This window comes from Streptomyces regalis (genome assembly GCF_001509475.1).
Classification (GTDB): Bacteria; Actinomycetota; Actinomycetes; order Streptomycetales; family Streptomycetaceae; genus Streptomyces; species Streptomyces regalis.
The window spans coordinates 1-43,787 of sequence record NZ_LLZG01000396.1; the positions used below are offsets into that span (position 1 = coordinate 1).

At 71.3% G+C, this 43,787-nt stretch carries 35 protein-coding genes and 1 tRNA gene; 13 read left to right on the forward strand and 23 right to left on the reverse strand.

What is annotated here, in order from left to right; translation table 11 throughout:
- Positions 1 to 142: 142 nt before the first annotated feature.
- From ADL12_RS41990 to ADL12_RS42005, 4 genes are all read right to left on the reverse strand, one after another.
- Positions 143 to 1,201, reverse strand: a complete 1,059-nt coding sequence (locus tag ADL12_RS41990) for a class I SAM-dependent methyltransferase (protein WP_062713347.1) — start codon at positions 1,199 to 1,201, stop codon at positions 143 to 145.
- Positions 1,198 to 2,418, reverse strand: a complete 1,221-nt coding sequence (locus ADL12_RS41995) for a glycosyltransferase family 4 protein (RefSeq protein WP_208614728.1) — start codon at positions 2,416 to 2,418, stop codon at positions 1,198 to 1,200. The genes ADL12_RS41990 and ADL12_RS41995 overlap by 4 nt, the downstream gene beginning before the upstream one ends.
- Positions 2,415 to 2,813, reverse strand: a complete 399-nt coding sequence (locus ADL12_RS42000) for a 6-pyruvoyl trahydropterin synthase family protein (RefSeq protein ID WP_031475993.1) — start codon at positions 2,811 to 2,813, stop codon at positions 2,415 to 2,417. The genes ADL12_RS41995 and ADL12_RS42000 overlap by 4 nt, the downstream gene beginning before the upstream one ends.
- Positions 2,814 to 2,965: 152 nt before the next feature.
- Positions 2,966 to 3,949: a zinc-dependent alcohol dehydrogenase gene (locus tag ADL12_RS42005; RefSeq protein ID WP_062713349.1), complete on the reverse strand. Its 984-nt coding sequence runs from the start codon at positions 3,947 to 3,949 to the stop codon at positions 2,966 to 2,968.
- Between the two features lie 108 nt (positions 3,950 to 4,057).
- Here ADL12_RS42005 and ADL12_RS42010 point away from each other — a divergent pair, with 108 nt between their 5' ends.
- The gene (locus ADL12_RS42010; protein ID WP_062713351.1) at positions 4,058 to 4,816 is read left to right on the forward strand and encodes a CDP-alcohol phosphatidyltransferase family protein; all 759 of its coding nucleotides are present in this window, start codon (positions 4,058 to 4,060) and stop codon (positions 4,814 to 4,816) included.
- A 3-nt stretch (positions 4,817 to 4,819) separates the two neighbouring features.
- Here ADL12_RS42010 and ADL12_RS42015 read toward each other — a convergent pair whose 3' ends face one another.
- The 5 genes from ADL12_RS42015 to ADL12_RS42035 form a co-directional block, all read right to left on the reverse strand.
- A complete protein-coding gene (locus tag ADL12_RS42015; RefSeq protein ID WP_062713353.1) occupies positions 4,820 to 5,257 on the reverse strand; it encodes a GNAT family N-acetyltransferase in 438 nt (145 codons plus the stop codon).
- Between the two features lie 445 nt (positions 5,258 to 5,702).
- The gene (locus tag ADL12_RS42020) at positions 5,703 to 6,929 is read right to left on the reverse strand and encodes an MDR family MFS transporter (RefSeq protein ID WP_062713362.1); all 1,227 of its coding nucleotides are present in this window, start codon (positions 6,927 to 6,929) and stop codon (positions 5,703 to 5,705) included.
- Positions 6,926 to 8,725: an ABC transporter permease subunit gene (locus tag ADL12_RS42025; protein ID WP_062713364.1), complete on the reverse strand. Its 1,800-nt coding sequence runs from the start codon at positions 8,723 to 8,725 to the stop codon at positions 6,926 to 6,928. The genes ADL12_RS42020 and ADL12_RS42025 overlap by 4 nt, the downstream gene beginning before the upstream one ends.
- Before the next feature lie 3 nt (positions 8,726 to 8,728).
- Positions 8,729 to 10,234 carry an ABC transporter substrate-binding protein gene (locus ADL12_RS42030; RefSeq protein WP_062713366.1) on the reverse strand — a complete coding sequence of 502 codons (1,506 nt, stop codon included), beginning with the start codon at positions 10,232 to 10,234 and terminating at the stop codon, positions 8,729 to 8,731.
- 3 nt (positions 10,235 to 10,237) lie between these two features.
- On the reverse strand, positions 10,238 to 10,774 hold the full coding sequence (locus tag ADL12_RS42035; RefSeq protein WP_062713368.1) for a GNAT family N-acetyltransferase: 537 nt from the start codon (positions 10,772 to 10,774) through the stop codon (positions 10,238 to 10,240).
- A 182-nt stretch (positions 10,775 to 10,956) separates the two neighbouring features.
- Between ADL12_RS42035 and ADL12_RS42040 the strand changes: the two genes are divergently transcribed.
- Positions 10,957 to 11,904 (forward strand): ATP-binding protein, encoded by a 948-nt coding sequence (locus ADL12_RS42040; protein ID WP_062713370.1) that lies wholly within the window; start codon positions 10,957 to 10,959, stop codon positions 11,902 to 11,904.
- Positions 11,905 to 11,960: 56 nt separating this feature from the next.
- Positions 11,961 to 12,353 carry an SCO5389 family protein gene (locus tag ADL12_RS42045; protein ID WP_062713372.1) on the forward strand — a complete coding sequence of 131 codons (393 nt, stop codon included), beginning with the start codon at positions 11,961 to 11,963 and terminating at the stop codon, positions 12,351 to 12,353.
- A gap of 28 nt (positions 12,354 to 12,381) precedes the next feature.
- Here the strand turns inward: ADL12_RS42045 and ADL12_RS42050 are convergent, their stop codons facing one another.
- Positions 12,382 to 12,921: a hypothetical protein gene (locus tag ADL12_RS42050; protein ID WP_062713374.1), complete on the reverse strand. Its 540-nt coding sequence runs from the start codon at positions 12,919 to 12,921 to the stop codon at positions 12,382 to 12,384.
- 212 nt (positions 12,922 to 13,133) lie between these two features.
- Complete coding sequence (gene fusA, locus ADL12_RS42055; RefSeq protein WP_062713376.1) at positions 13,134 to 15,182, reverse strand: elongation factor G; 2,049 nt, start codon at positions 15,180 to 15,182, stop codon at positions 13,134 to 13,136.
- A 528-nt stretch (positions 15,183 to 15,710) separates the two neighbouring features.
- Between fusA and ADL12_RS42065 the strand changes: the two genes are divergently transcribed.
- The 5 genes from ADL12_RS42065 to ADL12_RS42080 all read left to right on the forward strand — a co-directional run bounded on the left by ADL12_RS42065 (position 15,711) and on the right by ADL12_RS42080 (position 22,835).
- Entirely contained in the window at positions 15,711 to 16,166 is a 456-nt protein-coding gene (locus ADL12_RS42065) for a MarR family winged helix-turn-helix transcriptional regulator (RefSeq protein ID WP_244188254.1), read from the forward strand.
- A 270-nt stretch (positions 16,167 to 16,436) separates the two neighbouring features.
- Positions 16,437 to 19,049, forward strand: a complete 2,613-nt coding sequence (gene lanKC, locus ADL12_RS42070; protein WP_062713381.1) for a class III lanthionine synthetase LanKC — start codon at positions 16,437 to 16,439, stop codon at positions 19,047 to 19,049.
- Between the two features lie 6 nt (positions 19,050 to 19,055).
- Positions 19,056 to 19,169 carry a SapB/AmfS family lanthipeptide gene (locus ADL12_RS57400; RefSeq protein ID WP_107120165.1) on the forward strand — a complete coding sequence of 38 codons (114 nt, stop codon included), beginning with the start codon at positions 19,056 to 19,058 and terminating at the stop codon, positions 19,167 to 19,169.
- Between the two features lie 106 nt (positions 19,170 to 19,275).
- Positions 19,276 to 21,072 carry an ABC transporter ATP-binding protein gene (locus tag ADL12_RS42075; RefSeq protein ID WP_079052573.1) on the forward strand — a complete coding sequence of 599 codons (1,797 nt, stop codon included), beginning with the start codon at positions 19,276 to 19,278 and terminating at the stop codon, positions 21,070 to 21,072.
- On the forward strand, positions 21,069 to 22,835 hold the full coding sequence (locus ADL12_RS42080) for an ATP-binding cassette domain-containing protein (protein ID WP_063806806.1): 1,767 nt from the start codon (positions 21,069 to 21,071) through the stop codon (positions 22,833 to 22,835). The genes ADL12_RS42075 and ADL12_RS42080 overlap by 4 nt, the downstream gene beginning before the upstream one ends.
- A gap of 29 nt (positions 22,836 to 22,864) precedes the next feature.
- On the opposite strand, the gene ADL12_RS42085 is transcribed toward ADL12_RS42080, so the two are convergent.
- From ADL12_RS42085 to sucC, 5 genes are all read right to left on the reverse strand, one after another.
- On the reverse strand, positions 22,865 to 23,470 hold the full coding sequence (locus ADL12_RS42085) for a response regulator transcription factor (RefSeq protein WP_062713405.1): 606 nt from the start codon (positions 23,468 to 23,470) through the stop codon (positions 22,865 to 22,867).
- Positions 23,471 to 23,677: 207 nt separating this feature from the next.
- Positions 23,678 to 23,762, reverse strand: a tRNA-Leu gene (locus tag ADL12_RS42090).
- 218 nt (positions 23,763 to 23,980) lie between these two features.
- Positions 23,981 to 25,522: an aldehyde dehydrogenase family protein gene (locus tag ADL12_RS42095; RefSeq protein WP_062713383.1), complete on the reverse strand. Its 1,542-nt coding sequence runs from the start codon at positions 25,520 to 25,522 to the stop codon at positions 23,981 to 23,983.
- A 109-nt stretch (positions 25,523 to 25,631) separates the two neighbouring features.
- The gene (gene sucD, locus ADL12_RS42100; protein ID WP_062713385.1) at positions 25,632 to 26,549 is read right to left on the reverse strand and encodes a succinate--CoA ligase subunit alpha; all 918 of its coding nucleotides are present in this window, start codon (positions 26,547 to 26,549) and stop codon (positions 25,632 to 25,634) included.
- A 14-nt stretch (positions 26,550 to 26,563) separates the two neighbouring features.
- Positions 26,564 to 27,697: an ADP-forming succinate--CoA ligase subunit beta gene (gene sucC, locus ADL12_RS42105; RefSeq protein WP_062713387.1), complete on the reverse strand. Its 1,134-nt coding sequence runs from the start codon at positions 27,695 to 27,697 to the stop codon at positions 26,564 to 26,566.
- Between the two features lie 145 nt (positions 27,698 to 27,842).
- On the opposite strand from sucC, the gene ADL12_RS42110 reads away from it, so the two are divergent.
- The 5 genes from ADL12_RS42110 (at position 27,843) to ADL12_RS42130 (ending at position 35,837) form a co-directional block, all read left to right on the forward strand.
- A complete protein-coding gene (locus ADL12_RS42110) occupies positions 27,843 to 29,540 on the forward strand; it encodes a thiamine pyrophosphate-binding protein (protein WP_062713389.1) in 1,698 nt (565 codons plus the stop codon).
- A gap of 10 nt (positions 29,541 to 29,550) precedes the next feature.
- A complete protein-coding gene (gene frc / locus ADL12_RS42115) occupies positions 29,551 to 30,792 on the forward strand; it encodes a formyl-CoA transferase (RefSeq protein WP_062713407.1) in 1,242 nt (413 codons plus the stop codon).
- Positions 30,793 to 30,796: 4 nt separating this feature from the next.
- Complete coding sequence (locus ADL12_RS42120; protein ID WP_062713410.1) at positions 30,797 to 32,941, forward strand: acetate--CoA ligase family protein; 2,145 nt, start codon at positions 30,797 to 30,799, stop codon at positions 32,939 to 32,941.
- 120 nt (positions 32,942 to 33,061) lie between these two features.
- The gene (locus ADL12_RS42125; RefSeq protein ID WP_062713391.1) at positions 33,062 to 34,447 is read left to right on the forward strand and encodes an OFA family MFS transporter; all 1,386 of its coding nucleotides are present in this window, start codon (positions 33,062 to 33,064) and stop codon (positions 34,445 to 34,447) included.
- 1 nt (position 34,448) lies between these two features.
- On the forward strand, positions 34,449 to 35,837 hold the full coding sequence (locus tag ADL12_RS42130; RefSeq protein ID WP_062713393.1) for an OFA family MFS transporter: 1,389 nt from the start codon (positions 34,449 to 34,451) through the stop codon (positions 35,835 to 35,837).
- Positions 35,838 to 35,901: 64 nt separating this feature from the next.
- Here ADL12_RS42130 and ADL12_RS42135 read toward each other — a convergent pair whose 3' ends face one another.
- The 7 genes from ADL12_RS42135 to ADL12_RS42165 form a co-directional block, all read right to left on the reverse strand.
- Positions 35,902 to 36,960 carry a sugar phosphate isomerase/epimerase family protein gene (locus ADL12_RS42135; protein ID WP_062713395.1) on the reverse strand — a complete coding sequence of 353 codons (1,059 nt, stop codon included), beginning with the start codon at positions 36,958 to 36,960 and terminating at the stop codon, positions 35,902 to 35,904.
- 115 nt (positions 36,961 to 37,075) lie between these two features.
- The gene (locus tag ADL12_RS42140; RefSeq protein WP_062713397.1) at positions 37,076 to 38,455 is read right to left on the reverse strand and encodes an alkaline phosphatase family protein; all 1,380 of its coding nucleotides are present in this window, start codon (positions 38,453 to 38,455) and stop codon (positions 37,076 to 37,078) included.
- A 74-nt stretch (positions 38,456 to 38,529) separates the two neighbouring features.
- The gene (gene eboE, locus ADL12_RS42145; RefSeq protein ID WP_062713398.1) at positions 38,530 to 39,699 is read right to left on the reverse strand and encodes a metabolite traffic protein EboE; all 1,170 of its coding nucleotides are present in this window, start codon (positions 39,697 to 39,699) and stop codon (positions 38,530 to 38,532) included.
- Positions 39,700 to 39,702: 3 nt separating this feature from the next.
- Positions 39,703 to 40,623, reverse strand: a complete 921-nt coding sequence (locus ADL12_RS42150; protein ID WP_062713399.1) for a TatD family hydrolase — start codon at positions 40,621 to 40,623, stop codon at positions 39,703 to 39,705.
- Positions 40,623 to 41,405: an EboA domain-containing protein gene (locus tag ADL12_RS42155; RefSeq protein WP_079052575.1), complete on the reverse strand. Its 783-nt coding sequence runs from the start codon at positions 41,403 to 41,405 to the stop codon at positions 40,623 to 40,625. The genes ADL12_RS42150 and ADL12_RS42155 overlap by 1 nt, the downstream gene beginning before the upstream one ends.
- Positions 41,406 to 41,560: 155 nt before the next feature.
- Entirely contained in the window at positions 41,561 to 42,589 is a 1,029-nt protein-coding gene (locus ADL12_RS42160) for a sugar phosphate isomerase/epimerase family protein (protein ID WP_079052574.1), read from the reverse strand.
- Positions 42,586 to 43,599: an SCO3242 family prenyltransferase gene (locus ADL12_RS42165; RefSeq protein ID WP_062713400.1), complete on the reverse strand. Its 1,014-nt coding sequence runs from the start codon at positions 43,597 to 43,599 to the stop codon at positions 42,586 to 42,588. Before ADL12_RS42165 ends, ADL12_RS42160 begins: the two co-directional genes overlap by 4 nt.
- Positions 43,600 to 43,787: the final 188 nt, after the last annotated feature.

The following is a 43,787-nucleotide window of genomic DNA, read 5'->3' on the forward strand; positions in this document are numbered from 1 at the left end:
GCCGAGGGCGTGGTGGTGAGTCGGGCGGCGGAGGGCGCCTCGGGGAGGGCGGGGACCGTGCTCACGGCCCATGCCTTCGCTCGCCGCTCTCGCGGCTCGGCGTCCCGTCGCGTGAAGCTCGCCTTCGCCACCGTCTCCACGCTCATGACGCTCCGCCCGTCGGCCGGCTCAGCGCCAGCAGGTCGCTGTGGTGGACCACGACGTGCAGCTCGCCCGCCTCACAGGCGGCGAGGCGGTCCCGCAGGTAGCGGTCGGCGCGCTCGCGGAGTTCGGGGCGTTGCTCGACCGCCGCGCCGACCCAGCCGCGCAGCCACTGGGCCGTGAGCGCCGACTCGCCGGGGCCGAGACGCCAGGGGCTCGGGTGCACCTGGACGGTCGCGCCGTGCTCGGAGAAGGCCTCGGCCGCTGCCGTGATCGCGTCCGGGCCCAGCAGACCCGAGCGCCGCTGGTGGGCGTTGAACGCCTCGGCGATCTCCGTGTCCAGCGGGTCGGACGGGGTGAGTTCGACGCGGCCGGCGACGGAGAGCGTCAGCAGCGCCGGGCAGCCCGCGCCCGCACAGGCGGCGGCGAGGGTGTCGACCTCCTCGCGGGTGAGGACGTCGAGCAGTGCGGAGGCCGTCACCAGCGAGGCGCCGGCGAGGGCGTCCGGGGTGAGACGGCCGACGTCGCCGCGGCGCGTCTCGACCGTGACACGGCTGCCGTCGGCGGAGGAGCGCGGGGACGCCACGGCGGCGAAGTGCAGGAGGTACGGGTCGCGGTCATGCAGGACCCAGTGCTGGGAACCGTCGAGGTGGGGCGCGAGCCAACGGCCCATGGAGCCGGTGCCGCAGCCCACGTCGTGGATGACCAGTCCGGCCCGTCCCGGCAGGTTGGCCAGCCGGATCCGCAGGGGGTCGAGCAGGTCGTGCGCCCGCGCGGCGGCATCGACGCCTTCCCGCAGCTCCAGCCACTCGGGGGCATAGCGGGGCGGGTCGTCAGGACCGGCCTCCCGCAGCCGTACGGTGGCTTGCTCACCGGGACGGAAGCTGGGCCCGGCCCCGAGAATCACGGCGTCCGCGTCAGCCGCCGCCGGTACGGGCGCCGGTACGGACCCACCGCTCATGTCGCCCTCCACCGAAACGATCCCCGATTCCGCGGAGTCCCGCGGTCCCGGCTGTGCCGGAATCGTCCCCCCGCTCGGTGTCGTTGCCGTCTTCCTCATGCCGCCCTCCGGGGTTCGTTCGGCAGTCGGCCCAGAACCGCGGCCAGGCTGCGGGCCGTGCCGGCCCAGCCGTTCAGGGCTGCCCGGCGTCCCCGGGCCGCCGCCTTCAGTCGGCGTCGTACGTCCGCCTCGCCGAACCAGCCGCGCAGTTCGGCGGCGATCGCGGCGGGGTTCTCCGGCGGGACGAGGATGCCGGGGACGCCGCCGTCGGGCGCCCGGCCGACCGCCTCCGGCAGTCCGCCGACGTCCGTGGCGAGCACGGGGATACCGCGTGCGAGCGCTTCCGTCACCGCCATGCCGTACGTCTCGGCGTAGGAGGTGAGGACCATGAGGTCGGCGGCGTTGTAGCTGGCGTCGAGTTCGGCACCGGCCTGCGGGCCCGCCAGGATCAGTCGGTCCTCGATGCCGTGCTTCCCTATCAGGGACCGCAGATCGGCCACGTACTCGGGATCCTGGTTGAGTCCGCCCACGCACACACAGCTCCACGGCAGGTCGGTCACCGCCGCCAGCGCCTCCACCAGCCGGTGCTGTCCCTTGCGCGGCGTCACGGCGGCCACGCACAGCAGCCGCGAGACGCCGTCCGTGCCGGACGCGAGGGGCGCGATGTCGGCGCCGGGGGCGGCGACATGGACGCGCTCGGGGGCGAGGCCGTGGTGGGCGACGAGGCGGCGGACCGCCCAGTCGCTGGTGGCGATGACCGCGGGGACGGCGCGCAGCACGGTGCGTTCCCGGGCGTCCAGCTCCGCGGCGACGGCGGGGGCCAGCCCCGTCTCGTCACCGAGCGGCAGGTGGACGAGGACCGCGAGACGCAGCCGCTCCGCCTCCGGGACGATGATCTCGGGTACGCCACAGGCGACCAGCCCGTCGAGGAGGACGACCGTACCGTCCGGAAACTCCCGCAGCGTACGGGCGAGTTCCGCACGGGCCGCCGCCCCGGGGCTGGGCCAGCTCCCGTCCACCGCGTGCTTGTGGACCTGCCAGCCGAAGCCGGGCAGATCCAGACTCACCCGCCGGTCATAGGCGTTGCCGCCGCTCGGCGCGGCCGGATCGTCGACGCCGCCCGGCATGACGAAGTGCACGGAGCGCAGGGACATGGGGATGATCTCGGCGTTCTTCAGGACGGGGTGCTGCACGGGCACATAGCCGAGCGCGACCTTCTCCGTCTTGTCCAGGCCCGTCTTCTGCAGAGCCGTCTTCTCCAGGGTCACGTCGGTCACAGCGCACGCTCGTAACTCGCCCATGCGACATGCGACTCGTGCAGGGTGACGGTGAGACCCGCGAGCCCCTTCGCGCCCTCGCCCAGCGCGCCCTTCTCGATCCGCTCGGCGAGCCGGTCGGCGATGACCTTGGCCAGGAACTCGGTGGACGTGTTGATCCCGGCGAAGTCGGGTTCGTTGTCCAGGTTCCGGTAGTTCAGTTCGCCGACGACGGCGCCCAGTTCCCGCGTGGCCAGTCCGATGTCGACGACGATGTTGTCGTCGTCCAGCTGCTCGCGCCGGAACGTGGCGTCCACCAGGAACGTCGCTCCGTGGAGGCGCTGCGCGGGTCCGAAGACCTCGCCGCGGAAGCTGTGGGCGATCATGATGTGATCGCGGACGGTGATGCTGAACAACGGACGACCCTCCAGGTGCGGTGCGCTCCTCATCCCCGGCTCATCGCTGCCGGGGACGCCGTGTAGTACGGCTCTTCGCTTCCCGTTGTTCAGCCGTCTCTCACTCTTTTCTCAGGTCAGGCGCTCTTGTCGTCCTGGCTTGAGTGAGTGCGTCACGGCGTGTCCGCGTACCTGATGCGATGGCAGAGCGCCGGGATCTCCCCGGAGGCGAGCTTCGGCATGACCTCGGGCAGCTCCGCGAAGGCGCTCTCCCCGGTGACGAGCGCGTCGAGGGCCGGGTCGGCGAGCAGGTCGAGGGCGAGGGCGAGCCGGTCGGCGTACGTGCGGCTGGCGCGGCGCGCCGGGGAGACGGTGCCGACCTGGCTGCTGCGGATGACGAGCCGCCGGGAGTGGAAGGCCTCGCCGAGCGGCAGGCCGATCTGCCGGTCGCCGTACCAGCTGAGTTCGAGGACCGTGCCCTCGGCCCTGAGCAGTTCGAGCGACCGGGCGAGTCCCTGCTCGGTGGCGCTGGCGTGGACGACCAGGTCGCACTCGCCGAGCGCGTCCTCGGGCGAGGCGAAGGCGACGCCGAGGGCCTTGGCGACCTCGGCCCGGCCCGGATCGGCGTCGACCAACTGCAGTCGTACGCCCGGGAAGCGCGCCAGCAGGGCGGCGACCGAGCAGCCGACCATGCCGCCGCCGACCACGGCGATCCGGTCGCCGACCAGGGGCGCGGCGTCCCAGAGGGCGTTGACGGCGGTCTCGACGGTGCCGGCGAGGACGGCCCGTTCGGCGGGCACGGTGCCGGGTACGACGGTCACCGCGCTCGCGGGGACGACGTACCGCGTCTGATGCGGATGGAGACAGAAGACGGTACGGCCGACGAGCGTATCCGGACCCTCCTCCACCACCCCGACACTCAGATAGCCATACTTCACCGGGGCGGGGAACTCGCCCTCCTGGAACGGCGCCCGCATGGCCGCGTGCTGACTCTCCGGGACCCCGCCCCGGAACACGAGCGTCTCCGTGCCCCGGCTGACTCCGGAGTACAGCGACCGCACCAGCACGTCTGCCTCGCCCGGTTCCGGCAGGGTCACCTCCCGGATCTCTCCCTCACCCGGGGAGCTGAGCCAGAACGCACGTGCGGTGCGGTTCATCGGAATCCTCCTGAACGATCGGGAAGCTGTTCACGTACCGAGGTGTGCACAGGTCGCGCACAGTACGCGGCCTTGATCGACTCTGTCACCTGGCCGGAGGAATGTGCGGTGGCCCTGAACAACACTTACGACGCAAGGCTGGTCCAGCAGGAGACCGCCGTGGGAGCGGGCGTGCAGATCCTGTTGCTGGCCCTGCTCGGTTCGGCGATCGGCATGGGGCCGGCGGGCTGGCTGACCGGCCTCGTCTTCGCCATCGCCAGCTGGGCGCTGCTCTCACTGGCCCTGCACCGGTCCCGGCTCCGCTCCTTCGGCCCGGCCAACCGGGTCACCCTCGGCCGCGCGACACTGGTGGGCGGCGTCACGGCGCTGGTGGCGGACTCCTTTGAGAGCTCACCGCCGGTGACATTGTTCGTCGGACTGACGGCGGTCGCCCTGATCCTCGACGGCGTGGACGGCAAGGTGGCCCGCCGCACCGGCACCTCGACAGCGCTGGGCGCACGCTTCGACATGGAGGTGGACGCGTTCCTGATCCTCGTGTTGAGCGTGTACGTCTCGATGTCCCTGGGCCCCTGGGTCCTCCTCATCGGCGCCATGCGCTACGGCTTCGTCGCCGCCGCCCGTCTCTGGCCCTGGCTGAACGCCCCGCTCCCGCCGAGCACGGCCCGCAAGACGGTCGCCGCGATGCAGGGCGTGTTCCTGCTGCTGGCCGCGTCGGGTCTCCTGCCGTACGCGGCGACGTTCGCGGTCGCGGCAGTGGCCCTGGCCGCGCTGGTCTGGTCGTTCGGCCGGGACGTGCTGTGGCTGTACCGGACGTCGCGCGTGCAGCAGGTGCCCGTGGCGGAGGTGCGGGAGCTGGTGGCGTCCTGAGCGTCAGCCGTCGAGCGGCATCCGGTACACCGTCGACTCCCTCACCGCGAACCCCAGCCGCTCGTACAGCCTGTTCGCCGCGGCCCGGTCCGGCCGCGAGGTGAGGTCGACGGTCCGCGCCCCCGCCTCCCGCGCCAGCCGCACCGCCTCACGCATCAGCAGCCCGGCAACTCCGTGCCCGCGCGCGGCAGCGTCGACGACCACGTCCTCGATCCGAGCGCGCAGTCCCGAGGGCACGGGAAGCAGTGCGAGGGTCAGGGTGCCGACGATCTCGCCGTCCGCCCGCGCGACGAGCAGGGTGTTCGCGTCGCACCTCACGATGCGATCGAACGCCGCGAGATCGAGGGGCTCGGCGGTCCGCGACAACTGCGGCAGCAGTCGGCCGAAGGCGGCCACGAGTTCCGCGTTCGCCTCCCGAGCGATCTCCACCTGAACGTCCATGCCGTGGACCCTACCGGGGGTAGTTGCGGTGGGATGCCTGCGGCGGCCTGTGCGGGTGGGGTGGGGTCTCACGTAGCGCCTGCGGGTGCGTTGTGGGGCGGGGCCGCGCCGGGGGGTGTCCCCCCTCCGACACGTCCCCTTCCCGCCGTACGCGACTGCAGGCCCGTGGCGGCGCGCGCTTCGACGCGTGGTGAGCTCGCCTCTCGGCGCCGGCCGGCAACAGCCAGCCCGTCTGGGGGTGCCCCCTCTGGGGGAGTTTGAGGACGAAGCCCGCGCGCCGCAGAGCCGACCCAGCTGCGGGCAGTCGTGCCGCTGGGGCGGCTCCCGACCCACAGAAGGGCGGCACCCGCCGGCGCCGGGCCGCGCGACCCACCCCCGCCCAGCGACGACGCCGAGCACCCTCCCACCCGTTCGCGGCAACGCCGTCGCACGGGTACACCGGCCCCTATCTGCGCGGCAGCAGGGCTATCGCCGCAATCGGTACGGCCGCCAGCACCAGCCAGGGCACGGCCGCCGGCAGGCCGGTGTCGAGGAGAGTTCCCGTCGCCGAGCTGCCGACCAGGACGATCAGGCCGGAGACCGAGGACAGCGCGCCGGTGTAGAGGCCGAGTCGGCCCTCCTCGGCGAGGTCGGGGATCCAGGCGCGGGCGACGGGTGCGACGAGCATCTGGCCGAGGGTGAGCAGGACGACGAAGCCCGCCGCGGGCAACAGACCTGCCGTGCCCGTCCAGTCGGCGGGCCGGGCGGCGGCCACGACCGCGAACCCCGCCGAGATCAGCAGCAGTCCGGCCACCATGGACCGGCGCAGGGTGAGCCGCTCCCCCACCCACCGGGTGACCGGCAGCTGGGCGATCACCACCAGCAGCGAGGACAGGGCGAACAGCCAGGCCAGCGCCGCCTGGGAGCCCGTGGCGCGCTCCACCTCGTCGGGAAGGGCGAGGTAGAGCTGGTTGTAGGCGAGCAGGTAGGCGCCGTACGCGCAGCACAGGGCGAGGAAGCGGCGGTTGCGCAGCAGCTTCCCCGTGCCGCCACGGAACCGGACGCCTCCCCGCCCGGGTATGTGCTGCGGCAGCAGCCACGCGTGCCCGGCGAGGACGAGGACGAAGATTGCGGCGCCGGCGAGGCAGACCGTGCGGAAGTCCACCGCCAGCAGCAGCGCGCCCAGCAGCGGCCCGACGAACGCGCCCGCCTGCCCGGCCACGGTCAGCAGCGCGAGGACGCGGGTACGGGAACCGGCCCCCGACTCCTCCCACAGCACCGCCTGCCGGGCCACCTCGGACTCCACGGCCGGCGAGAACAGCGCGGCGGCGAACCCGATCAGCAGCACGGCGCCGATGACCGCCCACGTCTCCTGCGCGTACCCGAGCCACGCGAACCCGGCGATCCGCAGGACGCAGCCCGTGAGCACGACCGGCCGGATGCCGTACCGGTCGGCCAGCGCGCCGCCCACCACGAACAGCCCCTGCTGGCTGAACGTCCGCAGCCCCAGCACGAACCCGACCAGCCAGCCCGCCATGCCGACGGCCTGCCCCAGGTGCTCGGCGAGGAAGGGCAGGACGGCGAAGAAGCCGATGTTGAAGGCGAGTTGGGTGAGGATGAGCAGGCGGAGGAGGGGCGAGAGGCGGGGGCGGTCCGGCGCCTTGCGCAGGCCGCGCGACAGCAGCATGGTCATCCGGTCTTCACCAACTCCTGGGTGGCTGGGTGCTGTTCGGGCAAGGGCACGACGGGCTCGGTCCTCCGCCGCCGGCGCCGCCGCCCGCGCCGTACGCCACCGGCCGCCGTCACCGCCAGCGCGCCCAGCAGGGCGAGTACGGCGGCGGGGGCGAGGACGGCCCAGGGGGCGCGCTCGGCGTAGGGCTGGTTCTCGGCGAGGAGCAGGCCCCACTCCGGCGAGGGCGGCTGGGCGCCCAGGCCGAGGAAGGCCAGCGAGGCGAGCGCGAGGGCGATGCCGGGCAGGCGGAGCAGGGCGTGGCGGGTGACGGGCGGGACGATGGCGGGGAGCAGTTCGTGACGCAGGAGGAAGCACGGGCCGGCGCCCAGGGCGCGGGTGGCTGTCAGGTGGAGGGCGGCACGTTCCTGCCGTAGCAGCGCGGAGGTGTGGGCGGCGAGCGGCGCCCAGGCGACGGCGGCCACGGCGAGCGCGGGCGTGGCGGTGCCGCTGCCGACGATCGCGGTGACGAGCAGGGCGACGAGGACCGGCGGCAGCGCGGTGACGGTGTCGACGAGCGGGCCGGTCAGGCGGGGCAGCAGGCCGAGCGCCACTCCGGTGAGCAGGGTGACGGCGGTGATCGCGAGGGCGAGCAGCAGGGTGTCGAGGGCACCGTGGGCGACGCGGGCGAGGACGTCCCTGCCGAGCGCGTCGGTGCCGAACGGGTGCGCCGGGGAAGGGGACGCGAGTCGCTCGGCGGTGTCGAGGGCCAGCGGGTCGCGGGGCAGTCCGAGGGCGATGACGCCGGCGAGCAGGCCGGCGTAGGCGAACGGCAGGATCGTGTGGGCGGACGGCGACCGTCGGTGCAGGGACGGCAGGGCGCCGTCGCGCAGAGCCGGTCCGATCAGCAGGCGGGTGAGGACGTGGGCCAGTCCGGCGGCGGCCGCGGCGAGCAGGACGAGGGCGAGCGTGCCGGCCTGGAGGACGGGCAGGTCCTGGGCGAGGGCGGCCTGGAGGGTGGTGCGGCCCAGGCCGGGGATGTCGAAGATCTGCTCTACGGTGACCGAGCCGCCGGTCAGTCCTACGACGAACAGGCCGGTGTTGGGCAGCAGTCCGGGCAGACAGCGGCGCAGGGCCTGGCGGGCGACGGTACGGCCCGGCAGTCCGCGTGCGGTGGCGGCCAGAGCCCAGGGCTCGGCGAAGGCGCCGGGCAGCAGGTCGTCGAGGAGGCGGCCGAGGACGGCCCCGGCGGGCAGGCCGAGCGCGAGTGCGGGCAGCACGGTCCACTGGGGGCCGTACCAGCCGAGTGCGGGCAGCCAGCCCCACTGCACGCCGACGACGGTGGCGAGCACGGACGCGGTGAGGAACTCGGGCAGTGCGGCGAGGACGGCGGAGCCGCTGCCTCCCGCGCGCCGCCCGTCGAGCCGCCGGTGGGCGCCGAGCCACAGGGTGCGGGCGCAGATCAGTGCGGCGGTGACGACGGCGACCGCGAGGGCCACCGCCATCAGCAGCAGGGACACGCCCAGGGCCTGGAGCACGGCGGGCGTGACCTCGCTGCCGGAGATCCACGACCGGCCGGCGTCCCCGCGCCACAGCCCGCCCAGCCAGTCACCGAGGAGGTGGAACGGGCCTTGTTCCAGGCCGAGTTGGGCGCGGATGTCCGCCAGCACCTCGGGGGTGGGGTCGCGGTCCGCCGACCGGGCCTTGAGCACGGTGAGCGCCGGGTCGGTGTGCGAGAGCCAGGGCAGCACGCCGATGGCGCACACCAGGGCGGCCGCGATCCCCGCACGCCACAGAAGCGTGACTGCCTGGCGCCGCACGGGTCAGCGCCGGGTGCCGACGCCGACGAGGGTGCGCTCGTACGGGTCGAGGAGCGCGCCGCGGACCGAGGCCGCGACGCCGGTGATGATGCGCTGGTGCACCAGCGGTACGACGGCGTCCGTGCCGAGGATGCGTGCCTCGGCGGCCATCGCCGCATCCTGCCGCTCGGCGGTGTCAGCGGTGCCCTCCGCCTTGGCCACAGCCCGGTCGACGTCCTTGTCGCACAGCTGGGCGATGTTGTAGCCGCCGTCGCATGTGTAGTCACTGGCGAGGACGGAGACGGGGTCGCCGGTGTCGACGAGGGTGTTGCGGGCGAGCACGAACGCGTCGAACCTGCCGTCCAGCGCGTCGCTCTCCAGCCGCGAGTACTCGCGCACCTCCAGCGTGACCTCGAACCCGGCCTTCTCCAGCTGCTGCTTCAGCACCTGGGCGGCTTCCGGGAGTTCGGGCCGGTTGTCGTAGGTGGCGAGCGTGATGCGAGTTCCCTCCGGCTTCCCGGGCTCCGCCCGCCCGACCGGCTCGGTGCGCTTGCCCGCGGCCCAGGTGACAGCGGGCCCGTAGATGCCGGCGCCGGCATCGGCGTATCCCTCATAGACACCGTTGGCGAACGCGGAGGTGTCGACGGCCCGACGAGCGGCGGCCCGCAGCGCGGCGTCCTTGAAGGCGCCCTTCTCGGTGTTGAGGAGCAGGCTCGTGGTGCGGGTCGTGGCGGTCACCTCGCGGGTGGCCTTGTCGAGGGTGGCGGCCTGGGCGACGGGGATCGCCTCGGCGAGGTCGACCTGGTCGGTGCGCAGGGCGCTCGCGCGGGCGGTGCCGTCGGGGACGAACTTGACGTCGATGCCGGTGGCCTGGGCGCGGCCGCCCCAGTAGTCGTCGTAGCGGTCGAGGGTGGCGGCGGTGGCGCCCATGACCTTGGTGAGTTCGAAGGGTCCGGTGGCGGTGCCGACCGGGTCGACCTTGTCCTGCGTGCCGTACGCCTTGCCGGAGAAGACGGCGAGGGCAGGGCTGGTCAGGCGCAGCGGCAGGACGGGGTCGGGGTCCTCGGTGGTGATCCGTACGCCGGTGCTGCCCTCGGCCTTCGCGGTGAGGGTGACGCCGGAGAGGGCGGCCGGGACGGGCTTGGCCTGCGTGGCGTGGGTGAGGGCGGTGGCGACCGCGGCCGGGGTGACGGCGGAACCGTCCTGGAAGGTGGCCTCGCGCAGGGTGAACAGCCAGGTGCGGTCGTTCTCCTGCTGCCAGAAGGCGGCGAGGGCGGGCGCGGCGGTGCCGTTGGCGTCCAGCGCGGTCAGGCCCTCGGTGACGCCGAGGCGGCTGAGGATGGTGGAGTCGGCACCGTACGGCGAGAGGTTCTCGGCGGGCGGGAAGGCGAGGGCGACGCGGAGGCGGGAGCCGTCCTGGGCGTCGCCCGCGGCGTCGGTGCCGCCGCCGGAGGCGAAGCAGCCGGCGAGGACGGGGGCCAGCGCAAGGGCGATGAGCGGTCGCAGTCGGCGCCGCACGTTCTGTCCCACGGTCTATCGCTCCATCGGTATCTCGAAGTGGACGACGCCGTTGCTGCCGTCCGGTTCCTCACGTTCGTCGTGCACGACCTTGCCGAGCGAACGCCAGAAGCCCTCGGCGCCGGGCACCTTCGGGTCGGTGTGCAGATAGACGGCTCGGTAGCCGCCGTCCGCGACCGCGAAGGCGAGCAGCTCGTCGACGAGCCGCCGGGCGAGGCCGCGCCTGCGATGTTCGGGACGGACGTAGACCCGGCGCAGCTGCGCGGTCTCGCCGCAGGGGTAGCGCTCGGCGAGGTGGCGAGGGTTCGGCGGGTGGGCCGGGCCGCGGGCGTCGAGGGCGGCCGTGGCCACGACACCTCCGTCGCGCGGGTCGAGTGCGACGAGGAGGGTGTGGCGGGGCGGGGCGAGATAGGCAGTGGCCGGGTCGATGATGTCCGCGTGCCAGCGGGGCACATAGCCGGTGCCGAAGTCGCGGTAGACGGTGTCGAGCATCAGGGCTCGCGCACCGTCGAGGTCGTCCGGGCTCGCCACCCTGATGCTGTAGTCACGCACTTGCACATCATATGCATTAAGCGCGATGCCTGATCACGACCACCCCCGCATCGCACCCAACCCCCTTGTGCGCCAGGCGATTTGACAGTGATCACGAGCCGCCGACAACCTAGCCACATGACATCCATTTTCAACAAGGGTATCCTGAGGGCTGCCCTGACCGCGAAAGCGGGCTCCTGCTGATGCGTATCGCATTCGTCGGCAAGGGCGGCAGCGGCAAGACCACCCTGTCGGCGCTCTTCTCCCGCCACCTCGCCCGCGCCGGCGCACCCGTACTGGCCATCGACGGCGACATCAACCAGCACCTCCCCGAGGCGCTGGGACACGACGGCGACGCCCTGGACGCCCCGCCCCTCGGCGCCCACCTGGGGGACATCAAGGAGTTCCTGCGCGGTACGAACCCGCGCATCCCGTCCGCCGACGCCATGATCAAGACCACCCCGCCCGGCGGAGGCTCACGCCTGCTGACCCTGCTCGGCGACGACGAACTGCACGCGCGGCACGTCCGGCGCGTCGGTGACGTGCCGCTGATGGTGACGGGCGAGTTCGACGAGAGCGACCTCGGGGTGGCCTGCTACCACTCCAAACTCGGCGCGGTCGAGCTCTACCTCGGGCACCTGGTCGACGGCCCCGGCGAGTACGTCGTGGTCGACATGACGGCAGGCGCGGACGCCTTCGCGTCGGGCCTGTTCACCCGCTTCGACATGACCTTCCTGGTCGCGGAACCGACCCGCAAGGGCGTCTCGGTCTACCGCCAGTACCGGGACCACGCCCGGGAGTTCGGGATCCGCATCGCGGTCATCGGCAACAAGGTGACGGGCGAGGACGACCTGCTCTTCCTGAAGGAGGAGGTCGGCGACGACCTCCTCACCCACCTGGTCCACTCCTCCTGGGTCCGCGCGGCCGAACAGGGCCGTGAGCAGGGCGAGTTGGAGTCCCACAACGTCCACGCCCTGAACGTCCTGCGCGAGGCGGTCGACGCCCACCCCAAGGACTGGCCGACGATGCACCGCCATGCCGTCGAGTTCCATCTGCGCAACGCGCGCGCGTGGGCGGACGACAGGACGGGCCATGACCTGGCCTCTCAGGTGGACCCGGAGTTCGTGCCCGGCACGACGGCACTGACCTGACGACGACGTACCCCCCAGCACCACACATCGCCACCACCGAACAGGAACACACGCACATGTCTCTCGACGTCTCCCCGAAGCTCCTCGCCGAAGCCGAACACGGTGACATCCGCGAGGAGGACTTCGTGGACACGGTCCGCACCTCGCTGCCGTACGCCTACGACCTGATCGCCTCCCTCGCCGAGGAACTCAAGGGCGGCACGGCCGAGTTCACCGACAACCAGACCCCTCCCCCGTCCGAGAAGGAGCGCGGCCAGCTCCTGCGCGCCCTCGCCAGCGACGCGATCCGCGGCAGCCTGGAGCGCCACTTCGGGGTGGCCCTCGCCTTCCAGAACTGCCACCGGGTGGCGGCGTTCCGGGCGGAGGGCCGGGACGGGGAGACGTATGCGCGGTTCACTTCGGTGCGGTCGCAGGTGCTGAACCAGTCGCCGGAGTTCAGGGACTGCTGAACCGACGCACCCACACGCATGGCACGGTCTACTCGACGCCGGTCGCGTCGAGTAGACGAACCAGATCTTCGCGGCTGTAGCCGAGGAGTGAGGCACGATGAGCGGCCATCAGGAGCAGGTGGGCCACGATCGTCGCCCCGTATCCGTCCTTTCCGTCGCCGAACCACTCGTCAGGCTTCTCGATACCGAGGCTGTTCATCACCAGCCCGTGCTGCCGACGGATCTCGGCAACGGTGTCGGCCACAGCCTCCAACAGCGTGCCTCCGGGACGCTCGCACTCGAGGGCGAAGGAGCCCCAGTCGACGGGGGCACACCCGTCCGGCGGGTTCTCACGCAGGCTCGCGTACCGCTCGTGGCTGAAGCCTCCGTGGCCGAACCAGTCGTCCACCAGGGCGAACCGGTGGTATCCGGGCGGCACGGGAGGCGGCGGGGGCGTGTAGTCCCACCCGGCGTCTTCGTACAGGCGCCGCTTGACCTCTTCCTCGTCGGTGTCCGTCACGGTGAAGCCCGTATCGGTGTTGCGGCCGGTAGTCGTCCCGTCGAGGTTTCGCCGGAAGGACAAGCTCATGTGTACCTCTTCGTCTGCGCTGAGTGGTGACCGCCAACGGTGGTTCCCCGGAAGACCGTAGGGGCTGGGGAACCACAGAGCGCGACGGGTGAGGAGCACGTCATCCCCACGCGTGACGATCCCGATCGGGGCAGCCCCTCCCGCATGCGCGGGAGGGGCTGCCCGTGGACGGCGGAGGGCGCTGTCCTCCCGAAGGGACGGGCCCTGCCGCCCTACCGCGACGCCGTCGCCACCGGCGCCGCCGCATACCCGGTCGGCCGGGCCGTGAACGTCCCCCGCCCCTGCGTCCGGCTCCGCAACCGCGTCGCGTAGCCGAACAGTTCGGCCAGCGGCACGGTCGCCGTCACGACCGCCGCGCCCGCGCGCGTGGTCGAGCCGGTCACGCGGCCCCGTCGTGCCGCGAGGTCGCCGAGGACCCCGCCGACCGCGTCCTCGGGCACGGTGACCGTGACCTCGACGACCGGCTCCAGGAGGACCATCGCGCAGGCGCGCAGGGCATCTCGGAGACCGAGTCGGCCGGCCGTGCGGAAGGCCGTGTCGGAGGAGTCCTTCACATGGGTCGAGCCGTCGGTGAGGGTGACGCGCAGTCCGGTCACCGGATGGCCGCCCAGCGGGCCTTCGGCGAGGGCGTCCCGGCAGCCGGCCTCGACGGCGCGCACGTACTCCTGCGGCACACGACCGCCGACGACGGCCGAGCGGAACTCGAAGCCGGACCCGGTCTCCGCCGGCTCCACGTCGAGGACGACATGCGCGAACTGCCCCGCCCCGCCATCCTGTTTGACGTGCCGGAAGACGAAGCCGGACACCCCGCGGCCGACCGTCTCCCGGTAGGACACCCGGGGGCGGCCGACGTTGACGTCCAGCCCGACCTCCCGCCGGATCTTCTCCACCGCGACCTCCAAGTGCAGTTCACCCATGCCGGACAGCACCGTCTGGCCGGTCTCGGCGTCGGTCCGCACGACCAGTGACGGGTCCTCCTCGGCCAGCCGTGCCAGCGCGGAGGCCAGCCGGTCGGTGTCGGTGGACGTGCGGGCCTCGACCGCCACGGACACCACCGGGTCGGCCACGCTCGGCGGTTCGAGGACGAGTGGGGCGTCCGGCGCGCACAGGGTGGAGCCCGGGCGAGCCGACTTCAGGCCGACCACGGCCACGATGTCTCCGGCGACCGCCCGGTCCACCTGGGCGTGGCGGTCGGCCTGGACCCGCAGGATCCGCCCGATCCGCTCACTGCGCCGCGCACCCGCGTCGAACACCGTGTCTCCCTTCTCGATCGTTCCCGAGTACAGGCGCAGGTAGGTGAGCCGCCCTGTCGACGTGGCACTCACCTTGAACGCCAGCGCCGCCAACGGCGCCGACGGGTCCGCGGGCCGGTCCTCCTCCACCCCGTCGCGCAGGCCGCGTACGGCCGGTACGTCGAGCGGCGAGGGAAGATACGCCACGACCGCGTCGAGCAACGGCTCGATACCGCGGTTGCGGTAGGCCGAGCCGCACAGCACGACGACACCATCGCCGCTGGTCGTCAGGGAGCGCAGGGCAGCGCCGAGAGTCTCCGGCGAGAGCGTCGACCGCGCGCAGAACTCCTCCAGCGCGCCGGCGTGCAGTTCGGCCACCGCCTCCTCCAGAAGCCGCCGACGCCGGTCCGCCTCCGCCTGGAGATCCTCCGGCATCCGCTCTTCCACGACCGTCTCGGCGCCGTCGGCCCACACCAGCGCCCGCATCCGTACGAGGTCCACGACACCGCGGAAGCCGTCCTCCGTTCCGATGGGCAACTGCACGACCAGCGGCGCCGGATGCAGCCGTTCCCGGATCGACGCCACGGCCGTGTCGAGGTCGGCGCCTGCACGGTCCAGCTTGTTGACGAAGGCGATTCTCGGCACGCCGTGCCGCTCGGCCTGCCGCCATACCGACTCGCTCTGCGGCTCGACCCCGGCCACGGCGTCGAACACCGCGACCGCGCCGTCGAGGACGCGCAGCGAACGCTCCACCTCGTCGGCGAAGTCGACGTGACCGGGCGTGTCGATGAGGTTGATCCGGTGACCGTCCCAGGCGCAGCTCACGGCTGCGGCGAAAATGGTGATCCCGCGATCGCGCTCCTGCGGGTCGAAGTCGGTGACAGTGGTGCCGTCGTGGACCTCGCCGCGCTTGTGCGTGGTCCCGGTGGCGTACAGGATCCGCTCGGTGACGGTGGTCTTTCCTGCGTCGACGTGGGCGAGGATGCCGAGGTTGCGGACGGCAGTGAGGGTGTGGAGGTTGGTGCGCACGGCCCTTGGCCTTTCGGATGATCCGGAAACGGAAACGGGTCAGCGCGATTCCCGGACGACACGCAGGCGCGCACGCGAACATGACCCTGCCGCCCCGTCAGAAGGGTGCTATGGCAGGCGTGTTGGCGTACGTTGACGTACTCAGGCGCTCTCAGATGGTCGTCGCGGGCATCCGATGCCGGCCGCGCAGCGGGCACCGGGCGGACGAGGACACGAGGATCACCACGTACCGGCAGGGGGAGACGACGACAGCGGTGCGGTCACGCACGGCCCGGCTCCCCTCGACTCGTCACGACGACGCGCCGCCGAGCGGTGGGCGGCGCGTGATGGCGTGGTGAGTCTAGGGAGCCGGGCCAGGTTCAAGCACGTGATTTTCCTGCCGCTGAGGACAGGCACTGCTACGCGTCGTCGTCGATGGTGATGGCGGCCGCGGGGCAGACGGCCGCCGCCTCGCGGGTGGCGGCGTGCAGGTCCGCCGCGGAAGAGCGCATCGAGCGAGAGTTGCTGATCCTCACCCGCCACAGGGAGATGAGGGCGCCCCGGGGCCCGCGCGGCGGGGACCCGCTGGACCAGAGCGCCTACGTGCTCCTCACCAGGCTCGAGGCCCAGGGACCGATGTCCATCCCGGACTTCGTCGAGGCGTTCGGACTGGCGGCGTCGACGTTCACCCGGCAGACCTCCGCCCTCCTGCGCAACGGTCTGGTGGAGCGGACGCTCGACCCGGACGGCGGAGTGGCCCGCAAGTTCCGCATCACCGAGGGAGGCCTCAGGCTCCTCACGGAACAGCGCGAGGGAATCGTCACCGGCCTGTCCACGGTCGTGTCCGACTGGACGCCCGAGCGGCTGGACCGGTTCATCACCGACCTACGGCAGTTCAACACCGACATCGAGCGCATCACCGGCCGCCCTTGGCCGAGGACCGCGAACGACACGGACCACGCGGACCCGACCGCACTGAGCGCGGCGGCGCCCGACCACGACTGACGAGGTCGGACGCCACCCGGCGTTTCCGGTCAGGAGTCGGTAGAGCAGCTCTATGGAGTGTGCGATTCGCACAGGCCGGCCATGCGAATCCCACACTCTTCCGGTGACAGACGAACGATGTTTCGTGGTCACCTGTTCTGCCATCGTGGTAGGTGATAGGCGCCGGTCAGGCGGTCCGAGTCAGTACATTTTGCCTGCCCCCGCGCTCCCGCCCCGTCGCGCGGCGAGGCACCGCTGAGTAAGGAGAGCACCCCCGACTGGAGGCTTTCCGTGGACAAGCGGTACGAGGTGTACTGCCTCACTCACCCGCATTTCTACGACACGCCGTCCCACGGCCGGACGCGTGGCCGCTTTTGTCAGACTCTGCGTCGGCCCCCCGCATCGTGGACGCGCGAGGAACTCGGCGACTGGGTGGTCTACCGTCCCGTCGACACGACGCTCCCGCCACAGGGATGGAAGATCCACGTCTCGGCGTGCCTGGACAACGCGCAGACGATCCTGGACGTGGTGTGGGACTACTGCGCCCCGCGCCGTATCGCCTTCAAGTTCCTCCCGGCGAAGGAGGCCCTGTTCCTCACCAACGCGAAATACGCCCACCGCGGGTCCAGCGGGAAGTTCGTGACCGTCTACCCCGTGGACGAGGCCCAGTGTGAGCGCGTGCTCACCGAGCTGGGCGCCCTCCTCGACGGCCAGGCGGGACCGTACATCCTCAGCGACCTGCGCTGGGGAAACGGTCCGCTCTACGTTCGGTACGGGGCCTTCTCCGGCCGGTACTGCATGTCGGCCGACGGTGAGGTGGAGCAGGCGGTGGAGGATCCTTCCGGGCGTCTGGTGCCCGATGTGCGCGGACCGACCTTCCAGGTGCCGGAGTGGGTGCGGCTGCCCGCGTTCCTCGAACCCCACCTCGCCGAGAGCCGGCGCACCACCGTCGCCGACCTGCCGTACCGGATCGAGAAGGCGCTGCACTTCTCCAATGGCGGCGGACTGTACGCCGGTGTGGACACGCGCACACAGGAACACGTCGTACTCAAAGAGGCCCGGCCCCACGCGGGGCTCACACCGGACGGGGCGGACGCCGTCGCCCGGCTGACGCATGAGCGGGAAGCCCTGGAACGGCTGAGCGGCCTGCCCTGCGTCCCCGCGCTCCGTGATCACTTCGAACTGGGCGGTCACCACTTCCTCGTCGAGGAGTTCATCGAGGGGACGCCCCTGCACACGCTGATCGTCAAGCGCTGGCCGCTCACCGCGCTCGACCCCGACCCGGCCGCCTTCGCCGACTACACCACCTGGGCCCTCGACATGCTCCGGCAAGTGGAGGACGCGGTCGCGGAAGTCCACAAGCGGGGCATGGTGATCGGGGACGTGCACGCGTACAACGTCCTGGTCCGCCCCGACGGCAGGGTGGCACTGATCGACTTCGAGGGCGCGTCGGACGTGGCGCTCGCCCGGCACCAGGTCCTCGCGGCCCCGGGCTTCGTCGCGCCGAGGGAGGCCACCGGATTCGACATCGACCGATACGCGTTGGCCTGCTTGAGAATCTCCCTGTTCATGCCGCTGACCAGCCTCATCGAACTGGACCGCAGCAAGGCCGGACAGCTCGCCAGGGAAGCCACGCGGCTGTTCCCCGTCCCCGCCCGGTTCCTCGACGAGGCCGTCCGCACGGTCACCGGAAACGGTGGGACGGCCGCCGGGGCGGACGACGAACCTCGGCTGGAACCCGACCACTCCGGCTGGCTGCGCGCCCGGCACTCGATCGTCGCCGCCATCCTGGCCGCCGCCACACCGGAGCGGCAGGACCGGCTCTTCCCCGGCGACATCGAGCAGTTCACCGTCACGGGTGGCGGTCTCGACCTGGCCCACGGCGCGGCAGGCGTGCTGTACGCGCTGGACGTGACGGGCGCCGGACGCCATCCCGACCACGAGGAGTGGCTGATCCGGCACGCCCTTGTCCCGGATTCCGGCACCCGCCTCGGCCTCTACGACGGTCTGCACGGCGTCGCGTTCGTCCTGGAACACCTCGGGCACCACGAGGAGGCCGTCAAGGTCCTCGACATGTGCCTGGGCGAACGCTGGGAGACCCTGGCACTCGACCTCAAGGGCGGCCTGCCCGGCATCGGGCTCAACCTGTTGCACTTCGCGACGACCACTGGCGACGCCACCTGCCGTGACGCCGCGTGCCGCGTGGCGGAAGTCGTCGCCGACCGCCTGGGGCCGGCCGACGGCGTGCCGCAGACCAGCGGCGGCGTCCACCCGAGAGCCGGGCTGATGTACGGATCGTCCGGGCCCGCCCTGCTGTTCCTGCGCCTGTACGAGCACAGCGGTGATCCGGCACTCCTCGACCTGGCCGCCACCGCGCTGCGCCAGGACCTGCGTCGCTGCGTCGTGCGCGAGGAGGGGGCGATGGAGGTGAACGAGGGCTGGCGCACCATGCCCTATCTCGCCGACGGCAGCGTGGGCATCGGCATGGTCCTCGAGGACTACCTGGCCCACCGCGCGGACGGGGAGTTCTCGGACGCCGCCGACGCGATCCGCAAGGCTGCCAGGGCGTCGTTCTACATCGAACCCGGGCTCTTCGACGGCGTCGCCGGGATGATCCTCCACCTCAGCCGCGCACACCCGCCCGGCACGGCCGCCGAGCGGGAGCCCGTGATCGCGGACCACATACGCCGCTTGGCCCGCCACGCCTGCCTACTCGACGGCCGACTGGCCTTCCCCGGCGAGCAGTTGATGCGGCTGTCCATGGACCTGGCCACCGGAGGCGCGGGCATCCTCATCGCCCTTGGCTCCGTATTCCGCTCCCCGCCCACCGGACTGCCGTTCCTGACATCGAACCTGACCGCTCCTGACTTCCCCGTCCCCACACGAGTACGAGAGAGGAGGTGAGGACATATGTCGCTCCTCGAACTACAGGGCCTGACCATCGAGTCGGAGACCGGATACCACCGTCCGCCGGGCAGCCGGGCAAGCAAGGCCTGCAGCGGGCTCAGCGTCATCTTCTGCTAGGAGATCGGCCTCTCACCGCTATGGCGGGGGCACTCCAACGTGCCCCCGCCCTCTTCGGGGTCTTGCCGCCCCTCTCCCTGGAACCGTACGACGACGGGAGCAGCCGGTGGACCGACGCGCGGCGGACCGTCTCCTACTGACGGCGGTCCGGCGAGGCGGTGCGTGGGGCGGGGCCCAGGCCGCCGCGTCCCTGCTGCTCGCAGGGACCTACGTGCTCCTTCCGGCCGTCATGGGCCGCAGCGTCGACGCCGTGCTCGGGCGCGGCGACACCGGACTGTGGCTGACCCTGTCCGCCGTCACGGTCGCCCTGCTGGTGGTCTGCGACACCGCGGACGACTACGCGGGCGCCGTGGCCAACGCCCGGTGCACGGCATGGCTGCGGCACACCCTGCTCGGCCATGTCCTCGACCTGGGCGCCCTCGCCGCCCGCCGGCACACCCCCGGCGACCTGGTGGCCCGCCTGGTGGGCAATACCGCCCGGGCCGGCAGCGCCCCCTCGGGTCTGGTGTGGGCAGTGACCGAACTGCTCCCCCCGGTCGGGGCCGTGGTGGCCCTGGCCCTCATCGACCCGTGGCTGTGTCTCACCTTCGTGGCCGGACTGCCACTGGTCGCCCTGGTGGTCCGGGCCTTCGTCCGCGACGTCTCCGACCTCAACGACCGCTACTTCGCCGTGCAGGGCCGCATCGCCTCCCGGCTCGTCGACGCCCTCACCGGCATCCGCACCATCACGGCCGCCGGGACCACGACCCGCGAGGCCGAGCGGGTACTCGGGCCGCTGCCCGAACTGCACCGCCACGGCCTCGGCATGTGGCGCGCGTACGCCCGGGTCTCCGCACGGGACGCGGTGATCGTCCCCCTGTTGGAGGTCGCCGTGCTGGCTGTGGCCGGACTGGGGCTCGTCCAGGGCCGCATCACACCGGGTCAGATGCTCGCCGCGAGCGGGTACGTGGTCCTGGCCACCGGGGTGAGTTCGCTGGTGACCTCGATGAACCGGCTGGCCTTCGCACGCGCCACCGCGGGGCGGATCGCCGAGGTGCTGGGCGAGCCCACGGGCGCGTACGGCGGCGCGCGCCTGCCCCGCGGGGGTGGCGGGCGGCTGGAGTTTCGCGGGGTCACGGTACGCACCGCCGAGGGCGACGCCGCGCTGGACGGCGTCGACCTGGACCTGCCGGCGGGCGCGCTGACCGCCGTCGTAGGACGCTCGGGATCCGGCAAGTCCCTGCTGGCCGCGCTGGCCGGTCGGCTGGCCGACCCGGACGAGGGCGAGGTACGGCTCGACGGAGTGCCGCTGTACGACGTGGACCGCGCGGAGCTGCGGCGCGCCGTCGCCTACGGCTTCGAACGCCCGGTGCTGCTGGGCGAGACCTTCACCGACGCGATCGGATTCGGGCCGCGCACACCTGGGGGTGCGGAGATCCGCGCGGGGGCCGTCGCGGCACGCGCCGACGCCTTCATCCGGACCATGCCCGAGGGCTACGGCACCCTGCTCACCGGTGCGCCACTGTCCGGCGGCGAGAACCAGCGCATCGGCCTGGCACGCGCGTTCGTCCAGTCCGCACCGCATGGCCGCCTCCTGGTCCTGGACGACGTGGCGGCCAGCCTCGACACCGTCACCGAACACCACATCAGCCAGGCCCTGACCGGCACCGGGCCCCTCGCCGGCCGGGCCCGACTCGTCGTGACCCACCGCGCCTCCACGGCCGCCGGCGCGCACCTCGTGGTCTGGCTGGACGCAGGCCGGGTGCGCGGGGTCGGGACGCATCGGGACCTGTGGGCGGAAGACGGGTATCGGGCGGTGTTCCAGCCGGATTCGGAGGGTGACGGGGAGGCGCGTTCGGAGCCGGATCAGCACCCGGACCTGCATACGCAACCGGCACCGGAATACGACGGAGGCGTGTGGTGAGCCCGCGGCCCGGGGCGCTGCTGCGTTCCACGCTGCGCACACGGCGCCGGGAGTTCGTACGACTCACCGGCTGGTCGCTGGTCGAGGCCGTCCCCGCGCTGCTGTCCGGCTGGCTGGTCGCCCGCGCCGTCGACGACGGCTTCCTCGCCGACCGCACCGCCGAGGGCCTCGGCTGGCTCGGCCTGCTGGCCTGCGCGGTCCTCGTCGGCGCCTGGGGCACCCGGCAGGCCACACTCCAACTGGCCGGAGTCGTCGAGCCGTTCCGCGACGACCTGGTCACGCTCGTCACCACCGGCACACTGCACCGCTCCGCCCGCGTCGGGCAGAGCGCCGACACGGCGGGCGTGGCACGGCTGACCGAACAGGTGGAGATCGCTCGCGAGTCGTACGGAGCGGTCGTGCTGTTCGTACAGAGCTTCGTGGTCACGGCGGTGAGCGTGCTGCTCGGGCTCGCCGCGCTGGATCCGGCCCTCCTGCTCTTCGTCGTACCGCCCCTGGCGGCCGGGCTCGCCCTCTTCCTCATGGCCCTGCGGGCGATGGCGGCCCGGCAGCGGGCGGTCGTCCTCGCCGACGAGGCCATCGCCGAGCAGGTGTCCACGGTGGCCGGCGGACTGCGGGACGTGACGGCGTGCGGCGCCGAGGCGACGGTACGCCGTCGCGCCGGCGCCCGTATCGACGAAGCGGCGAGCGCGGCCCGCGCCCTGGCCGGCCTCACCGCGTTGCGCACCGCCGCGCTCGGTGTCGGTGGCTGGCTGCCGATCGTGCTCATCCTGGCCGGTGCGCCCTGGCTGGTGCGGGACGGGGTGACGGCCGGCGCGATCCTGGGCGCGCTGACCTACGTCGCGCAGGGCCTGCAACCGGCGCTGCGTGGCTTCGTCCAGGGGCTCGGGGGCAGCGGGCTGTGGCTGCTGGTCACACTCGGCCGGATCCTGGAGGCCGCCGACCCGGGGGCGGCGGGGGCGGCGCCGCCCCGAGCCGCAACCCCACCGCCGACAGCAACGGCACAAACGCCGGGCGGCACACTTCCCCGGGACGGCCGTGTCGAGTTGCACGGCGTCACCTTCGGCTACGCCCCCTCCGCGGAACCCGTCGTCCGGGATCTCGACCTGTCCCTCGCGTCGGGCACCCACCTGGCGGTCGTCGGCCCCAGCGGCGCGGGCAAGTCCACGCTCACCGCGCTCATCGCCGGGGTGCTCGAACCGCAGGTCGGCCAGGTGGACCTGGGCGGTGTCCCGGTCCGCGCCCTGGACCTCGACCGACTCTCCCGGTCCCGCGTGCTGATCCCGCAGGAGGCGTACGTCGTCGCCGGCACCCTGCGCGAGAACCTCGCCTATCTGCACCCGGCGGCCACCTCGCCCGACCTCGACGCCGCGGTCCGCGCCATCGGCGCGGGCGCACTCGTCGAACGCCTCGGTGGCTACGACGCGCAGGTGGACCCGGCCCTGCTGTCCGCCGGTGAGCGCCAGCTGATCGCCCTCGTCCGCGCCCTGTTGCCGCCCGCCCCGCTGGTCCTGCTGGACGAGGCCACCTGCCACCTCGACCCGGCCGCCGAGGCGGTCGCCGAACGGGCCTTCGCCGGCCGCCCGGCCACCCTGATCGTCTGCGCCCACCGGATCAGCTCCGCTTCGCGTGCCGACCTCGTCCTCGTCATGGACGGCCCGCGTTGCCGCCTCGGCACCCACGACCAGCTGCTGGCCGACTGCGCCCTGTACCGCGATCTGATCGGCCACTGGGACCAGATGGCGACCGACGTCCGACGCTGATACGTGCGCGGACGCGCCAGCAATCCCACCTACAGCCAGCCCGACTCCCGGGCGATCCGGATCGCGTCGATGCGGTTGCGCGCCCCGGCCTTCCTGGAGACCGCGTTCAGGTGGTTGCGGACCGTTCCCACGGACAGTGACAGCCGGTCGGCGATCTCACCCGTGGGCGTGCCGTCCGCCGCCAGCCGCAGCACCTCGAGCTCCCTCCCGGTCAGCGGATTCTCCTCCGAGGAGAGCGCCAGCACTGCCAGGGCCGGGTCGATGAACCGTTCGCCCGCCGCCACCCTGCGGACCCCCTGGGGCAGGATGTCGCAGGGGCTGTTCCTGCCGATGAGGCCCGCGACGCGACGCGCCAGCGCCCGCCGCAGATACTCGGGGGTCGCCGACCCGACGACCAGCAGGGTCCGGCACTCCGGCAGCCGGGTGGCCAGCTCCTGGGAGGTACCCAGGGCCCGGTCCTCATCACCGTCGATGTCGATGACGACCACGTCGGGCCGGTACGACAGCGCCTGCACGACCGTCTGGCTGTGCTCCGGCGACGCCGGGACCACCTCGATGTCCTTCTCACGTGCGAGCAGGGCGGCGAGTGCCCCGCGCACCAGGTCTGCCTCCTCGACGAGAAGAACACGGATCAACATCGCTCCTACCCGGCCGGACGCGGCCTCCATGACGCAGCACGCCCCGGACACTCCGACGCGCCTTACGAAGTATCTCCACCTGTCGACCTAATTGCCGGGAGCCGCCCCGTCATGCCGTACGGCGACCGGCACACAAAACAGCTCATGCGGACCGAGGTAACCCTCGATCCGTATGAGCTGGAAGTGATCTGTTGATCTGTTCTGTGTCCGAGGGGGGACTTGAACCCCCACGCCCGATAAAGGGCACTAGCACCTCAAGCTAGCGCGTCTGCCATTCCGCCACCCGGACTAGGTGTCTGCCGCCTTGCCGGGGGCCTTCCCGGCGGCGACATGGACAACAATACCAAGGTTTCGGAGTGCCTTTCACCTGCATATCCGTCCGCCTGACGGCCGAAGCGAGCCTAGACGGGAGGCTCTTCGAGGGGCTTCACCTCACGTGATCCCATGGTCACGTACGGGTGAGATCGGCCGGTGGCGCCCCTGCGCAGCGGGCGCCACCGGGTGCCGTCACGACATGAGGTGGTAGTCCGGGAAGTTCCCGGGCAGCCGCTCCCCCGCCGGCCCCTGCGTCACCGCACGCACCAGCAGCTCGCCGCCGACGAACGCGCCGCGCCAGGACGCGCCGAAGCCGCCGAACAGCTCGTCGCGGTCGCCTCGGGAGCGCGGTGTGCCGTGGCCGACCTTGAACGCGCGGATCTGCGGGGCCAGACGGTCGTATGTCGCCCGGTCGTCCGTGGACAGCGTGGCGACGAGCGCGCCGTTGGACGCGTTCATCGCCGCCAGCAGCTCTGCCTCCGTGTCGACCAGGACGATCGTGTCGACCGGGCCGAATGGCTCCGCGTGGTGGAGCGGAGAGGACGGGGGCGGGTTCAGCAGCGTGACCGGCTGGACGTACGCCGAGGTGTCCTGGCCGGGCAGGAAGCGGGCCTCGGTCGGCTTGCCCCGGTGCAGCGGGACGGCGCCGCGGTCGATCGCCTCGGCGACCTGGTCCTGGAGTTCTTTCGCCTTGGCGGCGTTGATCAACGGCCCGAAGTCCAGCTGCGGGTACGGGGCGTCCCGCTTGTCGACCGCCAGGGGGTGACCGACCCTCAGCGTGCGTACCGCAGGGAGGTATGCGGCCAGGAACTCGTCGAACAGCTCACGCTGGACGACGAAGCGCGGGTACGCCGTGCAGCGCTGCTTGCCGTAGTCGAAGAGCTTGGGGATGACCGCCGTGAGCGCGTCCCAGTCCGTGTAGTTCCAGATGCCCCAGGTGTTGAGTCCTTCCTGTTCGAGTACGTGTCGTTTGCCGAGGTCGGCGACGGCCGTGGCCACCGCGGCGCCGGTGTCGCGGCCGCCGACGAAGGAGACGCAGCCGATCTCGGGCGCCCGCACCAGCGCCTGGGACAGCTCGCCTCCGCTGCCGCTGACGAGGGTGACGGGAATTCCCTCGCGGGCGGCGAGCGCGCAGGCCAGGGTCAGACAGGCGACACCGCCGTCGGTCGGGGTCTTGGCGATGACCGCATTGCCTGCCAGTGCTTGTACCAACACTGCGTGAACGAGCACGCTCATCGGGTAGTTCCAGCTCGCGATGTTGGATACCGGACCGTCCAGCGGGGCCCGGCCCGCGACCATCGGCTCGATGCCGTCGACGTACCAGCGCACGCCGTCGATGGCCCGGTCGACGTCCGCCCGGGCGAGCCGCCAGGGCTTGCCGATCTCCCAGACGAGGAGCAGCGCGAGCAGCTCCCGGTGCTGGGTCAGGGCGTCGAGGGTGGCCGCGACGCGGGCCCGGCGCTCCTCCAGCGGGATGTGCCGCCAGGCGCGGTGCTGGTCGAGCGAGGCGCGTACGGCCTGGTGGGCGGTGGCGGGGTCCAGGCGCGGCGGGCCGGCGATCGGGCTGCCGTCGACGGGGCTCGTGGCGGGCAGGGCCCGGCCGTCCGCCTGCCAGGTGGAGTTCCAGAGGTTGAGGACACGGTCGTCCCGGAACGCCTCGGGGGCGACGGTGAGGCAGCGCTGCCAGGCCTCGGCCCAGGAGGTGCCTGATTTGAGGGTGAGGGTGGTTGCCATCGGGTCTCCGCTCTCGGTGCACAGTCGGGGGCGGTCGTACATGGCCAGGGCGGAAGCTAGCGAGGCGCAGTGACTCCCGAAAGCAACCTCGCGTCAACCGTGAGTGACATCACGCGTGTGCTTCCAGGCGTTCCAGCACCAGGCGCGCGGTCTCGGTCGGCGTACTGCCAACTCCCACCCCTACGGCCTCCAGCGCCTCCTTCTTCGCCGCAGCCGTACCGGACGAGCCGGACACGATCGCGCCCGCGTGCCCCATCGTCTTGCCCTCGGGTGCGGTGAACCCGGCGATGTAGCCGACGACCGGCTTGGTGACGTGGTCGCGGATGTACGCGGCCGCGCGCTCCTCGGCGTCGCCGCCGATCTCCCCGATGAGGACGATGAGTTCGGTGTCGGGGTCGTTCTGGAAGGCCGCCAGGCAGTCGATGTGGGTCGTGCCGACGACCGGGTCGCCGCCGATGCCGACGCAGGTCGAGAAGCCGATGTCGCGGAGCTCGTACATGAGTTGGTAGGTGAGCGTGCCGGACTTGGAGACCAGTCCGATGCGGCCGGGTTTGGTGATGTCGGGCGGAATGATGCCCGCGTTGGACTGGCCGGGGGTGATCAGACCGGGGCAGTTGGGGCCGATGATGCGGGTGCCGCGCGCCTTCGCGTACGAGGTGAAGGCGACGGAGTCGTGGACCGGGATGCCCTCCGTGATCACGACGGCGAGTCCGATGCCGGCATCGGCGGCCTCGACGACGGCCGCCTTGGCGAAGGCGGGCGGCACGAAGACGACGGTCACGTCGGCGCCGGTGGCGCGTATGCCGTCGGCGACCGAGCCGAAGACGGGGACGGCCATGGGGGTACCTCCCAGGCCCTTAAGGCACTGGGGGACGTCGAAGTCGACGGTGCGGCCGGCCTTGCGCGGGTTGACGCCGCCGACGACGTTCGTGCCGGCGGCGAGCATGCGCCGGGTGTGCTTCATGCCCTCGCCGCCGGTCATGCCCTGGACGAGGACCTTGCTCTCCTTGGTGAGGTAGATGGCCATGTCGTCATGTCTCCTCAGGCTGTGGCGACGGCGAGTCGGGCGGCCCGCAGCGCGGCGCCGTCCATGGTGGTGGCCTGCTGGACCAGGGGGTGGGCGCGGTCGTCGAGGATGGCGCGGCCACGGTCGGCGTTGTTTCCGTCGAGGCGTACGACGAGCGGCTTGGTCAACTGGACGGCGTCCAGGGCCTGCACGATGCCGTCGGCGACCGCGTCGCACGCGGTGATCCCGCCGAAGACGTTGACGAAGACCGACTTCACGGCCGGGTCGGAGAGGATGACCGACAGTCCGTCGGCCATGATCTGGGCCGATGCCCCGCCGCCGATGTCGAGGAAGTTGGCGGGGCGGGCGCCGCAGCCCGCGACGACGTCGAGGGTCGACATGACGAGTCCGGCGCCGTTGCCGATGATGCCGACCTCGCCGTCGAGCTTGACGTAGTTGAGGCCCTTGGCGGCTGCCGCCGCCTCCAGCGCGTCGTCGTGCTCCACGTCGTCGGCGCCCCAACGTGCCTGCCGGAAGCGGGCGTTGTCGTCAAGGGTGACCTTGCCGTCGAGGGCGAGGATCTGCCCTTGCTTGGTGCGGACGAGGGGGTTCACCTCGACAAGGAGGGCGTCCTCGCGGACCAGCACCTCCCACAGCCGCACGAGCACGTCGACGGTCTGCGGCGGCAGTCCGGCCGCTGCGGCGATCTCGCCCGCTTTCGCGGAGGTGACGCCGTCGGCCGGATCGATGGGGATACGGGCGACGGCCTCGGGCCGACCGGCCGCGACCTCCTCGATCTCCATGCCGCCTTCGGCCGAGGCGATGGCGAGGAAACGGCCGGCCGCGCGGTCGAGTACATAGGACACGTAGAACTCGGCCTCGATGTCCACGGGTTGGGCCAGCATCACCTTGCCGACCGTGTGGCCCTTGATGTCCATGCCGAGGATCTGACGTGCCGTGATCTCGGCGGCCGCGGGGTCCGCGGCGAGCTTCACACCGCCCGCCTTGCCGCGGCCACCGGTCTTCACCTGCGCTTTGACCACGACACGGCCGCCGAGCCGACGCGCGATCTCACGGGCTTCCTTGGGTGAGTCCGTCACCTCTGCCCGCGGCACCAAGATGCCGTGTTCCTCGAAGAGTTCCCTTGCCTGGTGTTCGTACAGGTCCATTCCGGCTCCTGACTCAAAAGTGCCGCACGCCCCCTGGACACCACCCATCGGATGCGGGATAACAAGGTTCATACAGTATTCGTCGACTGTATGCAATGTACCGCGAGAGCCGTTCCAACCCCCTACGAAGGGACAGGACTTCGCCATGCCCGACGACACCCAGGACGTCATTTCCGGTGGTCATCTCGTTGCCAAGGCGCTGAAGGCCGAGGGGGTCGACCGCATCTACACCTTGTGCGGCGGCCACATCATCGACATCTACGACGGCTGCGTCGACGAGGGCATCGAGGTCGTCGACGTCCGCCACGAACAGGTCGCCGCCCACGCCGCCGACGGTTACGCCCGTATCACCGGCAAGCCCGGCTGCGCGGTCGTCACCGCGGGTCCCGGCACCACCGACGCAGTCACCGGTGTCGCCAACGCCTTCCGCGCCGAGTCACCGATGCTGCTCATCGGCGGTCAGGGCGCCCTCACCCAGCACAAGATGGGGTCCCTGCAGGACCTGCCGCACGTCGACATGATGACGCCGATCACCAAGTTCGCGGCGGCCGTGCCGGACACGGCGCGCGCGGCGGACATGGTGTCGATGGCGTTCCGCGAGTGCTACCACGGCGCGCCCGGGCCCTCCTTCCTGGAGATCCCCCGCGACGTCCTCGACGCCAAGGTGCCGGTGAGCAAGGCGCGCGTGCCCAAGCAGGGCGCCTACCGCGCCTCCACCCGCTCGGCCGGCGATCCCGAGGCCATCGAGAAGCTCGCCGACCTGCTGGTGCACGCCGAGAAGCCGGCCATTCTGCTGGGCAGCCAGGTGTGGACGACGCGCGGCACCGAGGCGGCCATCGAACTCGTCCGCACCCTCAACATCCCGGCGTACATGAACGGCGCCGGCCGCGGCACGCTCCCGCCCGGCGACCCGCACCACTTCCAGCTGTCCCGGCGATACGCCTTCTCCAACGCCGATGTCATCGTCATCGTCGGCACGCCCTTCGACTTCCGCATGGGCTACGGCAAGCGGCTGTCGCCGGACGCGACCGTCGTGCAGATCGACCTCGACTACCGCACCGTCGGCAAGAACCGGGACATCGACCTCGGGATCGTGGGCGACGCCGGCCTGGTGCTGAAGTCGGTGACCGAGGCGGCCTCCGGGCACGCCTTTCATGGATACAGCAACGGGGGTGCGTCCAAGCGCAAGGAGTGGCTCGACGAGCTGCGCGCGGCCGAGCAGACCGCCCTGGAGAAGCGGCTGCCGAGCCTGAAGTCGGACGCCTCACCGATCCACCCGTACCGGCTGGTCAGCGAGATCAACGACTTCCTCACCGAGGACTCCATCTACATCGGCGACGGCGGCGACATCGTCACCTTCTCCGGGCAGGTCGTGCAGCCCAAGTCGCCCGGGCACTGGATGGACCCGGGCCCCCTCGGCACGCTCGGCGTCGGCGTTCCCTTCGTGCTCGCGGCCAAGCAGGCGCGGCCCGACAAGGAGGTCGTCGCACTCTTCGGCGACGGCGCCTTCTCTCTCACCGGCTGGGACTTCGAGACTCTGGTCCGCTACAACCTCCCCTTCGTCGGCATCGTCGGCAACAACTCCTCGATGAACCAGATCCGCTACGGCCAGGCCGCCAAGTACGGCAAGGAGCGCGAGCGGGTCGGCAACACCCTCGGCGACGTCCACTACGACAAGTTCGCGCAGATGCTGGGCGGTTACGGCGAGGAGGTCCGTGACCCCGCCGACATCGGCCCCGCGCTGCGGCGCGCCCGCGAGTCCGGGAAGCCGTCACTGATCAACGTGTGGGTCGACCCCGACGCGTACGCCCCCGGAACCATGAACCAGACCATGTACAAGTGAGGTGACCTCCATGACTGGTACGCCGACCAAGGCTCTCGAAGGCATCCGCGTCCTGGACATGACCCATGTCCAGTCCGGGCCTTCCGCGACCCAGCTGCTCGCCTGGCTCGGCGCGGACGTCGTCAAGCTGGAGGCGCCGACCGGTGACATCACGCGCAAGCAGTTGCGCGACCTCCCGGACGTCGATTCCCTCTACTTCACGATGCTCAACTGCAACAAGCGGAGCATCACCCTCAACACCAAGACCGAGCGCGGCAAGGAGATCCTCACCGAGCTGATCCGGCGCTCCGACGTCATGGTCGAGAACTTCGGCCCGGGCGCGGTCGACCGCATGGGCTTCACCTGGGACCGCATCCAGGAGATCAATCCGCGTATCGTCTATGCCTCCATCAAGGGGTTCGGCGAGGGCCCGTACACCAACTTCAAGGCGTACGAGGTCGTCGCGCAGGCCATGGGCGGGTCGATGTCGACCACCGGCTTCGAGGACGGGCCGCCGCTGGCGACGGGGGCCCAGATCGGGGACTCGGGGACGGGTGTGCACGCCGTGGCGGGGATTCTCGCGGCTCTGTTCCAGCGCGAGAACACCGGGCATGGGCAGCGGGTCAACGTGGCCATGCAGCACGCTGTACTCAACCTCTGTCGGGTGAAGCTGAGGGACCAGCAGCGCCTGGCACATGGGCCGCTTGCTGAATATCCGAACGAGGACTTCGGCACGGAAGTTCCCCGCTCGGGAAACGCGTCCGGCGGCGGTCAGCCCGGCTGGGCGGTCAAGTGCGCGCCGGGCGGCCCGAACGACTACGTGTACGTCATCGTGCAGCCCGTCGGCTGGCAGCCGATCAGCGAGCTCATCGGCCGGCCCGAACTCGCCGACGACCCCGAGTGGGCGACGCCGGAGGCCCGGCTGCCCAAGCTCAACAAGATGTTCCAGCTGATCGAGGAGTGGTCCTCGACCCTGCCCAAGTGGGAGGTGCTGGAGAAGCTCAACGCGCACAACATCCCGTGCGGGCCGATCCTGTCCACCAGGGAGATCATCGAGGACTCATCGCTGGTCGCCAACGAGATGGTCGTCACCGTGCCGCACCCCGAGCGGGGCGAGTTCGTGACCGTGGGCAGTCCGCTGAAGCTCTCCGACTCCCCCGTCGAGGTGTCCAGTTCACCGCTGCTCGGCGAGCACAACGAAGAGGTCTACATCGGCGAGCTCGGCCTCGGTGACGAGGAGCTGCGCCTGCTCAAGTCGAACGGAGTGATCTGACGTGATGGCCGAAGACCGCGTCCTCAGGGTGCGCACGCTCCTCGACTCGGTGCGGGCGGAGGGGCGCACGGCGCTCACCGCGCCCGAGGGCAAGGCGATCGCCGACGCGTACGGGATCGCCGTACCGGGCGAGGAGCTCGCGACCGACGTCGAAGAGGCGGTGGCGTACGCGGCACGCTTCGGCGGACCGGTCGTGATGAAGATCGTCTCGCCCGACATCCTCCACAAGACCGACGCCGGCGGGGTGATCGTGGGCGTCGAGGGGGCGACGGACGTACGGGCCGCGTTCCACAAAATCATCGACAACGCGCGCGCGTACAACGCGGATGCCCGCATCGAGGGCGTCCAGGTGCAGGAGCTGCTCCCGCAGGGGCAGGAGGTCATCGTCGGCGCGGTCACCGACCCGACATTCGGGAAGGTCGTCGCCTTCGGGCTCGGCGGGGTCCTGGTCGAGGTCCTCAAGGACGTCACCTTCCGACTGGCCCCCGTGGACGCCGACGAGGCGCTGTCCATGCTGGACTCGATCCGGTCGGCGGAGATCCTCCACGGGGTGCGCGGCCAGGCAGCCGTGGACCGGTGGGCCATCGCCGAGCAGATCCGCCGGGTGTCCCAACTCGTCGCGGACTTCCCGGAGATCGCCGAGGTGGACCTCAATCCGGTGATCGCGACGGCGGAGGGGGCTGTCGCGGCGGACATCCGGGTGATCCTCTCCGAGGCGCTGGTGAAGCCGCGCCGTCGCTACTCGCGTGAGGAGATCCTCACGTCGATGCGCCGGCTGATGCAGCCGTCGTCGGTCGCCGTGATCGGGGCCTCCAACGAGCAGGGCAAGATCGGCAATTCGGTGATGCGCAACCTCATCGACGGTGGTTTCGCCGGGGACATCCATCCGGTGAACCCCAAGGCCGATGACATTCTGGGCCGCAAGGCGTACAAGAGTGTCACGGACGTTCCCGGTGAGGTGGATGTGGCGGTCTTCGCTATCCCCGCGAAGTTCGTGGCCTCGGCCCTGGAGGAGGTGGGACGCAAGAAGATCCCGAACGCCGTGCTGATCCCCTCCGGGTTCGCGGAGACCGGTGAGCACGAACTCCAGGCGGAGATCGTGGAGATCGCCGAGCGGCACGGCATCCGGCTGCTCGGGCCGAACATCTACGGCTACTACTCGACGTGGCAGGACCTGTGCGCCACGTTCTGCACGCCGTACGACGTCAAGGGCGGGGTGGCCCTGACCTCGCAGTCCGGCGGCATCGGGATGGCCATCCTGGGCTTCGCGCGGACCACGAAGACAGGCGTGTCGGCGATCGTCGGCCTCGGCAACAAGTCGGACCTGGACGAGGACGACCTGCTGACCTGGTTCGGCGAGGACCCGCACACCGAGTGCATCGCGATGCACCTGGAGGACCTCAAGGACGGACGCGCCTTCGTCGAGGCCGCGCGCGCGACCGTACCGAAGAAGCCGGTCGTGGTCCTCAAGGCGGGCCGCACGGCGGCGGGCGCCAAGGCGGCCGGCTCGCACACCGGAGCCCTCGCCGGCGACGACGCCGTGTACGACGACATCCTCAGGCAGGCCGGTGTCATCCGGGCGCCCGGGCTGAACGAAATGCTGGAGTACGCACGCGCGTTGCCGGTACTTCCCGCCCCCAAGGGCGACAACGTCGTGATCATCACGGGGGCCGGCGGGAGTGGCGTACTGCTGTCGGACGCCGTGACCGACAACGGCCTGTCCCTGATGGAGATCCCGCCGGACCTGGACGAGGCCTTCCGGAAGTTCATCCCGCCCTTCGGGGCGGCGGGCAACCCGGTGGACATCACCGGGGGCGAGCCGCCGTCGACGTACGAGGCGACGATCCGGCTCGGTCTGGAGGATCCGCGCATCCACGCGCTGGTCCTGGGCTACTGGCACACGATCGTCACTCCCCCGATGGTCTTCGCGGAGCTCACCGCGCGCGTGGTGGCCGAATTCCGGGAGCGCGGCATAGAGAAGCCCGTTGTGGCGTCGCTCGCGGGTGACGTCGAGGTAGAGGAGGCCTGCCAGTACCTGTACGAGCGGGGGGTCGTGGCGTACCCGTACACGACCGAGAAGCCGGTGGCGGTGCTCGGCGCGAAGTACCGCTGGGCTCGGGCGGCGGGTCTGTTGGGGGGCGGTTCATGAGGTGAGTGGGCGCGGGTCGGCCGACGGTGCGCGTCGGCCGGCCCCGGGACCCGTGCGCACACGAAAGGCATTGGACAGGGGGCGCTGGCCAGAACTTTCGACGCAAGGGGTGCAATTAACATGACAACAACCGACGTTCCACGGGTCGCCGCCTATCGGGAGGTGACGGACAAGAACGGACGCGTCTATCGCGTCGGTGAGTCCGACATCGACATCATGGGGCGCAAACGCAAGTGGATGGTGATCCTGCCCTGGGTCGGCATGATGGGCATCTCCTCCGCCGAGTACGCGTTCGCGTCCGCCGAGGACACCCTGCACACGGCGCATCACTGGAACAGCATGCACATCTTCTGGATGATGACCGTCTGGGTCTTCTTCCAGGCCGCGGTGGCCTTCCCCGCGGGCAAGCTGCGTGAGAGCGGAAAACTGCCGGCCCGCTGGGCCATGATGTGCGGCGCGACGGGCACATTGCTCGGCTATCTGTCGCTGGCCTTCGCTCCGCACGTCGTCTTCGCCTATATCGGCTTCAGCATGTTCAGCGGCATGGGCGCGGGCATGGTGTACGCCACCTGCGTCAACATGGTCGGCAAGTGGTATCCGGAGCGAAAGGGCGGCAAGACCGGCTTCGTCAACGGCGGTTTCGCCTACGGCTCGGTGCCCTTCGTCTTCATCTTCAACGGCTACATGGACCTGACCAACTTCCGCTGGGTGCTGGTCTCGGTGGGTGTGTTCCTGGCCGGAATCGTCGCGTTCTCCGGTTTCTTCTTCAAGGACCCGCCGAAGAACTGGTGGCCCGCCTCGATCGACCCGCTCAACCCGCCGAACGACCCGCGCGCGGCCCGTTCCCTGCGGATGAACCCGCCGGCGGTCCGCCAGTACTCCCCCAAGGAGGCATGGAAGACCGGACGCGTGGCGTTGATGTGGTTCTGTCTGGCGTGTACGTCCGGCGTGAACATCTTCGGTATCGCCTTCCAGGTGGACATCGGCGAGGAGGCCGGATTCGCGGGCGGGATCGTCGCCACGGCCATGTCCCTGAAGGCGATCGTCAACGGCACCGGCCGCGGTGTCATCGGCTGGCTCTCCGACCTCTACGGCCGCAAACGGTGCCTGCTCGTCGTGTGCGTCATCCTGGGCCTCTCCCAGTACGGCATCCTCTGGTCGGCGGAGGCCAAGAACCTTCCGCTGTTCCTGATCTTCTCCTCGATATCCGGTTTCGGCGGTGGCGCCATCTTCCCGATGTTCGCCGCACTCACCGCCGACTACTTCGGTGAGAACAACAACGCGTCCAACTACGGCATGGTCTACAGCGCCAAGCTCGTCTCCGGTCTGGGCGCGGGTATGGGCGCCGTGGTCGTCAGTGCCTGGGGACACTCCGGTGCCTTCATCCTGGCCGGCTCCATCTCGCTCTTCGCCGGCTGCGTGGCACTGTTCCTCAGTCCGCCGGGACGTGACAAGGAAACGCGCATCGCTCCCAACCCACAACCGCTCGGCGAGGACACAGCCTGACATGACGGCAGATCCGTACGCTGCAAGCAGCTCGTCCGCACACTCCGACGCCGCACACCGTCCCTACCGCGAAGTGACCGACGCGCGAGGCCGCGTCTACCGCATCGGCGAGACCGACCGCGACATCCTCGGCCACTCCCGCAAGCTCATGGTGTACCTGCCATGGATCGCCATGATGGCCATCAGCGTCTTCGAATACGCGTACGGCTCCGCGGAGGACACCCTGTCCCACGCGCACGGCTGGACGCAGAGCAACACCTTCTGGATCCTCAGCGTCTGGGTCTTCTTCCAGGCCGGCATCGCCTTCCCGGCAGGCTGGCTACGGGAGAAAGGCATCCTGACGGCCCGCACGGCGATGTACGTCGGCTCCGGCATGTGCCTGCTGGGCTTCCTCGCCCTGTCCCACCTGAGCAACGTCTGGCTCGCCATCCTCGGCTTCGGCGTCATCGGCGGCCTCGGCGCCGGCCTGGTCTACGCGACCTGCATCAACATGGTCGGCAAGTGGTTCCCCGAGCGGCGCGGCGCGCGGACCGGGTTCGTCAATGGCGGGTTCGCGTACGGATCACTGCCGTTCATCTTCATCTTCAACTACGGGTTCGACACCGCGAACTACCACCGGGTGCTGGACCTGATCGGCTGCTACATCATGATCGTCGTCCTAGGAAGCGCGTTCTTCTTCAAGGACCCCCCGAAGAACTGGTGGCCCTCGGACGTCGATCCGCTGACGTACACGGGCAGCCAGAAGAACGCGGCGAGCCTGGCCAAGAACCCTCCGGCGGTGAAGCAGTACACGCCCCGGGAGGCCATCAGGACGGGCATGCTGCCGCTGATGTGGCTGTCCGTCGTACTGACCGCCGGTGTGTCCGTCTTCGGCATCTCCTTCCAGGTCGACTACGCCAAGGAGGTGGGCTTCGGCCCACTGGTCGCGGCGTCGTCGATGGGTGTGATGGCGGTGATCAACGGCATCGGCCGGGGCGTCGTGGGCTGGCTCTCCGACCGTTGGGGCCGCAAGTCGACCCTGGTGTTCGTCATCGTCGTGCTGGGCCTCGCCCAGTTCGGCGTGATCTGGGCCGGAGATCTGAAGAGCGAATGGCTGTTCCTGTCCTTCGCGTTCCTCTCCGGCTTCGGCGGCGGCGCGTTCTACCCACTCTTCGCGGCGCTCACCCCGGACTACTTCGGGGAGAACTACAACGCCACCAACTACGGCCTCGTCTACAGCGGCAAGCTGATCAGCGGCCTGTTCGGCGGCGGCCTGGGCTCCATGGTGGTCGCGGCCTGGGGCTACGACGGCGCCTACGCGCTCGCCGGGGGCGTGTCGCTGGTGGCGGCGGCGATCGCGTTGCTGCTGCGCCAGCCGGGGCGGACGTCAGCACCGCATCTCGCACGCTGACGAGTCCCGTACATGAGGAGGCCCTCCCCGTCTCGGGGAGAGCCTCCTCATGTCGGTAGGGCCGTCAGCACTTCTCGCGCAGCGAGTGCAGGTGCTCGCTCGAACGCCGTGCGAAGGTGAAGGACTCGGTCGGATTGTCGTGCTCCGCCTGCCAGTGGTGGGCGAATCGCTGGCCGCGCAGCCTGGTCACGGCGGAGATGAACCGCTGGTAGTCGATGTCGCCGTCGCCGACGTCGACCATGCGGTAGCCGTACTGGTTGGCCGGGTCGCTCACGCCGTCCTTGACGTGGAAGAGAGGGTAGCGGTGCGGCTGGTTCAGTACGTAGTCCAGCGGCTCGAAGGGGGCGGCCGATCCGTCGGGGCGCTTCGAGAAGCGGAACTGGCCCGAGTACGCCCAGAAGATGTCCATCTCCAGGTAGACGAGGTCGGGGTCCGTCTCGGCGAGCAGGACGTCGTAGAGACGGACCTTGGGGTTGTCGGTGGCGAAGGAGAACTCCTCGGAGTGGTTGTGCTGGTAGAACTTCATGCCGCGCGCCTTCGCCGCCGCGCCGTAGGTGTTGAACTCCTCGGCGGCGCGCTTCCAGGCGTCGACGGTGGAGCCGTAGCGGAACGGCCCGGAGGCGGTTCCTATGTGCTTCAGGCCGAGGGCCTGGGCGTCGTCGAGAACCTTGGTGAGGTTCTGGGCGAAGGTGTAGGCGCCCGGGTCGCTTGAGTAGTAGCCGACGTGGCTGCCTATCGGGTTCAGCCCGTGGTTCCTGGCCAGCCTCTTGAGCTGGGCGAGGGTGATCGGGCCGGCCGAGCCCTGGGTGTATCCGGCGAACTCGACCTCGTCGTAGCCGTACTTCTCCAACTCGGCGAAGACGGGGGCGAAGCCGAGCGTGGAGACCTTGTCGCGCAGGCTGTAGAGCTGGATGCCGAGCCGGCCGGGCGGCAGGACGGGACGGCCGCGGCCGGCGCCGCTGGAGGCTGTTCCGGTGGCGGACGCGGTGCCGGTGGCGGCGGACGCGGGGGCTGCGGCGGCGCCCAGCAGTGCGGCGGCCGTGGCGCCCGCGGCCACGCCGAGCATGCCTCGTCTGGTGAGGCGGTGGGTGAGTTCGGGATCCGTCTGGGAAAAGCGGCTCATGCCTGGAACTCCCTGTGATCGAAGGCCGTTGTCAGTGGTGAGTGCTTCACTGGTGACCAGTCGGAAAAGACGGGTCGGTGGGACCGGCGAGTTGGTGCGTGCCGGTCGCGACCGGTCAGCCGAGACCGGCGAGTTGGAGCAGGAGTGACTTCACATCGGTGGCCGCGACACGGCCGCCGACAGCGCGGGGGGTGGAGCAGATGAGGAGCGGACCGTCGTCGTCGCTCGCGGGAAGGCGGCCGTGGCTGCCGCGAATAGGTGACGGATCCAGGGGCACGACCGCCATGCGGTAGCGCATGCCCAGTTTCTTGCGGGCGAGCGCGGTCGCCGCCTTGACCTTGACGTAGGGGTCGAGGGGATCCATGAAGAGTTCGACCGGGTCGTAGCCGGGTTTGCGATGGATCTCGACGAGTCGCGCGAAGTCGGGCGCGCGGGCGTCGTCGAGCCAGTAGTAGTACGTGAACCAGGCATCCGGCTCCGCGACAGCGACGAGCTCGCCGGAGCGCGGATGGTCGAGATGGTGGGCCTTCTTTCCCTCGTCGTCGAGGAGTTGCTCGATGCCGGGCAGACCGTTGAGGGCGGCCCGGGTCGCATCGAGGTCTTCCGGTCGGCGTACGTAGACGTGGGCGATCTGGTGGTCGGCGACGGCGAAGGCGCGTGACGCCATCGGGTCGAGGTACTCCATGCCGTCCTGGGTGTGCACCTCCAGCAGGCCTGCCCGCCGCAGGGCGCGGTTGATGTCGACGGGTCGGCTCACGCGGGTGATGCCGTACTCGGACAGCGCGACGACGGTACGGCCCTCGGCGCGTGCGTCGTCCAGCAACGGGGCCATGACGGCGTCCAGGTCGGCGGCCGCTTTCAGCGAGCGTGGGTCGTCGGGGCCGAAGCGCTGCAGGTCGTAGTCGAGATGGGGGAGGTAGCAGAGCGTCAGGTCGGGGTGGCGGGTGCGGATGATGTGGCGGGTCGCGTCGGTGATCCAGCGGCTGGAGACGAGGTCCGCGCCGGGGCCCCAGAAGTGGAAGAGCGGGAAGGTGCCCAGTTTTTCGGTGAGTTCGTCGTGCAGGGCGGGCGGCCGGGTGTAGCAGTCGGGTTCCTTGCGGCCGTCGGAGTAGTAGATCGGACGGGGGGTGATGGTGATGTCGGTATCGGCGCCCATGGCGTACCACCAGCAGATATTGGCGACCGTGTAGCCGGGGTGCGCGCGCCGGGCGGCGTCCCAGAGTCTGTCGCCGGCGACCAGTCCGTTGTGCTGGCGCCACAGGAGTACGTCGCCGAGGTCGCGGAAGTACCAGCCGTTGCCGACGATGCCGTGCTCCGACGGGTGGGTGCCGGTGAGGAAGGTGGACTGGGCGGCGCAGGTGACGGCGGGCAGGACGGTGCCGAGCGGCGCGTGGGAGCCGGACTGGGCGAGCGTCTTGAGGCGGGGCATGTGGTCGAGAAGACGGGGGGTGAGGCCGACGACGTCGAGGACGAGGAGAGGGGTGGGACGTCCCATGGGGGTGGCCTCCGGTCGGGGTGCTGGGCGGCCACGCGGCGAGGTGGCCGGGGCTGCCGGGTCCGGCCGCTCGGTCATGGCAGCTCCTTCAGGCCGAGGTCGGTCAACAGATCGCGGGCGAGGGTGAGTTCGGCGGCGATGCCATCGGCGAGCTGACTGCGGGCGCGGGGTCGCAGTTCGGCCGGGAGGGCCTGCCAGGTGTACGTCTCGACCTCGAGGTGCCGGGTGAGCGGGTGCGGGCCGCCGACGAGTCGGGTCAGTGCGGCCTTGAGGACGGGGAGTGTGGAGGTGAGGGGCGCGGCGGGAGCCGCATGGAGTGGGACGTGGAAGTGGGCGCGCCATGGTGAGGCGTCGGGCAGGGCGTCGCCCTGGAGGGCCTCGCCGAGGTCGTCGGTGCCGCGCAGGCCGGCGGCGGTGGCCGTGCGGGTCTGGTGCAGGAAGCGGGGTTCGTCGAAGGCGGCGAGGGCCTCGCGGACGTCGGGGAGATGGGGGTGTTCGGCGTGCAGGGCAGCTGAGAGCTGGGATTTGACGATGGGGACGCGGGCTTCGGCGAGCGCGTCCAGGGCCGTGTGCGGATCTTCGAAGGAGGTGGCGAGGTGGCAGGTGTCGACGCAGATGCCGATGCGGTCGTGCCCGACCGCGCTGAGCGGGGCGATGGCGTCGGCAGTGGTCTCGACGGTGCAGCCGGGTTCGGGTTCGAGGCCGACGCGGATGTCGCGGCCGGTCAACTCCTCCAGGGCGTCGAGGCGTTCGGCGAGGGTGACCAGGGCGGTGCGGGAGGTCTCGGCGCGGCCGTCGTCATAGTCGGTGCGCCAGGCGAGGGGCAGGGTGGAGATGCTGCCTTGGGAGACGTCGTCGGGGAGGAGGCCGGCGAGGACGCGGGCCAGGGCGGTGGTGTGGTCGAGGCGTTCGGGGTCGGCCCAGTCCGGCTTGTAGACGCGGTACTTGACCTCTTCGGCGCCGAAGCCCTCATAGGGGAAGCCGTTGAGGGTGACGACCTCGAGGCCGCGCCGGTCGAGTTCGGTGCGCAGGCCGCGCAGGGCGGACGGGTCCGAGACGAGGGCGTGTGCGGCGTCCTTGGCGAGCCACAGGCCGATGCCGAGGCGGTCGCGGCCGAGCCGTCGACGGACGGGCTCGCAGTGGTCGCGGAGTTGGGCGAGGACGCCGTCGAGGGTTTCGGCCGGGTGGACGTTGGTGCAGTACGCGAGGTGGACGGTGGAGCCGTCGGGGTGGCGGAAGCGCATGGCTCACGCCCCCGGGGCCGGGGCGCCGGTCGGGTCGTCCCACTCGCTCGGTGCACCGACGGGTCCTTCGGGGTCCTTCGGAGCGCCGCGGAGGATGGAGTTGCCCTCGTGGGTCGACTCCGGGGTCGCGATGTCGAGGGTGAGGCGGCCGCTGAGCCCGTAGAAGGCCACGGGGTTGCGCCAGAGCACCCGGTCCACGTCGTCCTCGGCGAAGCCTTCGGCCAGCATCAGGTCGGCGACCTTGCGGGTCTTCAGGGGGTCGCTCCGGCCCCAGTCGGCGGCGGAGTTCACCAGCACCTGCTCGGTCCCGTACGCGCGGAGGATCTCGACCATCCGCTCCTCGTCCATCTTGGTGTCGGGATAGACGGAGAAGCCGAGCCAGCAGCCGCTGTCCTTTGCCTCCTTGACCGTCGTCTCGTTGAGGTGGTCGACAAGGACGCGGTCCGGGGGCAGCGCGGATTCCCGGACGACGTCAAGGGTGCGGCGCAGGCCGGCGAGCTTGTCGCGGTGCGGGGTGTGGACGAGCGCGGGCAGTTCGTGGTCGGCGGCGAGCTGGAGCTGGGCGGCCAGGGCGGTGTCCTCGGCGGGGGTCATCGAGTCATAGCCGATCTCGCCGACGGCGACGACCTGGTCCTTGACGAGATACCGGGGCAGTTCGTCGAGGACGGGGACGCAGCGCGGGTCGTTCGCCTCCTTGGGGTTGAGGGCGAGGGTGCAGTGGTGGGCGATGCCGTACTGGGCGGCGCGGAAGGGCTCCCAGCCGAGAAGGGAGTCGAAGTAGTCGAGGAAGGAGGCGGGAGACGTGCGGGGTTGGCCGAGCCAGAAAGAGGGCTCGACGACGGCGCGGACACCGGCGGCGTGCATGGCCTCGTAGTCGTCGGTCGTGCGTGACGTCATGTGGATGTGGGGGTCGAAGAGGCGCATCAGGACTCCTTGCCGTCGGTGCCGCGGGTGCCGCAGTCGGCGGCGGGCGCGGGTGGGGTGGCCGTGGGGTCGGTGAAAGTCAGGACGCGGTGCAGGTCTTCGGGCAGGGGGCGGCCCGCGGCGGTGCGTTCGGCGGCGTAGTCGCCGAGCATGCGGGCGAGTTCGGCGTCGCGGTGGGCGCGGCGGTCCAGGTCGGCGACCGCGTCGACGGGCACACCGGTGAACAGGCACTTCAGGACGGCGTGGCGCCACTGGTGGGGGTCGAGGTACCGGGCGGCGTAGGGGCCGACGGCGGCGGCGAGGAGCCGGGTGTCGTTGGTGCGCAGGGCGTCCTCGACGAGCGGCAGGGCCTCCGGGCCAGGCACGAGGTGGGGCAGTGCGTGCAGGACGGCGCGACGTTCGGCGGCGGTGCCCTGGAAGTAGACCCGGGTGACGGCGTCCGCGTCGGCGCGGGCCGCGTGCAGGATGAGGACACGGGCGGCGTCGGCGTGCTCGGGGCCACAGCGGCGCCCGGCCTCGGCGATGCGCAACTCCCAGACAGAGATGGGCCCGTGGGTGCCGGGATGGGCGGCGGCCTCGTCGAGGGCACGGTGAAGCCACGCGCGGGCGGCCGTACCGAGGCGGGCGGTGAGGTGGGCGCGCAGCTCGGCGGGCGGGGTGAGGGCGAGGGTGGTGCCCGGGGTGTCCGGCCGGCTCTCGGCACCTGCCTGGCCCTCGGCACCTGGCCGGCCCTCGGCACCTGGCCGAGCCTCGGTGCCTGGCCGAGCCTCGGTGCCTGCCACGCCCTCGCCGCCCGGCCGAGCCTCCGCTCCCGGCCCGCTCTCGGCACCCGAGGGGCTGTCGGCGCCGGGGCGAGACGCGGTGCCCGCCTGGGGGTCGGTGAGCGGGCGGTCCTTGGTGTCCGCGTCCGGGGTTGCCGGGGTGCCGCGGGAGGGGGTCATGAGGTGCTCCCTTCAGGGGTGGCGGAGGGATCGCCATGGGGTGGGACGAGTGCAGGTGATCGGGTGGCCGTGGCTTCGGCGCGGCGCAGGAACGGGAGGGAGAGTTCGGCGAAGTGGGGGCCTGCGTGGGAGTGGCGGGGCAGTTCGACCACGGTCAGGCCCTGGTAGCCGGTGGCAGCGAGGGCGGCGAGCACGGGTGAGAAGTCGATCTCACCGTCGCCGAAGGGGAGGTGTTCATGGATGTCGCGGCGCATGTCCTCGATCTGGACGTGACGCAGCCAGGGGGCGGCGGCGCGTACGCAGTCGGCAGGAGAGAGGGGTTCGAGGCACTGGCAGTGGCCGATGTCGAGGGTCAGGCCGAGGTGTTCCGGGTCGCCGAGCACCCGGCGCAGCCGGTGGAAGTCGGCAAGGGTGGCGAGGAGGTGGCCCGGTTCGGGTTCGATGGCGAGGGGGGTGCCGGCGGTGGCGGCGGCGTCCAGGACCGGAGCGAGGGTGTCGGCCAGGCGGTGCCAGGCGGTCTCCGGGTTCGTTCCCGGTGGTGTGATGCCGCTGAAGCAGTGGACGGCGTGGGCGCCGAGGTCGGCCGCTACCCGGACGGCACGGATCAGCAGGTCGACACGCCGGGCGCGGTCGTCCGGGTCGGGGTCCAGGAGGGAGGGTCCGTGTTTGCGACGGGGGTCGAGCACATAGCGGGCGCCTGTCTCCACGGTGACGTCCAGACCGAGCGCGTCCAAGCGGTGCGCGAGGCGGCGGGTGCGGGTGGTGAGGTCCGGGGCGAGCGGGTCCAGGTGCATGTGGTCGAGCGTCAGGCCGACGCCTTCGTAGCCGAGGTCGGCGAGCAGGGCCAGGGCGTCGTCGAGGCGGAGGTCGGCGAGGCCGTTGGTGCCGTAGCCGAAGCGGAGGGGGGTCGCGGCGGGCTCTGGGGAAAGGCCGGTGTCGTGCTCGGCGCGGGTGCGGTGAGGGCCGCCGCTGGGCGCCCGTACCTCGGGGGACCGGGCCGGGCTGCCGATGGTCGGATCGCTCATGTGACGCTCACCTTCCTTCCGAACCGTCGGCCGAGCGGGGCGAGACCCGCCACGAACAGCGCGGTGAGGACGGCACCGGATCGGGCGGTCAGCGCGGCCTGGAGGGGGATCGTGGCGCGGATGCCGCCGACGACGGCTCGTTGGGTGAGCGGAGGTGAAGGGTTGAGGGTGGCGTGGAAGTACGGGCGGGTGGCCGTTGCGGCGTAGGCGGCGGCCAGGGTTGTGCTCAGGGCGTCGGCGGTCGGCCGGGGCGGGCCGGACCAACGGCCTCGGCGGCGACCGGTGGCGGACGCGAGGACGTCGGGATGGGTGTCCGGCACACCGTGGGCGGCTGAGGGGAGCGCATCACGGGGGTCTGCCGGGCGTCGGTTGGGGCGGTGTGTCAGCAGGCGGCTGAGGAGGGCCGTGGTGGCCAGGGCCGCGAGGGGTGTCAGGGGTGAACCGCCCTTCGTCTCCTGGCGGGACACCGCAGTGACCGCGAGCGTGTGGGTGCCGAGCAGGGTGGCTGACGGGAGCGCCTCACGGGTGTGCCCGGTGGTGGCCGCGGCGCCGAGGAGGAGGTCGAGGGCGCGGGCGGTGGCCATCGCTGCCGGTCCGGCGGGGGTGTGCTTCAGGGCCAGGTCGTAGGACCAGATCGTGGCCGCGAGAGGCGCGGCGACCGCGAGGGCGGGACGACCGGACCGGGCGGCGAGGGCCAGGCCCACGCCGGTGAGGGCGCAGGCCGAGGTGAGGGCGGCGGCGGGGCGGATGCGGCCGGACGGGAGGGGGCGGTGAGGGCGTTCCTTGGCGTCCTCCTCGCGGTCCGCCCAGTCGTTGAGGGCCATGCCGGCCTCGTACAGGCAGAGGGAGGAACTGATGGCGAGCAAGGTGCGGGAGTTGGGGTGCGCGCCGGTGGCGGCGGCGCCCGCCAGCGCGTCGCCGGGGACGGTGAACAGGGCGGGGAGGCGCAGGAGTTCGGCCCAGGCCAGGCTGGAGTTCCGCCCCTCGGCGCGTTCGGGCCGCGAGCCCATGGCCCATGCGGGCTTGGTCAGGGCCGCCGACGACCGGTGCGCGTCGCCATCCCGGCCGGCCTCCGTAGCCGGGGACCACCCGACACCCGGCCACGACCAGCGCGCGCCATCACCCCGGCCCGTCACCGTCCCCCGCCCCCACCCACCAGGCAACCGCAACGAGCGCCGTGCCCCGCGCCCCCTCACCG

Bases quoted from the DNA above. Each gene is read 5' to 3' on its own strand.
- ADL12_RS42050 (WP_062713374.1), bottom strand. From the start codon at position 12,921: ATGAGCTTGTCCTTCCGGCGAAACCTCGACGGGACGACTACCGGCCGC.
- ADL12_RS42120 (WP_062713410.1), top strand. From the start codon at position 30,797: ATGGCCGAAGACCGCGTCCTCAGGGTGCGCACGCTCCTCGACTCGGTG.
- ADL12_RS42045 (WP_062713372.1), top strand. From the start codon at position 11,961: ATGTCTCTCGACGTCTCCCCGAAGCTCCTCGCCGAAGCCGAACACGGT.
- ADL12_RS42065 (WP_244188254.1), top strand. From the start codon at position 15,711: ATGAGGGCGCCCCGGGGCCCGCGCGGCGGGGACCCGCTGGACCAGAGC.
- ADL12_RS42040 (WP_062713370.1), top strand. From the start codon at position 10,957: ATGCGTATCGCATTCGTCGGCAAGGGCGGCAGCGGCAAGACCACCCTG.
- ADL12_RS42095 (WP_062713383.1), bottom strand. From the start codon at position 25,522: ATGGCAACCACCCTCACCCTCAAATCAGGCACCTCCTGGGCCGAGGCC.
- ADL12_RS57400 (WP_107120165.1), top strand. From the start codon at position 19,056: ATGTCGCTCCTCGAACTACAGGGCCTGACCATCGAGTCGGAGACCGGA.
- frc (WP_062713407.1), top strand. From the start codon at position 29,551: ATGACTGGTACGCCGACCAAGGCTCTCGAAGGCATCCGCGTCCTGGAC.
- ADL12_RS42165 (WP_062713400.1), bottom strand. From the start codon at position 43,599: ATGGGCTCGCGGCCCGAACGCGCCGAGGGGCGGAACTCCAGCCTGGCC.
- ADL12_RS42140 (WP_062713397.1), bottom strand. From the start codon at position 38,455: ATGGGACGTCCCACCCCTCTCCTCGTCCTCGACGTCGTCGGCCTCACC.
- ADL12_RS42015 (WP_062713353.1), bottom strand. From the start codon at position 5,257: ATGGACGTTCAGGTGGAGATCGCTCGGGAGGCGAACGCGGAACTCGTG.
- ADL12_RS42135 (WP_062713395.1), bottom strand. From the start codon at position 36,960: ATGAGCCGCTTTTCCCAGACGGATCCCGAACTCACCCACCGCCTCACC.
- ADL12_RS42020 (WP_062713362.1), bottom strand. From the start codon at position 6,929: ATGACCATGCTGCTGTCGCGCGGCCTGCGCAAGGCGCCGGACCGCCCC.
- eboE (WP_062713398.1), bottom strand. From the start codon at position 39,699: ATGCGCTTCCGCCACCCCGACGGCTCCACCGTCCACCTCGCGTACTGC.
- ADL12_RS41990 (WP_062713347.1), bottom strand. From the start codon at position 1,201: ATGAGGAAGACGGCAACGACACCGAGCGGGGGGACGATTCCGGCACAG.
- sucD (WP_062713385.1), bottom strand. From the start codon at position 26,549: ATGGCCATCTACCTCACCAAGGAGAGCAAGGTCCTCGTCCAGGGCATG.
- ADL12_RS42125 (WP_062713391.1), top strand. From the start codon at position 33,062: ATGACAACAACCGACGTTCCACGGGTCGCCGCCTATCGGGAGGTGACG.
- ADL12_RS42110 (WP_062713389.1), top strand. From the start codon at position 27,843: ATGCCCGACGACACCCAGGACGTCATTTCCGGTGGTCATCTCGTTGCC.
- ADL12_RS42160 (WP_079052574.1), bottom strand. From the start codon at position 42,589: ATGAGCGATCCGACCATCGGCAGCCCGGCCCGGTCCCCCGAGGTACGG.
- ADL12_RS42130 (WP_062713393.1), top strand. From the start codon at position 34,449: ATGACGGCAGATCCGTACGCTGCAAGCAGCTCGTCCGCACACTCCGAC.
- ADL12_RS42150 (WP_062713399.1), bottom strand. From the start codon at position 40,623: ATGCGCCTCTTCGACCCCCACATCCACATGACGTCACGCACGACCGAC.
- sucC (WP_062713387.1), bottom strand. From the start codon at position 27,697: ATGGACCTGTACGAACACCAGGCAAGGGAACTCTTCGAGGAACACGGC.
- ADL12_RS42005 (WP_062713349.1), bottom strand. From the start codon at position 3,949: ATGAACCGCACCGCACGTGCGTTCTGGCTCAGCTCCCCGGGTGAGGGA.